Origin of the sequence: Nonomuraea glycinis (assembly GCF_014646515.1) — a bacterium.
GTDB lineage: Bacteria > Actinomycetota > Actinomycetes > Streptosporangiales > Streptosporangiaceae > Nonomuraea > Nonomuraea glycinis.
Genome location: NZ_BMNK01000009.1, coordinates 279,536 through 334,269 on the forward strand (window position 1 = coordinate 279,536; position 54,734 = coordinate 334,269).

The 54,734-nt window shown below is 70.6% G+C and carries 57 protein-coding genes (2 of these 57 running past the window's edge); 26 read left to right on the forward strand and 31 right to left on the reverse strand.

Annotated features, from left to right (window positions below):
* Positions 1 to 1,659 carry the 5' portion of a hypothetical protein gene (locus tag IEY87_RS25905; RefSeq protein ID WP_189141363.1) on the reverse strand. It extends 306 nt beyond the left edge of the window, so 1,659 of the gene's 1,965 nt are visible here — the first part of the coding sequence; its start codon is at positions 1,657 to 1,659; its stop codon lies off the left edge, out of view.
* Positions 1,660 to 1,826: 167 nt separating this feature from the next.
* On the opposite strand from IEY87_RS25905, the gene IEY87_RS25910 reads away from it, so the two are divergent.
* The 3 genes from IEY87_RS25910 to IEY87_RS25920 are packed head-to-tail and all read left to right on the forward strand — an operon-like array spanning position 1,827 to position 4,120.
* Complete coding sequence (locus IEY87_RS25910; RefSeq protein WP_189141364.1) at positions 1,827 to 2,486, forward strand: hypothetical protein; 660 nt, start codon at positions 1,827 to 1,829, stop codon at positions 2,484 to 2,486.
* Positions 2,483 to 3,130 (forward strand): hypothetical protein, encoded by a 648-nt coding sequence (locus IEY87_RS25915; protein ID WP_189141365.1) that lies wholly within the window; start codon positions 2,483 to 2,485, stop codon positions 3,128 to 3,130. Before IEY87_RS25910 ends, IEY87_RS25915 begins: the two co-directional genes overlap by 4 nt.
* 3 nt (positions 3,131 to 3,133) lie before the next feature.
* Complete coding sequence (locus tag IEY87_RS25920; protein ID WP_189141366.1) at positions 3,134 to 4,120, forward strand: hypothetical protein; 987 nt, start codon at positions 3,134 to 3,136, stop codon at positions 4,118 to 4,120.
* Between the two features lie 21 nt (positions 4,121 to 4,141).
* Here the strand turns inward: IEY87_RS25920 and IEY87_RS25925 are convergent, their stop codons facing one another.
* From IEY87_RS25925 to IEY87_RS25980, 13 genes are all read right to left on the reverse strand, one after another.
* Positions 4,142 to 5,401 (reverse strand): hypothetical protein, encoded by a 1,260-nt coding sequence (locus IEY87_RS25925; RefSeq protein ID WP_189141367.1) that lies wholly within the window; start codon positions 5,399 to 5,401, stop codon positions 4,142 to 4,144.
* 149 nt (positions 5,402 to 5,550) lie between these two features.
* On the reverse strand, positions 5,551 to 6,489 hold the full coding sequence (locus IEY87_RS25930) for an ADP-ribosylglycohydrolase family protein (RefSeq protein ID WP_189141368.1): 939 nt from the start codon (positions 6,487 to 6,489) through the stop codon (positions 5,551 to 5,553).
* A gap of 42 nt (positions 6,490 to 6,531) precedes the next feature.
* Positions 6,532 to 7,455, reverse strand: coding sequence for a methylated-DNA--[protein]-cysteine S-methyltransferase (locus IEY87_RS25935; RefSeq protein WP_189141369.1), 924 nt, complete (start codon positions 7,453 to 7,455; stop codon positions 6,532 to 6,534).
* 44 nt (positions 7,456 to 7,499) lie between these two features.
* The gene (locus tag IEY87_RS25940) at positions 7,500 to 8,051 is read right to left on the reverse strand and encodes an RNA polymerase sigma factor (protein ID WP_189141370.1); all 552 of its coding nucleotides are present in this window, start codon (positions 8,049 to 8,051) and stop codon (positions 7,500 to 7,502) included.
* 99 nt (positions 8,052 to 8,150) lie between these two features.
* Positions 8,151 to 8,450 (reverse strand): DUF1416 domain-containing protein, encoded by a 300-nt coding sequence (locus IEY87_RS25945; protein WP_189141371.1) that lies wholly within the window; start codon positions 8,448 to 8,450, stop codon positions 8,151 to 8,153.
* Entirely contained in the window at positions 8,450 to 9,289 is an 840-nt protein-coding gene (locus tag IEY87_RS25950; protein WP_189141372.1) for a sulfurtransferase, read from the reverse strand. Before IEY87_RS25950 ends, IEY87_RS25945 begins: the two co-directional genes overlap by 1 nt.
* Positions 9,286 to 9,699: a DUF4395 domain-containing protein gene (locus IEY87_RS25955; RefSeq protein WP_189141373.1), complete on the reverse strand. Its 414-nt coding sequence runs from the start codon at positions 9,697 to 9,699 to the stop codon at positions 9,286 to 9,288. Before IEY87_RS25955 ends, IEY87_RS25950 begins: the two co-directional genes overlap by 4 nt.
* A gap of 60 nt (positions 9,700 to 9,759) precedes the next feature.
* Positions 9,760 to 9,843 (reverse strand): putative leader peptide, encoded by an 84-nt coding sequence (locus IEY87_RS47220; RefSeq protein WP_350668905.1) that lies wholly within the window; start codon positions 9,841 to 9,843, stop codon positions 9,760 to 9,762.
* A gap of 32 nt (positions 9,844 to 9,875) precedes the next feature.
* Positions 9,876 to 10,268, reverse strand: coding sequence for a TlpA family protein disulfide reductase (locus IEY87_RS25960; RefSeq protein WP_225277684.1), 393 nt, complete (start codon positions 10,266 to 10,268; stop codon positions 9,876 to 9,878).
* Between the two features lie 195 nt (positions 10,269 to 10,463).
* Positions 10,464 to 11,321, reverse strand: a complete 858-nt coding sequence (locus IEY87_RS25965) for an anti-sigma factor family protein (protein WP_225277685.1) — start codon at positions 11,319 to 11,321, stop codon at positions 10,464 to 10,466.
* Positions 11,321 to 11,833, reverse strand: coding sequence for a sigma-70 family RNA polymerase sigma factor (locus tag IEY87_RS25970; protein ID WP_189141375.1), 513 nt, complete (start codon positions 11,831 to 11,833; stop codon positions 11,321 to 11,323). Before IEY87_RS25970 ends, IEY87_RS25965 begins: the two co-directional genes overlap by 1 nt.
* Positions 11,834 to 11,879: 46 nt before the next feature.
* Complete coding sequence (locus tag IEY87_RS25975; protein WP_189141376.1) at positions 11,880 to 12,545, reverse strand: LmeA family phospholipid-binding protein; 666 nt, start codon at positions 12,543 to 12,545, stop codon at positions 11,880 to 11,882.
* Positions 12,546 to 12,621: 76 nt separating this feature from the next.
* Complete coding sequence (locus tag IEY87_RS25980; protein ID WP_189141377.1) at positions 12,622 to 12,873, reverse strand: MoaD/ThiS family protein; 252 nt, start codon at positions 12,871 to 12,873, stop codon at positions 12,622 to 12,624.
* Between the two features lie 174 nt (positions 12,874 to 13,047).
* Between IEY87_RS25980 and IEY87_RS25985 the strand changes: the two genes are divergently transcribed.
* Both IEY87_RS25985 and IEY87_RS25990 read left to right on the forward strand, forming a co-directional pair.
* The gene (locus IEY87_RS25985) at positions 13,048 to 13,740 is read left to right on the forward strand and encodes a response regulator transcription factor (RefSeq protein ID WP_189141378.1); all 693 of its coding nucleotides are present in this window, start codon (positions 13,048 to 13,050) and stop codon (positions 13,738 to 13,740) included.
* A gap of 58 nt (positions 13,741 to 13,798) precedes the next feature.
* On the forward strand, positions 13,799 to 14,398 hold the full coding sequence (locus IEY87_RS25990) for a dienelactone hydrolase family protein (protein WP_189141379.1): 600 nt from the start codon (positions 13,799 to 13,801) through the stop codon (positions 14,396 to 14,398).
* On the opposite strand, the gene IEY87_RS25995 is transcribed toward IEY87_RS25990, so the two are convergent.
* Positions 14,382 to 14,927: a GNAT family N-acetyltransferase gene (locus tag IEY87_RS25995; RefSeq protein WP_225277667.1), complete on the reverse strand. Its 546-nt coding sequence runs from the start codon at positions 14,925 to 14,927 to the stop codon at positions 14,382 to 14,384. The genes IEY87_RS25990 and IEY87_RS25995 overlap by 17 nt on opposite strands.
* A 287-nt stretch (positions 14,928 to 15,214) precedes the next feature.
* On the opposite strand from IEY87_RS25995, the gene IEY87_RS26000 reads away from it, so the two are divergent.
* Positions 15,215 to 16,510: an RNA-guided endonuclease InsQ/TnpB family protein gene (locus IEY87_RS26000; protein ID WP_189141380.1), complete on the forward strand. Its 1,296-nt coding sequence runs from the start codon at positions 15,215 to 15,217 to the stop codon at positions 16,508 to 16,510.
* Positions 16,511 to 16,572: 62 nt separating this feature from the next.
* On the opposite strand, the gene IEY87_RS26005 is transcribed toward IEY87_RS26000, so the two are convergent.
* Positions 16,573 to 17,205, reverse strand: a complete 633-nt coding sequence (locus IEY87_RS26005) for a DedA family protein (RefSeq protein ID WP_189141381.1) — start codon at positions 17,203 to 17,205, stop codon at positions 16,573 to 16,575.
* A 194-nt stretch (positions 17,206 to 17,399) separates the two neighbouring features.
* Here IEY87_RS26005 and IEY87_RS26010 point away from each other — a divergent pair, with 194 nt between their 5' ends.
* From IEY87_RS26010 to IEY87_RS26030, 5 genes are all read left to right on the forward strand, one after another.
* Positions 17,400 to 17,999: a biotin transporter BioY gene (locus IEY87_RS26010; protein WP_189141382.1), complete on the forward strand. Its 600-nt coding sequence runs from the start codon at positions 17,400 to 17,402 to the stop codon at positions 17,997 to 17,999.
* A 7-nt stretch (positions 18,000 to 18,006) separates the two neighbouring features.
* Positions 18,007 to 19,488 carry an AMP-binding protein gene (locus IEY87_RS26015; RefSeq protein ID WP_189141383.1) on the forward strand — a complete coding sequence of 494 codons (1,482 nt, stop codon included), beginning with the start codon at positions 18,007 to 18,009 and terminating at the stop codon, positions 19,486 to 19,488.
* 52 nt (positions 19,489 to 19,540) lie between these two features.
* On the forward strand, positions 19,541 to 20,665 hold the full coding sequence (locus IEY87_RS26020) for a thiolase family protein (RefSeq protein WP_225277668.1): 1,125 nt from the start codon (positions 19,541 to 19,543) through the stop codon (positions 20,663 to 20,665).
* An 82-nt stretch (positions 20,666 to 20,747) separates the two neighbouring features.
* Positions 20,748 to 21,422 carry an energy-coupling factor ABC transporter ATP-binding protein gene (locus IEY87_RS26025; protein ID WP_189141385.1) on the forward strand — a complete coding sequence of 225 codons (675 nt, stop codon included), beginning with the start codon at positions 20,748 to 20,750 and terminating at the stop codon, positions 21,420 to 21,422.
* A 102-nt stretch (positions 21,423 to 21,524) separates the two neighbouring features.
* Positions 21,525 to 22,091, forward strand: a complete 567-nt coding sequence (locus IEY87_RS26030) for an energy-coupling factor transporter transmembrane component T family protein (protein WP_225277669.1) — start codon at positions 21,525 to 21,527, stop codon at positions 22,089 to 22,091.
* Positions 22,092 to 22,115: 24 nt separating this feature from the next.
* On the opposite strand, the gene IEY87_RS26035 is transcribed toward IEY87_RS26030, so the two are convergent.
* Entirely contained in the window at positions 22,116 to 22,616 is a 501-nt protein-coding gene (locus IEY87_RS26035) for a MarR family winged helix-turn-helix transcriptional regulator (protein WP_189141387.1), read from the reverse strand.
* A 106-nt stretch (positions 22,617 to 22,722) separates the two neighbouring features.
* On the opposite strand from IEY87_RS26035, the gene IEY87_RS26040 reads away from it, so the two are divergent.
* Positions 22,723 to 23,610 (forward strand): EamA family transporter, encoded by an 888-nt coding sequence (locus IEY87_RS26040; RefSeq protein ID WP_189141388.1) that lies wholly within the window; start codon positions 22,723 to 22,725, stop codon positions 23,608 to 23,610.
* Between the two features lie 24 nt (positions 23,611 to 23,634).
* Here IEY87_RS26040 and IEY87_RS26045 read toward each other — a convergent pair whose 3' ends face one another.
* Positions 23,635 to 24,579 carry a DNA polymerase domain-containing protein gene (locus tag IEY87_RS26045; RefSeq protein ID WP_225277670.1) on the reverse strand — a complete coding sequence of 315 codons (945 nt, stop codon included), beginning with the start codon at positions 24,577 to 24,579 and terminating at the stop codon, positions 23,635 to 23,637.
* A 102-nt stretch (positions 24,580 to 24,681) separates the two neighbouring features.
* On the opposite strand from IEY87_RS26045, the gene IEY87_RS26050 reads away from it, so the two are divergent.
* The gene (locus IEY87_RS26050; RefSeq protein ID WP_189141390.1) at positions 24,682 to 25,485 is read left to right on the forward strand and encodes a class I SAM-dependent methyltransferase; all 804 of its coding nucleotides are present in this window, start codon (positions 24,682 to 24,684) and stop codon (positions 25,483 to 25,485) included.
* 48 nt (positions 25,486 to 25,533) lie between these two features.
* Here IEY87_RS26050 and IEY87_RS26055 read toward each other — a convergent pair whose 3' ends face one another.
* Entirely contained in the window at positions 25,534 to 26,061 is a 528-nt protein-coding gene (locus IEY87_RS26055) for a DUF6609 family protein (RefSeq protein ID WP_189141391.1), read from the reverse strand.
* Between the two features lie 246 nt (positions 26,062 to 26,307).
* Positions 26,308 to 27,024, reverse strand: a complete 717-nt coding sequence (locus IEY87_RS26060) for a polyamine aminopropyltransferase (RefSeq protein ID WP_189141392.1) — start codon at positions 27,022 to 27,024, stop codon at positions 26,308 to 26,310.
* Positions 27,025 to 27,136: 112 nt separating this feature from the next.
* Here IEY87_RS26060 and IEY87_RS26065 point away from each other — a divergent pair, with 112 nt between their 5' ends.
* Both IEY87_RS26065 and IEY87_RS26070 read left to right on the forward strand, forming a co-directional pair.
* The gene (locus IEY87_RS26065; RefSeq protein ID WP_189141393.1) at positions 27,137 to 28,720 is read left to right on the forward strand and encodes a peptide chain release factor 3; all 1,584 of its coding nucleotides are present in this window, start codon (positions 27,137 to 27,139) and stop codon (positions 28,718 to 28,720) included.
* A 58-nt stretch (positions 28,721 to 28,778) separates the two neighbouring features.
* Entirely contained in the window at positions 28,779 to 29,369 is a 591-nt protein-coding gene (locus IEY87_RS26070; protein ID WP_189141394.1) for a DUF305 domain-containing protein, read from the forward strand.
* A 62-nt stretch (positions 29,370 to 29,431) separates the two neighbouring features.
* Here IEY87_RS26070 and IEY87_RS46765 read toward each other — a convergent pair whose 3' ends face one another.
* The gene (locus IEY87_RS46765) at positions 29,432 to 32,455 is read right to left on the reverse strand and encodes an MGH1-like glycoside hydrolase domain-containing protein (protein ID WP_189141395.1); all 3,024 of its coding nucleotides are present in this window, start codon (positions 32,453 to 32,455) and stop codon (positions 29,432 to 29,434) included.
* Between the two features lie 241 nt (positions 32,456 to 32,696).
* Between IEY87_RS46765 and IEY87_RS26080 the strand changes: the two genes are divergently transcribed.
* Complete coding sequence (locus IEY87_RS26080) at positions 32,697 to 33,707, forward strand: AraC family transcriptional regulator (protein ID WP_189141396.1); 1,011 nt, start codon at positions 32,697 to 32,699, stop codon at positions 33,705 to 33,707.
* A 38-nt stretch (positions 33,708 to 33,745) separates the two neighbouring features.
* On the opposite strand, the gene IEY87_RS26085 is transcribed toward IEY87_RS26080, so the two are convergent.
* From IEY87_RS26085 to IEY87_RS26120, 8 genes are all read right to left on the reverse strand, one after another.
* Positions 33,746 to 35,278, reverse strand: coding sequence for a nitrilase-related carbon-nitrogen hydrolase (locus tag IEY87_RS26085; RefSeq protein ID WP_189141397.1), 1,533 nt, complete (start codon positions 35,276 to 35,278; stop codon positions 33,746 to 33,748).
* 191 nt (positions 35,279 to 35,469) lie between these two features.
* Positions 35,470 to 37,065: an ABC transporter substrate-binding protein gene (locus tag IEY87_RS26090; protein ID WP_189141398.1), complete on the reverse strand. Its 1,596-nt coding sequence runs from the start codon at positions 37,063 to 37,065 to the stop codon at positions 35,470 to 35,472.
* A 149-nt stretch (positions 37,066 to 37,214) separates the two neighbouring features.
* Positions 37,215 to 38,231: an ABC transporter permease gene (locus tag IEY87_RS26095; RefSeq protein WP_189141399.1), complete on the reverse strand. Its 1,017-nt coding sequence runs from the start codon at positions 38,229 to 38,231 to the stop codon at positions 37,215 to 37,217.
* A complete protein-coding gene (locus IEY87_RS26100) occupies positions 38,228 to 39,187 on the reverse strand; it encodes an ABC transporter permease (RefSeq protein ID WP_189141400.1) in 960 nt (319 codons plus the stop codon). Before IEY87_RS26100 ends, IEY87_RS26095 begins: the two co-directional genes overlap by 4 nt.
* Complete coding sequence (locus IEY87_RS26105) at positions 39,184 to 40,215, reverse strand: ABC transporter ATP-binding protein (protein WP_225277671.1); 1,032 nt, start codon at positions 40,213 to 40,215, stop codon at positions 39,184 to 39,186. The genes IEY87_RS26100 and IEY87_RS26105 overlap by 4 nt, the downstream gene beginning before the upstream one ends.
* Positions 40,216 to 40,225: 10 nt before the next feature.
* Entirely contained in the window at positions 40,226 to 41,254 is a 1,029-nt protein-coding gene (locus IEY87_RS26110; RefSeq protein WP_189141402.1) for an ABC transporter ATP-binding protein, read from the reverse strand.
* A 41-nt stretch (positions 41,255 to 41,295) separates the two neighbouring features.
* Complete coding sequence (locus IEY87_RS26115; RefSeq protein ID WP_189141403.1) at positions 41,296 to 42,300, reverse strand: amidohydrolase family protein; 1,005 nt, start codon at positions 42,298 to 42,300, stop codon at positions 41,296 to 41,298.
* Between the two features lie 35 nt (positions 42,301 to 42,335).
* On the reverse strand, positions 42,336 to 43,451 hold the full coding sequence (locus IEY87_RS26120; RefSeq protein WP_189141404.1) for a zinc-dependent alcohol dehydrogenase: 1,116 nt from the start codon (positions 43,449 to 43,451) through the stop codon (positions 42,336 to 42,338).
* Positions 43,452 to 43,782: 331 nt separating this feature from the next.
* Between IEY87_RS26120 and IEY87_RS26125 the strand changes: the two genes are divergently transcribed.
* Together IEY87_RS26125 and IEY87_RS26130 are read left to right on the forward strand one after the other, a co-directional pair.
* Positions 43,783 to 45,072, forward strand: coding sequence for a phenylacetate--CoA ligase family protein (locus IEY87_RS26125; protein ID WP_189141405.1), 1,290 nt, complete (start codon positions 43,783 to 43,785; stop codon positions 45,070 to 45,072).
* A 78-nt stretch (positions 45,073 to 45,150) separates the two neighbouring features.
* Positions 45,151 to 45,990, forward strand: a complete 840-nt coding sequence (locus IEY87_RS26130; RefSeq protein WP_225277672.1) for an SDR family NAD(P)-dependent oxidoreductase — start codon at positions 45,151 to 45,153, stop codon at positions 45,988 to 45,990.
* Here the strand turns inward: IEY87_RS26130 and IEY87_RS26135 are convergent.
* Entirely contained in the window at positions 45,965 to 46,831 is an 867-nt protein-coding gene (locus IEY87_RS26135) for an IclR family transcriptional regulator (protein ID WP_189141406.1), read from the reverse strand. The genes IEY87_RS26130 and IEY87_RS26135 overlap by 26 nt on opposite strands.
* A gap of 246 nt (positions 46,832 to 47,077) precedes the next feature.
* Between IEY87_RS26135 and IEY87_RS26140 the strand changes: the two genes are divergently transcribed.
* The 8 genes from IEY87_RS26140 to IEY87_RS26175 all read left to right on the forward strand — a co-directional run bounded on the left by IEY87_RS26140 (position 47,078) and on the right by IEY87_RS26175 (position 54,455).
* A complete protein-coding gene (locus IEY87_RS26140) occupies positions 47,078 to 47,317 on the forward strand; it encodes a hypothetical protein (protein ID WP_225277673.1) in 240 nt (79 codons plus the stop codon).
* Positions 47,318 to 47,364: 47 nt separating this feature from the next.
* Positions 47,365 to 47,904, forward strand: coding sequence for a UGSC family (seleno)protein (locus IEY87_RS26145; protein WP_189141461.1), 540 nt, complete (start codon positions 47,365 to 47,367; stop codon positions 47,902 to 47,904).
* Entirely contained in the window at positions 47,901 to 48,995 is a 1,095-nt protein-coding gene (locus tag IEY87_RS26150) for a hypothetical protein (RefSeq protein ID WP_225277675.1), read from the forward strand. Before IEY87_RS26145 ends, IEY87_RS26150 begins: the two co-directional genes overlap by 4 nt.
* Positions 48,996 to 48,999: 4 nt before the next feature.
* Positions 49,000 to 49,836 (forward strand): SDR family NAD(P)-dependent oxidoreductase, encoded by an 837-nt coding sequence (locus IEY87_RS26155; protein WP_229699386.1) that lies wholly within the window; start codon positions 49,000 to 49,002, stop codon positions 49,834 to 49,836.
* 154 nt (positions 49,837 to 49,990) lie between these two features.
* Positions 49,991 to 51,307 carry an MFS transporter gene (locus IEY87_RS26160; protein WP_189141407.1) on the forward strand — a complete coding sequence of 439 codons (1,317 nt, stop codon included), beginning with the start codon at positions 49,991 to 49,993 and terminating at the stop codon, positions 51,305 to 51,307.
* A 108-nt stretch (positions 51,308 to 51,415) separates the two neighbouring features.
* The gene (locus IEY87_RS26165) at positions 51,416 to 52,291 is read left to right on the forward strand and encodes an amidohydrolase family protein (protein ID WP_443688151.1); all 876 of its coding nucleotides are present in this window, start codon (positions 51,416 to 51,418) and stop codon (positions 52,289 to 52,291) included.
* A gap of 77 nt (positions 52,292 to 52,368) precedes the next feature.
* A complete protein-coding gene (locus IEY87_RS26170; RefSeq protein ID WP_189141408.1) occupies positions 52,369 to 53,367 on the forward strand; it encodes an AraC family transcriptional regulator in 999 nt (332 codons plus the stop codon).
* Positions 53,368 to 53,432: 65 nt separating this feature from the next.
* Positions 53,433 to 54,455: an aldo/keto reductase gene (locus IEY87_RS26175; RefSeq protein WP_189141409.1), complete on the forward strand. Its 1,023-nt coding sequence runs from the start codon at positions 53,433 to 53,435 to the stop codon at positions 54,453 to 54,455.
* 54 nt (positions 54,456 to 54,509) lie between these two features.
* On the opposite strand, the gene IEY87_RS26180 is transcribed toward IEY87_RS26175, so the two are convergent.
* Positions 54,510 to 54,734, reverse strand: the 3' portion of a protein-coding gene (locus IEY87_RS26180; RefSeq protein WP_189141410.1) for a glycoside hydrolase family 16 protein. The gene runs 1,002 nt beyond the window's last position; the window shows 225 of its 1,227 coding nt (coding positions 1,003-1,227); its start codon lies beyond the right edge, outside the window; its stop codon occupies positions 54,510 to 54,512.

The following is a 54,734-nucleotide window of genomic DNA, read 5'->3' on the forward strand; positions in this document are numbered from 1 at the left end:
CTCGGACATCTTGTCGGCGGTCCTGCCCCACTCGGTCGACTCGGTGATGTCCTCGGCCAGGTCGGCGTGGCTCTCGGCACGCTCCTCGGCGGAGTCCTCGAGCTGGTCGATGGTCGAGGTGTAGCCGCCGTCGAGGCCGGGCAGCGACTCGCTGATCGTCTCGGTGAGCTGGGCCAGCTCCAGCCGGTGCTCGGTGCCGACGTGCTCGCTGGCGACCCTGGCGTCCTCGGCGTTGCCCAGGCGCATGAAGGCGACCGCCGCGTGGCCCCTGCCGAGCCGCTCGCGGACGGTCGGGGTGAGCGACCGGTAGGTCAGCACGAGCCCGGTCTTGGAGGTCTCACAGGCGTCCATCAGCCGGTCGAGCACGTCCCCGCGGAGCTTGTCCGCGCCCGCCACGATGATCGTGTGGTACCAGGGCCGGTCGGAGGCGGGCGACTGGCGCAGGATGTGCGTCAGGGCGGTCGCGACGTACGTGCCGAGCACCCGGTTGCCGAACACGCCGGCCTGCCGGTCCATGCTGACGACCCGGAGCCTGGCGGGCGGCAGGCGCACGGCCTGCGTGCCGAGGGTCTCCAGCTTGCGCAGCTGCGACTCCAGCGCCCAGGCCCGCTCGATCACCACGCGGTCGCTCACCCCGCGCCCGAACAGGGTGCCGATCCGCTCCAACTGGGTGGCGGTGATCAGGCCGAACCGCAGGTCCTCACGCGGGTCGCCGACCTGGGCCAGCGCCCGGAGCGCGGCGGTGACCTGACTGATCGTGGCGTTCTCGCCGAGCACCTCCAGCACCCGCTCCAGGATGGCGTTGTCGAAGCTGAGGTCGCGGGTGCTGCGGTGCTCCTCGCTGACGCTGACCACGTGCGCGAGCACGTCGGCGAACGCCTCGGGCTTGAGCGTGGCGCCTAAGTCGAGCCTGGGCAGGTCGACCGGCAGCACCCAGACCAGCGGATCGTCACCGCCCTTACGGGCCAGCTCGATCAGGTCCTTGGCGATCGCGCCCTCCGACAGGTCGAGCACCGTCAGGTGGCCGCCGCTGTAGAGGCGGGTGGCGCCGAGCAGGGTGATCAGCGCCGACCAGCCGGGCAGCGTGCCGCCGGCCACGTCGATGCGGTCGATGTCGTCGGGCACCGCGACGGCGTACCAGCTGAGCTGGCGGTCGTGGCGCTCCTTGACCTCCTGCCATTCGCGGTAGCGCTGCGCGTGCTCCTCCTGCGCGCGGAACAGCTCCTTGTCACGTTCCTGGCGCTGGCGGTCATCCCTCGCCTGCTGCTCGTGGACCCGGTGCTTCACCGCCCGGTCGCCCTGCAGCAGGGCGTAACTGCAGATGATCGCCACGCCGCCGGTGGCCAGCACGCCGATGAGCGCGAAGGACCAGCCGAGATAGCCGGTGAAGGCCAGCGTGAGCAGCAGCGTGGTGAGCATGATCATGAACAGCCGGACCAGTCGTACCGGCCGGTTGAGCATGTCCTCCTGCAGGCGCTCGCGGCGCAGCAGCTCGCTCTGTTTCTCCGCGTCCGTGCCTCCCTTGCCGGGTTCGTTCTCCTCGGCAGGCGACGGCCGCTTCGGGGGAGGCCCCGGGTCGGGGTGCAGCAGGAGGTACTGCCAGCCCAGGTAGATGCGGTCCGCCTGCAGCTGTGCGTGGTCGGGATGCACGTCCGCCACGTGACCCCCTCCGGCTGCGCTGTGTCGTCAGTAGGGTCGGTGTCCCTCCGCTCCGTGACAGCGTATGAGTTACAACCCCTGCTGCGGCAGGGTTCTCGGCAATTCGACCAGCACAATGGGTGCATTGGGGTGAGTGGGACAAGCGTGACCTATTACCATCGATACCCATGACGGAACCCTCCGGTGACAGCGGCAAGCGAAGTCGCCCCGTAGCGGTACCCGTACTCGCCTTGGTGACCCTCACCGCCGTCGGCATCGCCGCTCTGCTGGGCGGCTTCGACGAGCGGCCCGCAACCCCGCCGCCACGGCTCAAGGCCGGTCAGAGCCTGGACATGGGCAAGTTCGAGGCCCGGTTCATCGAGTCCAAGGTGACGACCGAGCCGGCCACGAGCCAGTTCACCGAGGACAAGCGCTTCCTCGACGTGGTGTTCAAGGTGACGAACAAGACCGACGAGACCCTTGTCGTGGGCAGCCCGCCGAACGACAAGAGCCCCGGCTACAGTTTCGGCGGGGCGCTGCTGAAGATGACCCCGCAGCTCAAGAGCGAGTTCGGCGGCCAGCTGTTCGTGTTGTCCAAGGACGTGAAGTCCAGCCAGTTGCATCCTGACGTCCCCGCCACCGTGATCGCCCGCTACGAGCTGGAGGGTACGGCCACGCCGCCCGAGCAGGTGACGTACGACGTGGGCGCGTACGAGGAGATGGAGAACCCGCTGACCGGCGTCGTGACCTGGCTGCTGCCGTCCGAGGGGGGCTTCGTCGGCAAGGCGGAGGTGAAGAAGGTGGCCGCGACCGTCACCCTGCCGGTGAAGCAGGAAGGGACGTCATGACGGCCACCGACGAGGAGCGTCCCGCGCCCCCGCGCCGCGCCCGCCGGGAGCCGCCCCGCCGCCGGGCGGCCGTCACGGTGCTCAACACCCTGGTCGGCCTGCTCCTGGTCGCCGGGGCCGTGGCCGTACAGTCGCTGGAGCTGTCCCAGGCGGAGATGGACGCGCCGATCACCTATGTGGGCGCGAAGGACGCGGCGGTGGACGCCGGCCGGTTCTCGGTACGGGTCAAGAAGGTGTCCACGGCCAGGGCGGTCAAGTCCGGGGGCGAGGTCGTGCCGACCGAGCAGGTGTTCCTGGTGATCGAGGCGGAGGCCACCGTGCCGCAGAAGCCGGTGCACCTGGCGCCGCCCACCCTGCTCGCCGCCGACGGCAAGAAGTTCGTCGCGACCGACAAGGTGGACAAGACCCTGACGCTGGCCAACCCGTGGATCCAGCCGGGGTGGTGGGCGTCGGGCAGGTTCGTCTTCGAGGTGCCGCCCGGCGCGCTGCTCGGCGCGCGGGCCGTGTTCCATCTGCCCATCGGCGGCCTCTACGCCGAGCCGCTGCCGCCGGAGGCACAGGTCGACCTCGGTATCGACACGGCCATCGCCAAGCAGCTCAGCTCCGCGCCCGCGGACGTCGTCGACCTGGACGAGAAGAAGTAGGCCATGAGCACGAACGACCCGGACCGCGACTGGTTCGCCCCGCCGCCGAGCCAGCCCACCCAGCCGCCGCAACCCACGCCGCCACCCCAGGGTGCGCCTTCAGGGCAGGGCACGCCGTCTCAGGGGCCACAGCGGCCTCAGCCGCCTCTGGCTCCGGCTCGGCCGCGCCGGGGGCAGCGGCAGCCCTTCTCGCCCGGTGCGCCGCCGCCTCGGCCGCGCCGGGGCACGGCGCCGTTCCCGGACCAGCAGGTGTGGCCGCCGCCGCAGAGCCGGTCGGTCAGCACCGCGACGCAGCCGATCCCGGCCATCCCGAGCGCCGGGCCGCTGCCTCCCTCGACGCCACCGCCCCCTCCCGCCGAAGACGTACCCTCGGCCGTACCGACGCCTCCACCCGCGCCCGCCGCCGCGGCTGTGCGGCCGCGGCGCCGGCGTGGGCGGACGCTGCTGCTGGGCGTCGGCGCGGTGGTCGTGTTCACCCTGGGCATGGGCCTGCCGACGGCCGACCGCTACCTGTTCTACAAGAGCGGGCAGCCGAGCGAGACCGTCCACGTGGTGCCGGTCGGGCAGCAGGTGACGTACGAGCACGTGACCTGGCTGGCGGTGATCAAGCCGACGCCGCCGCCGGCGGGCACCACGCACACCACCCCCGACAAGCAGTGGCTCCAGATCACTGTGACCCGCAAGGCCGCCGACGAGACCGGCACCCTGCTCACCGGCAGGCCCGAGCTGACCGTACGGGACAAGTCCCAGCGCACCTGGCAGGTGGAGATCGTCGAGGACAACCTGCCCACCGACAAGCACGAGGTGCACCGGGCCTACGACTACTCCGCGCTGGCCGTGGTGCCCAAGGCGGTGGCCGGCGAGGTGGAGCTGCACCTGGAGCCGAACATCACCTACCGCTCGGACACGCCCACCGAGAAGCTCCTGCAAGTCACCCCGGAGGACGAGGAGAAGGCCGCCAGGAACGACGTCCTGATCTTCAGGCGCTGACGCCCCGAGGCGGCGCTGTCCTCAGGCGGTGATGTCCTCGCCTCGCAGGCGTGCCCTGGTGGCGGCGATGTCGAACGCGGCGGCCAGCACGCTGAAGGACAGGGCGGTCACCAGGAGGTCCAGGACGAACGCCACGGGATGGCTGACGAACAGCCACATGAACGGCACGTCCGAGCCGATCAGGGTGTAGATGGCCCGGCTCGCGTAGTCGGCGCCCACGTGGAGGCCGGTGTACAGCAGGCACACGAGGCCGAACAGCGTCGCACCGCCCTTCACCGTGATCCTGAAGGCGTTGACCACGGGCACCCACCGCTCCATGAAACCGCCCACGACCCGGTCCACGGCCCGCTGGGTGATCGAGTGGCTGCCCTCCAGCTTGTCGACGCCCTTCTCCAGCCCGGTGCCGCGCACGGCCCTGCGCACGTCGTCCACGGAGGCGCCGAAGACCAGCACGGCGACCGCCAGCCAGGTGAGCGGCACGGCGAGCGCGTCCACCGCGTACGGCCACACCTCGGCCACCCAGGCCCAGAACGCCTCCCAGCCGGGGATGCCCGCCTTGGCCTGCTCCCAGGTGCTCTGGACGCCGCCCACGATGGCGCGCTGACCGGTCCAGTCGCCCCGGAGCGCCGAGAGGTTGTAGAGGGCGTTCAGCGCGCAGAACACGAAGGAGAACTCCGCGAAGGCGGCGGCGACGCCGGAGAACCCGCCCTTGCCGTTCTCCACCATGCGCGCGAACAGCACGCGCAACCCGAAGGTGACGGCCATGGCCGCGAGCGAGACCCGCCAGTCCAGACTGACCAGGCCCACGCCGTACGTGACCGCCTCGTCGGTGCCGTTGGCGATGTTGTTCAGGATGGGTGTGTAGAAGTTGTCGTCGAGGTTGTGCAGCAGGTCCATCTGCTGGAAGTCGGCCGCGTCCTCGATGTGCAGCGACCAGGCCATGTAGATGACCGCGAAGGCCGGCGCGATCCGGTTGAGCGAACGCCACAGCCTCTCCGGCGCCTGCCCGTCCGCCTCGCGCGCCCGAGTCTCCCAGAGCACCCGGCGCAGCGACAGGAACATGCCCGTGACCATCGTCATCGAGATCAGGATCACCACGGTCAGCAGCACGTAGGCGGCGACCAGGCGGGCCTGGTAGAAATCGCCGTGCTGGATCTCCGAGGCCAGGTAGAGGGTGGCCCAGCGGGCCAGCTCACCCGCCGAGAACCAGAGGATCAGCGGCAGCGCGCAGCGCCCCGCGAGCCTGAGGGCATGCAGGGGCAACGAGAAGGGGGACGGCATCTGCTGAGCCGGTGCGGGCCCAGGTCGGGGCGGTGCCATCACACCTGACGATCCGGACATCTGCTGAATCGTATCGGTCTGTCCCACCTCGCGCAGCCGCACCACTCGGCTGGACGCGGCTCTCCCGCTCGCGCAGCCACACCTCTCCGCTAAGCGCGACTCTCCAGCCGCCGGGCCAGCTCCACCAGCTCCGGCAGGCGCAGCACCCGACCCCCCGCGCCCGGCAGCGGCACGTGCAGCGGCTCGGTCCAGCGCGCCGGGATCGCCGCGAAACCGTAGAACGCCCCGGCCAGGCCACCGGTCACCGCGCCCACGGTGTCGGTGTCGCCGCCCAGGTCGATCGCGACCCGCAGCGCCTCCGCCGGCCCCGAGGTGGTACGCAGCGCCCACACGGCCGAGCCGAGACAGGGCCAGATCGCGCCGTTGAACTCGGTGGCCTGGTCAGGGTGCCAGCTCGGCGCCAGCACCACGGCATAGCGCTCCCGGTGCTGTGCGGGGATCTCGGCGAGGACGGCGGGCACGGCTTCGACGGGATCGCCGCCGTCGAGCGCCACCCGCAGCAGCTCGTGGTAGACGGCCGTGCCCTCCCAGGCGGCCGGGTCGCCGTGGGTCAGCGCCGCGATGCGCCGGGCGGCGTCCATGGTCGCCGCACGCCCGTCGGCGGCGAAGTAGACGGCCGAGGTGGTGGCCCGCATGAGCGAGCCGTTGCCGGCGGCGCGCCGGGTGCTCTGGAAGTGGAAGCCCGCCGCCAGATCCCACGGCATGCCGTTGGTGAGCACCTCCTCGGTCTGCAGGCCGATGTCCTTGGGCTCGTCGGCGGCCCACCGCTGGAACCGGGCGAAGACGTCGGGCAGGTCCAGCCCGCCCCGCTCCAGCAGCGACTCGGCCAGGTGCACGGCCATCTGGGTGTCGTCGGTGGCCTCTCCGGGGTCCCAGCCGCCGCCACCGCACATCTCCCCGCCACCTCCGGAGGAGACGGGGAACCGGCCGCTGAACGCGCCGGCCGCCCCGAACTCGAACGGGGCTCCCAGCGCATCGCCCACGGCCGACCCCACGACCGCGCCGACGGCACGTTGAGTACGGTCCATCTCTGCAGCGTATCGGCGCCCCATACCGTGATGAACGCCGCGCTATGCCACCTGACCAGGTTCGCAGGTGCGGCAGGGGCGGTAGCCGGCCGTGCGGGCCTGGGCGAGGGTCCGGAAGCCGTGGCGGTGGGCCGGGGTGATGCGGCGGGCGTTTCTGCAGGTCGGGAAGCAGACTACGCCGGTGGTGTCGCTGCCCAGGTAGAAGACCCGCTCGCGGGCCAGGGCGCGGAGGCGGTCGAGGTCCACACCCTCCGCCGCGAGGAGCCGTTCCTTGACGGCCGGGCCGAAGACGTACTCGCCCACGCCTCCGTCGGAGCGGGTCACCCGGTGGCAGGGGATGAGGAGCGGCACCGGGTTGCCGCCCAGGGCCGTCCCCACCGCGCGCACCGCCCTGGGCCGGCCGATCCGCTCGGCGATCCAGGCGTAGGGGCGTACCTCGCCTCTGGGGATGGCGCGGGCGGCGAGGAGCACGTCGCGCTGGAAGTCGCTCAGGCCACGCAGGTCCAGGCGCAACCCCGAGGAGCGGCCGGTGCGCAGGGCCGGCACCAGCCCGGCCGGCGGCTTGGCGGCGGGCAGCAGCGGGCGGCCGAACCGCTTCCTGAACGACTCGGCGAACCCCTCCACGGGCTCGTGCACGTACACGATCCCCTGGTCGGTGAAGGCCACGTCTAGCTCCCCGATCGGCCCCGGCACCCGTACCCAGCGCGCCGCGATCCGGTCGAGCAGGCCGTCGGGCGCATCGGTGACCAACGCCGCCAGCCCGGCGAGCAGCGGGTCCCGCCCCTGACCCACCTCACGCGGGACCGTGGGGCCCTGCCCGGCCACAGGCGGGTTCGTGGGGCCCTGCCCGGTCGCATGCGGGTTCGTGGGGCCCTGCCCGGTCGCACGTGGGTTCGTGGGGCCCTGCCCGGTCGCATGCAGGTTCGTGGGGCCCTGCCCGGTCGCACGTGGGTTCGTGGGGTTCATGCCCGCCGAATGGGAGGTGGGGTCCGGGGTTGCCGGTCGCGGGGTCATTGGGCGCCTCCCAGTGCGCGCAGCCGCTTCAGGCCGCGCGAGATGTGCGACTTCACGGTCCCCTGCGGGATCTTGAGCACCGTGGCGATCTCACTCACCGGCAGGTCGACGACGTGCCGGAGGACGACCGCCGCCCGCTGCTCGGCCGGCAACCGGCCGAGCAGCGCCTGGAGTTCGTCGCCCGTCTCGTGGCGCGCGGCCGTGCCCTCGACGCTCTCGCGGGGGTCGGCCGTCTCGACGGGCACCCCGCGAAGGTCGGGGGGCGGTTTGCGGGATCTGGTCCTGGCGCAGTTGCGCCAGAGGTTCATCAGAATCGTCATGAGCCAGGCCCTCGGCTGCAGCCCGGCGATGCGGTCGCGATCGTATCCGGCCAGCGCCCGGTAGGCCCGCAGGAACGCCTCCGCGGTCAGGTCCTCCGCGTCGGCCCACCGGCCGCTGAGGCGCAGCGCGGTGGTGAACACGAGCCCGCGGTGCGCGGCGAACAGCTCGGCGAACCCCTCGTCGAGGTCGTCCAGCAGCGCCTTGCGCACGGGATCGAGACAGTCCATGTGACTCACACCCGATACAACACCGCGAGCCCCGACCTCGTTGCACGCGAAAGGCCCGCGTCCGGAGGACGCGGGCCTTTCGAGCAGACGTTGGACCGCTCAGACCGCCACGGCCAGCTCGGACACTTCGCCGATCCTGGCCGCCACCTGGATGTCCCTGGTGACGCCGCCGCCCGCGATGATGCGGACGGTCCAGTCGCCGGGGCCGGCGAAGAAGCGGAAGACGCCCTCGTCGGACACGACCACCTCGCCGGTGAACTCACCGGTGTGGTCCAGCAGCCGCGCGTAGGCGGTGCCGGCACCGGTCACCCGGCCCTGGATCACGGCCTGGTTGGAAAGATCGATTCCGGTCGGCAGCGCGATCGTCTGCTCCGGTGCTCCGCAACCCTGTGCAGTCATCAGCGGGCCTCTCCCAGCTCGATCGGCACGCCCACGAGCGAGCCGTATTCGGTCCATGAACCGTCGTAGTTGGTCACGTTCGCCTGGTCGAGCAGCTCGTGCAGCACGAACCAGGTGTGCGCGGAACGCTCGCCGATGCGGCAGTAGGCGATCGTGTCCTTGGCGAAGTCGACGCCCGCCTCCTCGTAAAGGTTGCGCAGCTCGTCGTCGGACTTGAAGGTGCCGTCGTCGTTGGCCGACTTGGACCACGGGATGTTGCGGGCGGTGGGCACGTGGCCGCCGCGCTGCGCGGACTCCTGCGGCAGGTGGGCCGGGGCGAGCAGCTTGCCGGTGAACTCGTCGGGCGAGCGCACGTCGACCAGGTTGAGCTTGCCGATCGCGGCCACCACGTCGTCGCGGAAGGAGCGGATGCCGGTGTTCTCGGCGGACACGACGTACTGGGTCTTGTCGAGCTGCGGCACGTCCTTGACCAGCTGGCGGGAGTCGAGCTCCCACTTCTTGCGGCCACCGTCGAGCAGCTTCACCTGGTCGTGGCCGTACAGCTTGAAGTACCAGTAGGCGTAGGCGGCGAACCAGTTGTTGTTGCCGCCGTAGAGGACGACGGTGTCGTCGTTGGAGATGCCACGCTCGGAGAGCAGGGCCTCGAAGCCGGTCTTGTCGACGAAGTCGCGGCGGACCGGGTCCTGCAGGTCCTGCTTCCAGTCGATCTTCACGGCACCACGGATGTGGCCCTTGTCATAGGCGCTGGTGTCCTCGTCGACCTCGACGAGCACGATTCCGGGGGTGTCGAGGTTGGCCTCGACCCAGTCGGCATCTACCAGGACGGCAGAGCGGCTCATTGGGAAACCTCCATTTTGGCGGCGGGCAGTAGACGGCGAATCAGCAGGTACATCTCGCAGCCAAGGCAGAATCCGAAGGCTGCGTTGAGGAATGCGGCGAGGAGAGCCGCAGCCGTGGCCACCATGGCCAGTGGCGTGATCCCCGCGGCGTATCCGGCCAGCCCCGCGACCGCGAAGACGAGCCCGACCGCCTGTGCGAAGCGCGGCGGACGAGCGTCCTCGGTCTCCTTCGGGGCGCTCTTGACGAGCGCCTTGAAGAGCAGTGAGTACGGTGAGCGGCCGATCGTGCCGAGTGCGAACACCACCGCCTGGGCGGCGAGCAGCCAAGCGCTGCCCGTCACCAGGACGAGGGCGAGGATCACGGTGGTCAGGGCCGCGCCGAAGCGCAACGCTCTAGGGTCAGTACGCATCGTGGGATGCTCCCTGAAGGGGTCGGATGGGGGCGGATCAGAGTCCGCGCGAGACCGTCCTCAGGCAGCGCGACAGAGCGCGGTGGCTACGCGGCAGAAATCAACCGCGCGCCGCTTCGTCAGCAGCTCTGTCGATGGGTTCATGATGATGACAGTACTCGTCGTCTCGCCATCTGTCACATCTCGTCCGAGTCCTGAGACGCCCCATGAGACGGGTCGTACGGACGGTCCTGCGCGGGGGCGGCGGGCACCGCCCGGCCGAGCACGTTCAGGACGTCGGCCTTGCGCGGCTGACCTGAGGCTTTCTTCAGGATATTTCCGGAACTGTCGAGGACGAAGACCGTCGGCGTGCGCATCACGTCGAGCCGTCGCACCAGGTCCAGCCGGGACTCGGCGTCGACCTCCACGTGCGCGACCCCCGGCACCAGCTCGCTCACCTCGGCCAGCACCCGGCGTGTCGCCCGGCACGGCTGGCAGAAAGCGGTGGAGAACTGCACCAACGTGGCCCGCTCCCCCAGCGGCGACCCCAGGTCATCCCCGGTGAGCCGACCCACCGAGCCGCTCGCCATCCCCTCACCATCCTCCTCGGCCGGCACCTCCACAGAAGATCCCGCCGACCTGCCCGCCGACCTGGCCCGACCGGCGAAATCACGCATCCGCCCGTCGCGGAGCAGTCGTACCAGCCCGATCACCGACCCCAGCGCCAGTGTCGCGAGCACCACCCACAGACCCGTCACCCCCGGTGCAACCACCCAGAGCGCCGATTACTTCCGCACCGGCACCGTGACGAGCGTCTTCCCGGTCGCGTCGACGACCTCGAACCGGACGATGGACGCCATCGGGATCCGGGTCTCGCGCGGGAAGACCGCCTTGTCCTCGTAGGTCTTGCGGTCGATGGTCCACGACTGGGTGTGCTCCCGCTCGCCGTCCGCGCCGACGACCAGGAGCCGGCAGGTCGTGCCCACGGGTATCCCGGCGATCCGGACCAGGAGGTTCGTCCCGCCGTTCACCGGGCTCGCCGACACCGTGGCGCGGTAGCCGGCGGCCTCGTCGGCTCCGGCGAACTCCTCGCCCTCCACCGTCTTCAGCAAACTGGGCGCTCGGGACGGAGTCGGAGTCGGACGGGCCAATCTCTCCTCGGCCGCCGACTCGCTCGCGTCGCCGGCCTCGTTCCCGTCGCTCACGTCGCTCCTGGCGCTCCCGTCGCTCCTGGCGCTGTCCGAGGCGACGTAGGGCGCGTTCTCCCGCAGAGGGCTGTCGGCCACCGGCGCCGAAACGGCGGTCTGCCCGGCCCCCTGCTGCTGGGCGACGGTCCACACTGTGCCGCCGACCACCAGCACCGCGGCGGAGGCCGCCACGGCCACCAGCAGCCGACCGCGCCGATGCCGCCTGGCGCGGTCCCGCAGCAGCCGATCGAGCACCTGCTGCGGCGGGCTCGCCACCAGCGCGACGTCCGCCTCCGAGACCTTGCCCAGGAACCCCGCGACCCCTTCGAGGTCCAGCAGCTCCGCGCCGCACTCCTCGCAGGTGGCCAGGTGGGTGTCGATCTCCTCGGCCTCTTCGGGCTCCAGCGCGCCGAGCGCGTGCGCGCCCAGCGCCAGCCGGATCTCCTCGCATGTCATCACGGCGCCAGCCCCCGCTCCTGCAGCGCGAGCTTGAGCGCCCGCAGCGCGTAGTAGGTGCGCGACTTGACGGTGCCCGGCGGGATGCCGAGCTTCGCCGACGCCTCCCTCACCGATCTCCCCCGGTAGTAGACCTCCATGAGCACGTCGCGATGCTCGGGCCGTAAAGCCGCGAGCGCCTCCGCCACGGCCCACGACTCGACCGCGCGCTCCAGTTCGTCGTCGGCGGGCAGCACGGCCAGCGCCTCGTCACCGATCTCCGGTGGCCGCGCCTTCCGTGCCCGGTGCTGGTCGACGACGATGTTGCGCGCCACTGTGAACAGCCACGCGCGGATGGGGCGGTCGGCGAGCGCCTCGGGATGCCGCCAGGCCCGCAGCAGCGTCTCCTGCACGACGTCCTCCGCCCGTCCCGAGTCACCCGTCAGCCGCAGCACGTATCCGTACAGTGGCCCCGCGTGCTCGTCGAACAGGGTCCTCACGAGTTCCTCGTCGGCGGTCTCGGCTGGGCTCACACCTCCATGACGTACGGCGGGACGTCCCGGTTCGATGTCGGCCACGTCATCCACGCAACGGCACGTCAGACGCCTCGGCGGAGAACTGCAGACCGTCGGCCACGTTCTTCACCCCGGTCACCTTCACGTCGAAGGGCAGCTTGCCCTTGAACGGGATGGTGTAGTTGACGAAGCCCGCGACCTGGTCGGGCACGCCCTTGATCTTCTGCGCCTGGAGCCTGATGCCGCCGTCGACCAGCTGAACCCGCATCTCCGCCTCGAACTTCACCTTGTTCGCGCCCACCGTCAGCTCGCCGGAGGCCACGAGCCGCTCGCCGTTCCCGGTGATCTTCACGCCCTTCGGGGCGTGCGCGTCGATCGTCGCCCTGCTCAGCGTGCCCTGTACGGTCAGCCGCTCGGCCACGATGTCGGCCCGGTTCTGCAGGACGTCGGCCAGCGGAGCGGTGACGCCGTAGGCGACGCCGCGCAGGCCGCTGACGGGCACGGCGCCGTAGCGGACCGTGCCGAGATCGAAGCGCACCTCCGGATAGTGGCCGGAGATGGCCTGGGTGAGGAAGGGGATGCTCTCGATGGTGACGGTGGGGGTGCTGTCGAGGTCGGCCGAGGCCGCGATCCTGTTGGCGAGGTCACGTTGCACGCCGGCGACGGCGACACGGTCGACGACGACGAGCAGGACGATCAACACCATCAGGAATACGGCCAGCTTGCGCATCAGGCTCCCTGTCTCATGCGGGGGTCATGAGCTTATCGATCAGACTCAGGCCTCATTCCCCACCAAAGCGGCCGTTTCACCCGCCCGCGAACGGCGGCAGCACCTCGACCGTCACCCCGTGGCCGAGAATCACCTCGTCATGCGGCCGTTTACCCACCGGAGAACCGTCGATCAGAAAAGAAGATCTGGCCACGACACGCGCAAGCTCTGGACGGTTTTGTGTGATTTGCGTCATGAGTTCGCCCAGTGTGGCGGCCTCGAACGACTCTTCGGCGACTCCGGCCGCTTCCTTCGCCGCCGCCCAATATCGCACTTTTCCCATGGCCATGGGCTCCTCACCTCGTTCAGGAACCATTGTGCGCCGCGATTAACCTCGCCGTATCACGGTATGTGCCGTTCACTTGGTGGACGCGCAATGGACTTCGGTTACGCGTGGGATATCCTCGCCTACGGGACCTGGGCGATGTAGCCCCCGGGTCCTTGCGTGTTTGAGGAGGCCGATATGAGCAACCTGCTCCTGCTGACCAACGCCCTCGAGCCGTCCGCTGAGGTGCTACCGGCGCTGGGGTTGCTGCTCCACTCGGTCCGCGTCTCACCGGCTGAGGCGTCCGCGCTCATCGACGCGCCACCCGCCGACGCCGTCCTGGTCGACGCCCGTAAGGAGTTGGCCCACGCCAAGAGCCTGTGCCGGCTGATCCGTACCACCGGCATCGACTGTCCTTTGCTGGTGATCGTCACCGAGGGCGGGCTGGCGGCGATGACCGCCGAGTGGGGGGCCGACGACGTGCTGCTCGACAGCGCGGGCCCGGCCGAGGTGGAGGCGCGCCTGCGGATGGCCATCGGCCGCATCTCCCAGGCGGCCGCGGAGGACGTGCCCGACGAGATCCGCAGCGGTGACCTGTCGATCGACGAGGCGACCTACACCGCCCGGCTGCGCGGCAGGGTGCTCGACCTGACGTTCAAGGAGTTCGAGCTGCTCAAATACCTCGCCCAGCACCCCGGCCGGGTGTTCACCCGCGCCCAGTTGCTGCAGGAGGTGTGGGGCTACGACTACTTCGGCGGCACCAGGACCGTGGACGTGCACGTGCGGCGGCTGCGCGCCAAGCTGGGGACGGAGTACGAAGCCCTCATCGGCACCGTACGCAACGTCGGCTACCGGTTCGTGCCCGACCGCGCCGAGCAGGCGCACGTCTAGATCTGACACGTCGCCGTCCCAGGTGGGTAGGGGCCCCTGGTGACGGGAGGTGCGGCAGATGGCCGTCGAGATCTCGGGGCAGTTGACGGTGCCCGATCAGGCGCGCGGCGTGGTGCTGTTCGCGCACGGCAGCGGGAGCGGCAGCCGTAGCCCGCGCAACCGTTACGTGGCCGGCGTGCTCAACGAGGCGGGGCTGGGCACGCTGCTGTTCGACCTGCTGACGCCGGCGGAGGAAGCGGACCGGGCCAACGTGTTCGACATCGAACTGCTGGCCGGGCGGCTGCTCCAGGCGACGGAGCAGGTACGGGAAGAGCCCACGGTCGCAGGGCTGCCGATCGGCTACTTCGGCGCCAGCACCGGCGCCGCCGCCGCGTTGTGGGCGGCGGCCGAGCCGGGCGGGGACGTCGCCGCGATCGTCTCCAGGGGCGGGCGGCCCGACCTGGCCGGGGCGCGGCTGGCGGACGTACGAGCGCCCACGCTGCTCATCGTCGGCGGCCACGACGAGCAGGTGGTGGAGCTCAACCAGGAGGCGCGGCGGCGGCTACGCTGCGCGAGTGCGCTGGAGATCGTGCCGGGGGCCACCCACCTGTTCGAGGAGCCGGGTGCGTTGGACAGCGTCGCCGAGTTCGCCCGCGACTGGTTCACCGCGCACCTGTGAACTCCTGTACGGCGGCCGGGCTCCACGTGTACTCCAGCATGTCCAGCTCGAACCCCGCGTGGAAGCGCTCGACGTACGCCCTGCTCGTGCTGCCTCCCATGCGCTCGTAGAAGGCCCTTGCCGGGGTGTTGTCCCGCAGCACGTCCAGGTAGACAGGCTGGTCCGGATGGTGCTCGGCCGCCCAGCCGAGGCCGCGAACCATCAAGCGGCGGCCTATGCCCGAGCGCTTGCTGCCGGGCCGTACGTGCAGGTTGTCGAGCAGGATCCGGTCGTCCCGCTGCGGGGTGAGGTAGGCGAAGGCGGTGACGGCCTGGTCGCCGCCCTCGGCGACCAGGAGGCAGGAGGGCGGCCCGCCGTTCAGATATCGCTCGCTGTCGATCCTGGCCTGCCACAGCTCCAGGTTGATCGCGAGCAGCGGGCCGTCGAGATAGTCGGCGGGCATGATGCCGGCATAGGCCGTCCGCCAGCTCTCGGTGTGCAGCTCCGCGATCGATTCCACATCGTCCGCGGCGCCTGGTCGGATGGTCACGAACGCCGAGCTTACCGACGGTCCGCAGAAAGCCCTGGCCTTCAGGCCGGGGATGGAGCGGGTTCCTGTCAAGGAATGGCCCGCCGGTAGGCGGGGAGCCAGGAGCGCGTGGCGCGGACCACGGACGGTCGCGTTGGTCGGCGTTGTCGGTCGATGTATGCCGCGTCGGTATGCGTCTGGCGTAGCCATGGAGTAACCGTTAGCATGTTCGATTTCACTTAAGGTGTGCGATCTATTGCACACTGTTAGTCTTTGCGTTGTGTAGTCATGAAGAGGGGCGGTGTTCGGTGAAGCTGCGCTACAACTACCGGCTGTATCCGGACGCGCCCCAGCAGGCAGCTTTGGCCCGGTTGTTCGGGTGCGTCCGGGCGGTGTGGAACGACGCACTGGCCCGGCGTAAGGCCGCGTGGAAAGCCGACCGGGCGCGGATCAGCGGCCCACGGCTGCAGCAACTGTGCATCACCGCCGCCAAGCGCACTCCTGAACGGGACTGGCTCGGACAGGTGTCGGCGGTGCCGTTGCAGCAGGCGCTGCGCGACCTGGACGTGGCCTATACGAGCTTCTTCGCCTCGGTGTCAGGCAAGCGCAAAGGCCCGAAGATGGGATTGCCGGTGTTCAAGTCGCGCCGTGATCACCGGCAGTCGGCCCGATTCACCACCACCGCGTTCAAGCTCCGCCCCGGCGGTGCCGGGGACGCGTTGTATCTGGCGAAGATCGGTGAGATCGAGGTGCGGTGGTCACGCGAGCTGCCCGCTCCGCCGTCCAGCGTGACGGTCATCAAGGACCCGGCGGGCCGCTACTTCGCCTCCTTCGTCGTCGACGTGCCGGACGACAGCCAGACCCTCCCCCGCAGCGATGCGGAGACGGGGATCGATCTCGGTCTGACCCACTACGCGGTCACCTCCAACGGCGAAAAGATCGTCAACCCCAAATGGCTGCGCCGCAGAGAGCGCAAGCTGAAGAAACTCCAGCGCGCCCTGGCACGTAAGCAGAAAGGCAGCGCCAACCGCACCAAGGCCCGCATCAAAGTCGCCCGTCAGCACGCGAAGGTCGGCGACGCGCGCCGGGACTTCCTGCACCAGGTCAGCACTGCGATCGTCCGCGAGAACCAAGCGGTAGCGGTCGAGGGCCTGGCCGTGCGGGGCCTGGCCCGGGGCAGGCTGGCCAAGAGCGTCAACGACGTCTCCTGGGGCACCTTCCTGCGCCTGCTGGAAGGCAAAGCCGCCCGCTACGGGCGCGCGTTCATCACCGTCGACCGCTGGTATCCCTCCTCCCAGCTGTGCCCCTGCTGCGGCCACAAGATCGGGAAACTCGGCTTGGGCGTCCGCGCCTGGGACTGCCCCTCCTGCGGCGAGCACCACGACCGTGACGTCGCCGCGGCACTCAATATCCTGGCCGAAGGCATCCGCCTGAAGACCCTGAACGACTTGAACGATGTGAACGGCCTGAACGACACGAGGTCGGTGCACGACGTGGCCGCCGGACTGGCGGACACCCGAAACGACTGTGAAGGGCAGGTAAGACCAGGTAAGGCGATCCCGACCCTGGCACCGCCCGAAACCTCCACCGCGCACGCGGCGTAGAAGCAGCAGTAAACACCCCGCCGCGAGACGGGAGAATCCCCGTCATTCATGGCGGAGAGAAGTCAACCCTGGGGCGCCTTGCGCCTTTCCGCCAGCCGCTTCCACACGAAGACCGCGACGGCCAGGAGCACCAGCCCGATCACGACGTACGTGATGACGCCGACATAGGTCTCCACCAGCGACCACTGCTCACCGAGCAGGTAGCCGCCCATGACCAGCAACGTGTTCCACAGGAAGCTGCCCATCGCGGTGAACACCACGAACGGCAACAGCGGCATGCGCTCCACCCCAGCCGGGATGGAGATGAGACTCCGGAAGATCGGGATCATGCGCCCGAAGAAGACCGTCTTGCGGCCGTGGTCGGCGAACCAGGCCTCGGTCTTCCGTACATCCTCGGTCTTGACCAGCGGAACCTTGGCGACCAGGGCGTGCATGCGCTCGCGGCCCAGCAGCGCGCCGAGACCGTACAGCGCCAGCGCCCCGACCACCGAGCCCACCGTCGTCCAGAGCAGCACCTGCCACAGGACCAGCTCGCCCTTGCTCACCGTGAACCCCGCCAGGGGCAGGATGACCTCGCTGGGCAGCGGAGGGAACAGGTTCTCCAACGCGACCGCGAGGCCCGCGCCAGGAGCGCCCAGCGTCTCCATCAGCCCTGTCGCCCACTCGGCGATCCCGCCAAGACCGCTGGATGCCATCGCCGTCCTCTCGTCGCTCGTATCTCTAGCCCGTACCGGCCCATCTATGCCTGCGCGCCCCTCATTGGTCGTCAGGTGCCCCATCCGCCTGCGACATCTCTGGCGGAGGAACCTTGTGGCAACCCGCTATGCAGGTACTCGGGCGTAGTGGTGTGAGATCGGATCCGCACCCTAATGCGGATCGAGGAGATGGAATGCACCAGTTCCGAGTGCTTCGCACCTATGACGTGGCTCGCGTGGCCGTTTTCGCCGCCCTCATCGCCGCGCTCGGTCTGCCCGGCGCGCTGAACGTCTTCGGCAGCGCGGTGCCGATCACCCTCCAGACGCTGGGCGTCATGCTGGCCGGCGCCATCCTCGGCTCCTGGCGGGGCGCCCTCGCCGTGGCCGTGCTGCTCGCGCTGGTGGCGGTGGGGCTGCCGCTGCTGGCCGGTGGGCGGGGTGGGCTGGGGGCGTTCGCGCTGCCGTCGGTGGGCTTCCTGCTGGGCTGGCTGCCCGGCGCGGCCCTCACCGGCTGGATCGTCGAGCGGGGCGGCCACAGCCCGAGCTTCGTCCGGCTGCTGGTAGCCTGCCTGGCCGGTGGCATCGGGGCGGTCTACCTCGTCGGAGTGCCGATGTGGGCGGTCGTCGGCGGGATCACGCTGGGCCAGGCCGCCCTGCAGACGGCGTTCTTCCTCCCCGGCGACCTCGCGAAGGCGGTGCTCGCCACCATCGTGGCCAGAGGAACCCAGCGGGCCTACCCCGACGCGGTCCCGGCCGTGCACTACGACCGCCTCAGAGCCGGCAAGGAGGACTGAACCGGGCATGCCAGTCGCAGCACAGGTCATGCGGCACGCCGCCACCCATCCCGACCGCCCCGCGGTGCGCGGCCCCCGGGAGGAGCTGAGCTACGCCACCTTCGCCCGCCGAATCCAGCACACAGCCGCCCACCTCGCCGCCCGTCTCCCCGTCCGAGGCGCACTGGCGGCGATCACCCTGACCGACCCGGTGGACCAACTCACCGCCGCCCTCGCCCTCGACCTCCTCGGCACCACCCCCCTCCTGCACGCCCCCGCCAGCACCCACCACCCCATGCCGAGCCGCACAACACCGCTGAACTCCCCCACTCACACCCACCGGCCCGTACCCGACGACACACCGCCGCTGAGCGATCCCAGCCGGGCCACCCCTCTCGGGGGGTCGCCGGACGATCACGCGCTGGTCGAGCTGATCATCGACGCGCTGCCTTCCGGGCCGGCGGGCCGGGGCGTGCCGATGCACCGGCCCGAACCTGGCGATCTGGCCTGGGCCTGCTTCAGCTCCGGCAGCACCGGCCGCCCGCGCGCCGTCGTCCGCACCCGCGCCTCGTGGACCGGCTCGTTCGCGCCGCTCAGCGAGCTCACCGGGATCGGCGCCGGCGACGTCGTGCTGGTGCCCGGTCCCCTGCACTCTTCTCTGTACGGGTTCGCCGCCGTACACGCGCTGGCCGTCGGCGCGACGGTCCTGGCGCCCGGTCGCTGGTCCCCCGGCTCCCTGCCGTACCTGCTGCGCCAGGCGACCGCCGTACACCTGGTGCCGCACAACCTGCCCGCCCTCCTGGAGGCGCTGCCCGAGGGCGCCCCTCTGCGTACGGCGGTGGTCGGCGGCGCCGCCCTGGCTCCCGGGCTGCGTGAGCGCGCGGTGGCGGCAGGCGTACACGTGGTGGCTTACTACGGCGCCACCGAGTTGTCCTTCGTAGCCGTGGACACCGACGGTCGCGGTCTCCTGCCGTTCCCCGGCGTGGAGATCGAGGTCAGGACACCGCCCGGCCGGCGGCTCGGTGAGGTGTGGGCGCGCTCGCCGTGGCTGGCCGAGGGCTACCTGGCCGGGGCGGCGGGTCCGCTGCTGGTCGACGGCGACGGCTGGATGAGTGTCGGCGACGTGGCCGCCCCCTACCTGCCCGGCGAGGTGCTGCGGCTGCGGGGGCGGGGTGGTGGCGCGATCCAGACGGGGGGAGCCACGGTCGTGCCGGAGGACGTGGAGGACGTGTTCAGGAGCGTGGCGGGCGTCGGCGACATCGTGGTGGTCGGCTCACCGCACCCGGACCTGGGCGCGGTCGTCACCGCGATCGTGGAGGTGGGCGCCGGAGGCCCGCCCGCGAGGTCCGCTCTGGAGGCGATCGCGCGCGGCGGCCTGGACGTGGCGCAGCGACCCCGCCGCTGGTACGCGATGGAGGACCTGCCGCGCACCTCGTCGGGCAAGCCCGCACGCGGCCTCGTCGCCGCCCGCCTCGCCAACGGCGACCCCGACCTACGCAGGCTGACATGACCCGCGACACCCGCCCTCTCACCGACCCGCGCAGGCCGGCATGACCGGCGACATGCCCGTTGTCGTGGCTGCCAGGCGGACCGCGATCGGCACTGCGGGGCATGCGTTCAAGCTGGAGACGGTCGACCGGCTGGCTTCGCCTGTCATCGCGGCGCTGGTGCGTGACGTGGCGTGCCTTGGGGTGCCTGTCGACGATGTGGTGCTGGGCAACTGCATGGGGCCGGGCGGGAACGTTGCGCGGGTCGCGGCGCTCGGGGCGGGGCTGGACCCGTCCGTGCCGGGCCTCACGATCGACCGGCAGTGCGGGAGCGGGCTGGCGGCCGTCCTTCTCGCCGGGCAGGCCGTACGGAGTGGCGAGATGGAGCTGGTCATCGCCGGCGGGGCCGAGAGCGCATCCACCGCGCCGGTGCGCGCGCATCGCGGCGGTGAGCCGTACGAGCGGGCGGCCTTCACCCCGGCGGGGCATCCGGATCCGGACATGGGGGCGGCGGCCGAGGCGCTCGGCGTCGCACGCGGCGTGTCGCGGGAGCGGCAGGACAACTACGCGTGCGCCGGCCACGCCAAGGCGGTGGCGGCTCGTGCGGCGGGCCGGTTCGATGAGGAGATCGTCCCGGTGGCGGGCCGCGACCACGATCAGCGGCCGCGGCCGCTGCGGCCGGCGTCGCTGGCGCGGCTGCCGGGGGCGTTCGTCGCCGGGGGCGCGGTGACCGCGGGCAACTCGGCCCCGAACAGCGACGGCGCGGCGGCGGTCGCCGTGCTGCCCGAGCGGTTGCGGGGCGGGCTGCCCGGTCTGCGGCTGGTGGCGGGCGCGGTCGTGGGCTGTGATCCGGAGCTGCCCGGCTGGGGGCCGGTGCCCGCGGTGAGACGTCTGCTGGAACGTACCGGAGTGAGCATGGAGCGGATCGAGGCGGTGGAGATCGTGGAGGCGTTCGCGGCGCAGACGCTGGCGGTGACCGACGCGCTCGGGCTCGACCCGCTGGGCGCGGACGGCGCGCGGGTGTGCGGCGACGGCGGGGCGCTCGCGCTCGGACACCCGTGGGGGGCGAGCGGCGCGGTGGTGGTGACGCGGCTGTTCAGCCGGCTCGTTCGCGGGGGCGCGCCGAAGGGCACGCTGGGGTTGGCGACGGCGGCGGTCGGCGGCGGCCTCGGCGTCGCCGCCCTGTTCGAGGTGGCCTAGGTGATCGAACTGGCGAGCGTACGGGTTTCGGGGTGGCCTAGGTGATCGAACTGGCGAGCGTACGGGTTTCGGGGTGGCCCAGGTGATCGAGCTGGTGGATGTGCGGGTGCGGTTGGGGCAGCGGGAGGTGTTGCGTGGGGTCAGCGCGTCGCTGGCCGAGCGGCGGGTGGGCGTGATCGGGGCCAACGGGTCCGGCAAGAGCACGCTGGCGCGGCTGTTCAACGGGCTGGCGGTGCCGACCTCGGGCAGGGTCACCGTGCTCGGGGAGGACACGCGGCGGCAGGCGGCGCGGATCCGGCGGCGGGTCGGGTTCCTGTTCACCGACCCGGACGCGCAGATCGTGATGCCGACCGTGGCCGAGGACGTCGCCTTCTCGCTGCGTCGCAAGAAGCTGCCCGGTGAGGAGGTACGGCACCGAGTCGAGACGATGCTGGCGCGCTACGGCCTGGCGGGGCATGCCGACCACCCCGCGCACCAGCTCTCCGGCGGCCAGAAGCAGCTGCTCGCGCTCTGCTCGGTGCTGGTGCTGGAGCCGGAGATCCTGGTCATGGACGAGCCCACGACCCTGCTGGACCTGCGCCACTCGCGGCAGGTCGCCGAGGCGCTGCGCGCCCTGCCGATGCAGGTGATCGTGGTCACCCACGACCTGCCGCTGCTGGAGGGGTTCGACCGGGTGCTCGTGCTGGACGAGGGCCAGGTCGTGGCCGACGGCACCCCGGAGTCGGCCATCGGCCACTACAGAAAGCTCATGGCGTGAACGGGCGCGAACGGGTCGAACGGGTCGAACGGGCGTGACGGGCATGGACGGGTGCGGGTTGGCGTGAGTGGTCTTACCGGGGCTTACGTGCCGGGTTGTTCGGTGCTGCATCGGCTGCCGGTCGGGGTCAAGCTGGCGGGGCTGGCGGCGGCCTGTACGGTGCTGCTCCTGCTGCGTTCGCCGTGGGCGATGGCGGTCGCCGTAGGCGTGGTCGTGCTGCTGTTCGCGGTCGCGCGGGTGGGGGTCGCGGCGGCCTGGGCCCAGGTCCGTCCGGTCCGCTGGTTCGCCGTGGCGCTGTTCGGCATGCAACTGGTCTTCGCCGACCTGCCGAGCGCGGTGCTGGTCACCTCCAGGGTGGTGCTCGCGGTCGCGCTGGCCGGCCTGGTCACGCTCACCACCAGGACCTCCGCGATGATGACGGCCCTGGAGCGCGGCCTGTCGCCGCTGCGCCGGGTGGGGGTGGATCCGTTCCGGCTGTCGCTGTTGCTCTCCCTCACCATCCGCAGCGTGCCGGTGATCGCCGACCTGGCGGCGCGCGTACGGGAGGCGCAGCGTGCCCGAGGGGTCGAGTGGAGCATGCGCGCCTTCGCGGTGCCGCTGGTGGTCGGCGCGCTGCGGCACGCGGACGCGCTGGGCGAGGCCCTGAGCGCGCGCGGGCTGGACGACTGACAGCCGGCTACGGACATGAGGCGATCACTGCGGCGCGGTGTCGCCCAAAGACTCCAGCAGGCCGCGCAGCAGCGCGATGAGGTGGTCGCGATCTGCGGGGCCGAGGCCGGACAGCAGCCGGGCCTCGTTGGCCACGTGCACCGCGAGCAGTTCGTCGATGAGCTCCAGGCCGCGCTCGGTGAGCCGGATGCGTACCGTTCTGCGGTCGCCGCTGTCGCGGACGCGCTGGACCAGGCCCTTCGTCTCCAGCTTGTCGATCCGGTTGGTGATCGCGCCCGAGGTGACCATGGCGGCCTTGAGCAGCGCCCCGGCCGTCAGCTCGTACGGCGCGCCGGAGCGGCGGAGGGTGGCGAGCACGTCGAACTCGAAGCTCTCCAGCCCGTGCGCGGCGAACAGGTCCCGGAGCTCGCGCTCCAGCAGGCGTGACAGCCGCGAGATGCGGCCGACGACCTCCATCGGCCACACGTCGACGTCGGGTCGCTCCTGCCGCCACTGCGCGGTCACCGCGTCCACCGCATCACTCATGGGGCCATCCTCTCAGTATTAACTATCTCAACGTTCAGATATTTGACATGCATAGACTAAGCATGGTGTTATCTCAACGTTAAGATTATCAATGAAAAGGCATCCCATGACCACCCTCCTCGCACCCCCGCCGCCCACCCGCACCCACTCCACGACCGACCTCCTCTTAGCGGCCCTGGCGCCCATGAGCTGGGGCACCACCTATGTGGTCACCACCACCCTGCTCCCCCCTGACCGGCCGCTGCTCGCCGCCACCCTGCGCGCCCTGCCCGCCGGCCTGGTGCTGCTCGCGGCGACCCGCAGCCTGCCTTCCGGTTCGTGGTGGTGGAAGTCCGCGGTGCTCGGCATGCTCAACTTCGGCGCCTTCTTCCCGTTGCTCTTCTTCGCCGCCTACCGGCTGCCGGGCGGCGTCGCCGCCACCATCGGCTCGGTCCAGCCGCTGATCGTGGCGTTGCTGTCGGTGCTGGTCCTGGGGCTCGTGCCGGGGCGGGCCATGCTGTACGCGGCCCTGGCGGGCACCGGCGGCGTCGCGTTGCTGACCCTGACCTCCGAGGCCCGGCTGGACCCGCTCGGCATCGCCGCCATGCTCGCCGCCACCTCGCTCATGGGCACGGCCATCGTGCTGGCCAAGAAGTGGGGCCGCCCCGCGTCGCCGCTCAAGATGACCGGCTGGCAGCTCACCATCGGCGGCCTGGTGCTCGCCCCGATCACCCTCGCCGTCGAAGGCGTGCCCGCCTCCCTCACCACCGCGAACGCCCTCGGCTTCGCCTACCTGGGCGTCTTCGGCACCGCCATCGCCTACGCCCTGTGGTTTCGCGGGATCGACCGGCTGCCGCCCACCTCGATCTCGCTGCTCGGCCTCACCAACCCGCTCGTCGCCACCGTCGCCGGGCTCGTCATCCTCGGGCAGACCCTCACCGGCTGGCAGCTCGCCGGCTTCACCATCGCGCTCGGCGCCCTCGTCGCCGGCCAGGTGTACTCCAGGAAGACCTGAGCGCCCCCGGCACCACCGCGGTGATCAGTCGCCGCGCTTGGCGCGGGCGCGGCGCTTGCCCTCGTGCATCGCCTGTACGCGGGCGATCGGGATCGTGTGGCCCTCCTCGATCAGGTCGGCGGGCAGCGCCTGCGGCTCGGGCATCTGCTCCGCCCAGGGGTCGCCGTCGCCGAGCAGCCCCGGCGCGGTGCGCAGGGTGAAGTCGCCGGGCGTCACCCGGTCGAGGTCGTCCCAGGACACCGGGAAGGACACCGGCGTGCCCGGCCGGATGCGCGGGCTGTACGCGGCCACCACGGTCGCCCCGCCGGCCCGCGTCGAGTCGAGGAAGACCTTGCCCTGGCGGTCCTCGCGGATGAACGCCGTGGTGCCGAGCGCCGGATCGACCCGCTCGGCCCGCGCCGCCAGCGCGCGGGTGGCCGCCGCCAGATCGTCCATCGCGATCCTCGCCACCACCGGCACGAACACGTGCACGCCCTTGGCCCCGCTGGTCTTCACCGCCCCCGCCAATCCGGCGTCGTCCAGCGCCTGCCGTACCAGCCCGGCGGCCTGTACCACCAGGCCGAACGCCTCGCCCTCCGGCGGGTCGAGGTCGAGCACCAGGTGGGTGAAGTGATCCCTGGCCAGCAGCGCCGGGTGATACTCCACCGCCCGCTGGTTGGCGAACCAGAGCAGCGTCCGGCGGTCGTCGCACAGCGCGTAGGTCACCCGCCGCTGGGACGCCTCCGCCCAGATGCTGACGGATTTGATCCAGTCGGGGGCGTACTTGGGCAGGTTCTTCTGCATGAAGGGCGCCTGACCCGGTCGCACGCGCTGCACCGACAGCGGCCGCCCGCGCAGGACGGGGAGGATGCGGTCACTGACCGCGTCCAGATAGTCGACCAGATCCCGTTTCGTGGCGTCGGCGCCGTCGAAGAGCGGCTGATCGAGGTTGGTCAGCGGCACACCGTCCCGCGTCTCATCGCTGGTCACCCGGCCCACGATATCCGGCATGTCGCAGGTGCCCCAGGAGCATGTACGGGGCTCGGGTGGGCATGGCTTCCTTGTCGGCCCGGTTCAAGAGGAGCGCTGAGCATGAGCGAGCTCGAGGCCCTGAAGGAACGGCAGCGCAAGACGTGGGCCAGCGGCGACTACGCCAGGATCGCCTGGCTGACCGTGCCGCTGGGCGACACCCTGTGCGACGCGGCGGACCTGCGGCCGGGCTCGACAGTGCTCGACGTGGCGACCGGCACCGGCCACGTGGCGCTCGCCGCCGCCCGCCGGTTCTGCGACGTGACCGCCATCGACTACGTGCCGGCCCTGCTCGAACGCGCCCGCCGGCGGGCCGAGGCCGAGGACCTGGAGATCGACTTCCGCGAGGCGGACGCGGAGAGCCTGCCGTTCCCCGACGCGTCGTTCGACTACGTGCTGTCGGCGATCGGGGTGATGTTCACCGCCGACCACCAGCGGGCGGCGGACGAGTTGCTGCGGGTGTGCAGGCCGGGCGGCCGGGTGGCGACGGCCAGTTGGACGCCGACCGGGTTCGTCGGCGGGATGCTCTCGATCGTCAGCCGCTACGCGCCCCCGCCTCCCGGCGCGCTGCCGCCGACACGCTGGGGCACCGAGGAGGTGATGCTCGACCTGCTCGACGACGGCTGCCAGGAGCTGACGTTCACGAACACCACGGTGACGCAGCGGTTCCTGTCGCCGGAGCACTACGCGGACTTCTTCCTGGAGCACTACGGCCCGACGTTCAAAGCCGCCGAACGACTCGGCGAGGACGAGCGGCGCGCCTTCCGCGACGACCTGATCATCCTGGCCGAGCAGTCGAACCGGGCCACCGACGGGACCCTGGTGAACGACTGGGAATTCATGATCACCGTCGCCGTCCGCGACTGATCCGGGCGTCGTCGTGCGGCCTGCCCAGCTACGCGAACGTCAGCCCGGCTACGCGAACGTCAGCGCGGGGTAGGCGAACAGCATCACCGCGCCGAAACCGAACTTGAGCAGCGCGTCGATCACCCCGAACACCGGCAGCGGCGCCTTGAGGCGCATCCCGGCGTAGGCGTTGGCCATGGTGAGCACGCCGAGCATGCTGATCAGCGGGCCGTGCGCCAGCCCCATCGGCACGAAGTGCACGCCCACCACGAACAGGATCCACAGGATGGTGGTCTGGTAGTCGTCGGCGTCCTTGGTCTTGGTGAGCACGAGATAGATCAGCCCGCCCTCCAGCACGAACGCCCCCACCAGTCCGCCGATCTGCGCGATCGACGGCGTCCCCAAGCTGGGCAGCAGCGCGCTCAGGCCGCTGCCCACGAAGCCGGTGACGAAGCCGCCGATGACGAACGGCAGCCAGTGCTTGTTGAAGATCCAGCTCAGCAGGAAGCCCGTACCGACGCCGAGCAGGAACAGCCCGCCGCCACGGATCAGTGGGTAGGGGTGACCCAGGTCGGCGAGCAGGGCAACGGGGGACATTTCAACATTCCTTCGCGTTTGACCGGTTCTATGCCGATCATCCTCGCAGGAATGGCAGCCCCCGTCCGATCAGCCGCCCTCGGCCTTGGCCATCAGCTCACACTTCTCGCGGGTGGCGATGAGCCCGGCCGACGCGATGAGCCTGGACTATCCGGGTGATGTCCCGGCGATCGGTGCGGGCTCCTGAATGAGCTGGTGACCCAGAGCCAGCGTTCCCGTGACCGTACATCCTGATCAGAACGGTTCTCAGCCGAGCTTGGCCACGTACACCGTGTTGGTCGACGGACGGCCTTGCAGGTGGTTCGGGAAGGTGACGACGTGCGCCTGCCAGGTGTCGAAGACCTGCTCCAGGCAGGCGTTGAACTCATCGCTGGGCGGGTCGTTCGACCAGAGGGCGAAGACGCCGCCGGGGTGCAGGTGGCGGGCCAGCCCGCGCAGCCCGTCCGGCCGGTAGAAGGCGGCGTGGCCGGGGTGCAGGACGTGGTCAGGGGCGTGGTCGATGTCGACCAGGATGGCGTGGAAGCGCCGCCCCGGGCTCTCGGGGTCGAGCCCGGCGGGCGTGGCGGCCATGGCGAAGAAGTCACCGTGCGCGAACCGGCAGCGGGCGTCGCCCGTCAGGCCGGGGCCGAGCGGCAGCAGGCCGCGCTCGTGCCACTCGATGACCTCCGGCAGCGCGTCGATCACCACCAGGGAGCGCACCCGGGCGTCCTCCAGGACCGAGCGCGCGGTGTAGCCCAGCCCGAGGCCGCCCACGGCGACATCGAGCGCGTCGTGGTCCAGGGCGGCGAGGCCGAGCCGGGCGAGCTGGATCTCGGCCTCGGTGAACAGGCTGGACATCAGGAAGTCGTCGCCCAGCTTGATCTCGTGGACGTCCGTGCCGAGGACCGGTTCGCGCCGGCGGCGCAGGCTCAGGTCACCGAGCGGGGTGGGCCGCCAGTCGAGCTCTTCGAATCTGACGCTCATCGCGCTCTCCCCCGGGTCGTGTCGGCTCGCGGTCAGGGTAGCGCGGGGAAACGTGCGTACCTGAACGTTGGGTACAGTGGCGTGCGCAGACCTACAGCGACGGAGTGACACGATGACGGACGTTGCCGGGGAGGCGAAACGGCGCAGGACGTTCGCTGTGATCAGTCACCCGGACGCGGGCAAGTCGACCATGACCGAGGCCCTGGCGCTGCACGCTTCCGCGATCACCCAGGCGGGCGCGGTGCACGGCAAGGCCGGGCGGCGTGGCGTCACCTCCGACTGGATGGAGCTGGAGCGCACCCGAGGGATCTCCATCACCTCGGCGGCCCTGCGCTTCGAGCATCGCGGCCATGTGTTCAACCTGGTCGACACGCCCGGCCACGCCGACTTCTCCGAGGACACCTACCGGGTGCTGGCCGCCGTCGACTGCGCGGTGATGCTGATCGACGCGGCCAAGGGCATGGAGCCCCAGACCATGAAGCTGTTCGAGGTCTGCCGGCACCGCCGCATCCCGGTCATCACGTTCGTCAACAAGTGGGACCGGCCCGGCCGCGAGGCCCTGCAACTGCTCGACGAGATCGAGGAGCGCACCGGCCTGCGCCCGACCCCGATCACCTGGCCGGTCGGCATCTCCGGCGACTTCCACGGTGTGGTCGACCGGGCCGAGCAGCGCCTGATCCGCTACCTGCGCACCCCGGGCGGTGCGACCAAGGCGCAGGAGGCCGACCTCACCACCGAGCAGGCGCAGGCCGAGTGGGGCGGCGACTGGCTGCGGGCCGGCGAGGAGGTGGCGCTGCTCGACGAGATCGGCGCCGACCACGACCAGAAGGCCTTCGAGTCGCACGAGTCGACCCCCGTGCTGTTCGGCGCCGCGCTGACCAACTTCGGCGTCGGCCGGCTGCTCGACGCCCTGGCGGACCTCGCCCCCGCCCCCGGCCCGCGCGCCGACATCGCCGACCGGCCGCGCCCGGTGGAGTCGCCCTTCTCCGGACTGGTGTTCAAGGTCCAGGCCAACATGGACCCGGCGCACCGGGACAGGATCGCGTTCGTCCGCGTCTGCTCCGGCCGCTTCCAGCGTGGCATGGTGCTCACCCACGCGGCCACCGGCCGTCCCTTCGCCACCAAGTACGCCCAGGCGATGTTCGGCCAGGAGCGCGCCACCGTGGACGAGGCCTTCCCCGGCGACGTCGTCGGCCTGGTCAACGCCACCGCGCTGCGGCCCGGCGACACCCTCTACGACGGTCCGGCGGTGACGTACCCGCCGATCCCCAGCTTCGCGCCCGAGCACTTCGCGGTCGCCCGCGCCCGCAACAGCGGCAAGTCCAAGCAGTTCCGCCGCGGCATCGACCAGCTCGACGCCGAGGGCGTCATCCAGGTGCTCCGCTCCGACCTGCGCGGCGACCAGGCCCCGGTGCTGGCCGCGGTCGGGCCCATGCAGTTCGAGGTCGTCCAGCACCGGCTGGCCGCCGAGTTCGGCGCCGAGATCAGCCTGGACCACCTCGACTACACCCTCGCCCGGCGCACCGACAGCGCCTCGGCGGAGCTGATGGCCGGCCAGCGCGGCGCCGAGGTCCTCATGCGCAGCAGCGACGAGACGCTGCTGGCGGTCTTCACCGACCGCTGGCGGATGGGCTCCATCAAGTCCGACCACCCCGGTCTGGTGCTGGAGCCTCTCATCGCCGACACCACTGTCTGAACTTTCTCCGGCCGGGCGGCGTATCTCTCTTTAGCCGTCCAGCAGAGAGGGGCGATCCATGTCGAGCGCCTGGTGTCCGCCACGTTTCCGGTTCGCGGCGGTTGCCGTGGTGCTGTCCGTCCCACTGTTCGCCGCCTGCGCGCCCGCCAGCGGGGACCCCATTCCGGTCTCCGCCGCCGCCGCTGACGTGGCGGAGTCGTACAACGACGCCGACGTGCGCTTCTCCCAGGAGATGATCCCCCACCACCAGCAGACCATCCAGATGGCCGAGCTGGTGGCCACGCGGACCAGCAACGAGTACGTGCTGACGGTCAGCGAGCATCTGATCGACGACGAGCGGACCGAGATCAGGCAGATGTCGGCCTGGCTGACCGCCTGGAAGAAGCCGATCCCGGAAGAGAACGCGAAGAGCACGCACAGCATGCCCGGCATGCTCAGCCAGCAGCAGATGGCCACGATGGCGCGGCAGTCCGGCGACGAGTTCGACCGCACCTGGCTGACCCTGCTGTCCACGCACCTCGGCCACGGCATCACGATGGTGGAGGCCGTCCAGGGCAAGGGTCAGCACAAGCCGACCCTCGACCTCGCCGGCAAGCTCATCAACGGCCAGCGCCAGCAGATCGCCGAGATCGCCACCCACCTGGACTGACCTCCGCCCGCTTGACCGGTGCTTCCCGGCCGGGGTCGGGAAGCACCGGAGTGCACTGGTGGCTACGGGCGGCGGGCCTCCACGGCGGTGATGGTGATCGTGCCGGTGGAGCCGCGTAGTCCGAAGCCGTACCGGTGGCCCTGTCTGGCCTCGGGGGTCGCGAGGGTGTCGCCTAGATCGGCGGTGCGCAACTCCCGCCACACGCCCGCGCTCTCGGCGTAGGAGGTGATGGTGGTGCCCGACAGGAGCAGCGCGAAGCGGTCGCCGGGTTTCAGGGTCAGCGGTGCGTCGCCCGCCAGGGGCAGGAGGTGGCCGTTCACGCTGACGTTGAGGCCGGACATCTGGCGGGTGTGGTTGTACCAGGCGGTCACGTAGGTGGAGGCGTCCTTCACCCAGCCCACGAACACGCTGTCCTCCGGCCGGCCGTGGCCCGCGAACGAGCCGGCGGTCAGCACGCTGACGGCGTCGCCGGGCGGCAGCGGGGCCGGTCCGGCCATCAGGGCGAAGTACGGCGTGGCGCCGGTCGCGGCTAACCGTCCGTCGCCGACGGCGATCGCGGGCTTGGCCTCCCCGCCGGACGGCTGGTAGGCGGTGTAGCTCGCGGAGGTGTCCGCGCCGAACGCGTCGGCGGCGTCCACCTGCGGGAACGCGGCCAGATCTAGGGGTACGAGGAACCGCCCGTAGGTGCTGGACACCTGCTTCGGACGGCCGGGCGACCCGTACCGGGCGAAGGCCCGCACCGGGTGGCCGCCCGGTCGCGCGGTGCCTGACGGGGGTCGCAGCGTCCAGCGCACGGTCAGCTCGCCTCTTGGCCGTACCCGGGTCGCGCCCGGCGAGCCGTGCGGCCGGGCCGTCCAGCCGGGCGGCACCGCGAGGGTCACCCGCACGTTCGTGGCGGGGCTGGCCGCGGTGTTGGTGAAGACGGTGGTCACCTGGTCGGCGGGGGTGGCCGGAGTGTTGACGGTGGTCGGCTGTTCGGCGGGGGTGTTGACGGTGGTCGGCTGGTCGGCGGGGGTCACGGTCAGGTGGGCGTCGTCGGTGGTGGGTGACCAGGCCTGCAGTTCGACGACTCCGACGTAGGCGCCCGGCGGGTTGTCGAACCCCAGCCGGAGCCTGGTGGTGGTCAGCGCGGGGAAGGTGATCCGGTTGAGCGCGTTGGCGGCCGGCCGCTCGGGGGTGCGGCGCTGGCCGGGCACCTCCTGCCAGGTCGCGCCGTCCCAGTGTTCCAGCCGGTATCCGGCCGGCGCCCGTACGCCGCCGCCGTCGTCGTAGGGGTGGAAGCGCACGTCGCTGACCTCGGTGGGCACGCCGAAGTCCAGGCCGAGATGGTCCTGGGCGTTCGGGGAGCGGTAGTTGGTCCACCGGCTGTGCGGGATGTCGTCGTAGTAGATCCGCCCGTCCACGGTGTCCCACACGCTGTCGATGTCGTTGGTGTACGACGCGAACGGCCGGGGGTAGCCGACCCCGTGCGGGTTGGCCGCGTCGTTCACCATCGCCGGCGTCCCGGCCTCCGGCACGGAGGCGGGCAGCGGGGCGGTGAGCTCGCCGAGGGTCGGCCGGGAGGCGATCCGCCGCCCGTCCACGTACAGCCGCAGGCCGGCGCCCTGCCCGTACCGGGTGCCGTCGCGGTCCCACAGCACGGTGACGTTGTGCCCCCGGTAGGGGACGTTCTCCAGGACGAAGTGGTCCCAGGACGCCGGGGCCAGCGGGTTCACCGTCAGCCGGTCGCCCGGCTGCGGGCGCAGGCCGATCAGGCCGCTGATCACCAGGTCGGTGTAGGTGGAGTGGTTGTAGTGCTCACTGTGACCGCGCCCGTCGTAGATCCAGCGCGGCTCGTCCGGGTGGTGCGCCTCGGCGACGTACGGCCGGCCGTCCTTGTACTGGCTGCGCGCGTACCCGCGCAGCACCTGGTAGTAGTCGTCGTTGTCCACCACCGACTGGTCGTAGTCGTTGAGCAGGTTGGCCATCCCGGTCAGCGTCTGCGAGGTGGCGAACGGCCAGCTCGGCCCGTCCCACCGGCAGCACCCCGTCAGCGCGTCGTGCATGAACCACTGGCTGCGCCGCTCGGTCGTCGTCGGCCCGTACGGCGCGGCGAAGCCCTGCGGATCGAGGAGCTGGGCCCACGCCTGCTCGGTGCCCGCGTCGGCCATGTCGAACATCCAGGGGACGAAGCCGATCTGCTCGCGGCTGGCCACCAGCCGCTGCTGCGGGTCCAGGTCGGCGCGGGCCTTGTGGTAGAAGAACTGCCGCTGCGGGTCCCACAGCCTGCGGTGCAGTGCGGTGCGCAGGTCCTTGGCCCGCTGCTCGAACCGGCGGGCGGTGGCGGTGTCGCCCTGGGTGTGGGCGATGGCGGCGATGGCCTTGGCGTCGCCGTACTGGTAGGCGTTCAGCGTCGGCCGGTATCCGTGCCCGCCGTGGTAGGGGTCGGCCGGGTCGCTCTCGTAGGAGGAGGCGGTGTACTCCATCGCGTCCCACACGGGCACCGACCAGTACAGGCCGAGCTTCTTGTCGTACTGGTTGCCCCATTTGTCGTACTGGCGGATCAGGTCGGGGAGCAGGCTCTTGACGAGCTTGGTGTCGCCCGTCACGAGGGAGCGCTGGTAGGCCGCGTCCGCCGCCCAGAAGCCGTACTGGTGCGCCCAGTCGTCGGTGTCCTCGTTGAGGTGGTCGGTCTTGGGCTTGGGCCCGGCGCCGGGTCCGCGCAGCCAGTAGCGGAGGTAGTCGTCGACCGGCCGGCGGTCGCGCAGCCACCGGCCCTCGTAGATGTGGTGACCGGCGGCGGCGACGATGCCGCCGAGCGGGGCGGCGTAGCCGGGGGCGTTGTGGAACTCGGTGAGGATGTGGCCGGTGGCGGTGTCGGTGTAGCGGATGTGCCGTTTGTACGTGCTCCACCGGTAGTAGTACACATCCTGGATCTCCCGGTCCGGGACGTCCAGGAAGGGGATGTTGGCCTTGTACCACTCCGGCTCGGCGTAGCCGGTGAGCAGGGCGTCGTGATCCAGGATGCGGGTGCCCCGGCCCACCTCGGGGTACGGCAACGGCTCGCCGGCGGCCTGGGCGGGGGGCGTGATGGCGAAAGAGGTCATGGCTAACACCGCGACGGCAGCGAGCGCTATGGCTCTGCGTCTCATGGTCACCTTCAGACGTTCGGAGGTCCATCCCGGTCGTATCCAGTCGCAAAACGACCGGATATGACTGTTTATATACAGATATTGACCACTCCGTTTCGCTTTAGCAAGACTTCGCCGCCGTCGACGCGGGGGGATATGTCAAGGCGTGACCGAAGTGAGCGGCTGCCGGAGTCACCCGCGCGGCAGTATGTGTTTCATGTCGGAAGACAGCGTTGCGATCCAGTTCGTCCGATCAGCCATCGCCTCAACCGAGACAGCCGGGATCGACGTCCGGCGGGAGCTGCGGGGCCTGCCGCTGTGGCCCGCGCTGACCCGCCCCGACACGACCCGCCTCAGCTGCGAGCAGACGGTCACCGCGATGCGGGTCCTGTGGCGGCTCACCGGGGACGAGCTGCTCCGGCTCGGGCCGCGGCCGGTGCCCCGGGGCACCTTCCAGATGATCTCGCTGGGGCTGATCCACACCCCGGATCTGCGGGCCGCGCTCGAGCGGCTGGTCGCGTTCGTGTCGATCACCACCGGATACTCACGCAGCCGCCTCGTGGTGGACGGCGACACCTGCAGGATCGAGTTCGCCGCCGAACCGCTCCATCACGTACGGCCACTCGCCGCCGAGCTCATGCTCACCTGCGTCCACCGCTTCATGTCCTGGCTGGTGGCGCGGCGGATCCCGCTGTCCGGCCTGGAGCTGCCCTTCGCCGAACCCGACTACAGCGCCGAGTACACCTCGATCTTCGGTCGGCAGGCGTCCTTCGACGCGCCGACGGCGTCGATCAGCTTCGCCGCCCGCCTGCTGGCCGCTCCGGTCGTCCGGGAGGAGCCGGAGCTGCTGAGCTATATCCGCAGGTCACCGGTCGACCTGATCTACCTTCGTGACTACGGCACGACGACCACCGACCGGGTGCGCAACATGCTCGAACGCGGGGACATGACGCACTGGGAGCGGGCCGACCAGGTGGCGGCCCGGCTGTCGGTCAGCGTCCAGCACATGCGCCGCCTCCTGCGGCAGGAGGGCACGTCGTTCCAGCAGGTGCGCGAGGAGCTGCTCCGCGACATCGCCGTGAACAGCCTGCGGCAGGGCCGGGAGTCCATCGACGAGCTCTCCTACCGGCTCGGGTTCTCCGAGCCCAGCGCGTTCCGGCGGGCCTTCACACGCTGGGTCGGCAGCCCGCCGGGCGAGTACCGGCACTCGCTGACGAGCAAGGCTTAGCTGCTCCGGCAGGACCGGCACTCGCTGACGAGCGGGGCCTAACTGCTCCGGCGGGACCGGCGGTCGCGCACCGCCAGGCCGATCGCGACGACGGTCCCGGCCATGCACAGCCAGGCGAAGGTGTCGCCGATCACGCGGTAGGCGGTCCAGGCGCCGCCCGTGGGCACGTCGGAGTACACGATGTGCCGGTCCGCGCCCGCGTAGTCGTGGGCGGCGAGCGTCCGGCCCTGCTGGTCGAACGCGCCCGACACGCCGAACTCAGCCTGCCGGATCATCGCGTACCCGTTCTCGACGGCGCGCAGCTGCGCGTTCTGGCTGTGCATCGCGCCGACCTCGGGCCAGTCGCGGGCGGGCACCATCATGATGTCGGCGTCCACCCGCAACAGCTCGGGGAAGTCGGCGTCGAAGCAGATCACCGTGGCCAGCCGTCCGTACGGCGTCTCCGCGACCGGCACCACGCCGTCACCGCCCGGATAGAACTCCAGGCCGGGCACCGGATGCGCCTTGTTGTAGACCCACACCTGCTTGCCCTCCGGGTCGAACAGGTAGGCGCGGTTGGCCGCGTACGGCGCCTCCGGCAGGTAGAGGTTCACGGCGGCCTGAAGGTAGATCCGGCTCTCGCGCGCGGTGGCGGCGACCTGGCCCAGGAACGCCGGCAGGTCGGCGGCCAGCACGTTGGCCGCCTGCTCCGACCACATCACGATCTTGGCGCCCGCCTGCCCCGCCTCCCGCGACCGGGTCAGCATGTTGGCGTTCACCTTGTCGAAGGCGGCCCGTACCGCCGCCTGATCTTGTCCCGCCACCTCCTGCTGGGTGACGTTCTCGCCGATCACGCCCTTCAGCTCACGGGTGATGGAGGTGTCCGGGCTGATGCCCGCGACCCGCACCCGGTCTCCGTCCGGCGCGAAGAACGCCAGCCGGGCCCCGCCGGCCAGCAGCAGCACCAGCAGCACGGCGGCGAAGGAGCCGAGCACGGCGCCCGCCCTGCGCGGGTTCGCCCAGAAGTGGTTGGCCACTGTGGCGAACAGGCCGAGGAGGAAGCCCACGCCGTAGGGGCCGGTCAACCCGACCACCTGCAGCAGCTCCAGGGTGCCGTGCTGGGTCCCGGCCGGCACGCCGAACGCGGTGCCGAAGGGGCTGATGAGCGTCATCGCGAACTCGCAGGCCGCGAGCGCCGCCGGGAACAGCAGCAGGCCCACCACGGTGCCGGCTCCCGGCGTGACGAGCCGGTCCACCACGTACGGCACCACGGTGAGGGTGCCGAGCGCGATGATCCCCACCACGACGAACGGCGTCATCGGCACGGCGGTCTCGACCAGCCAGAACACGCTCGCCAGCACGGACGCCAGCCACACCAGCAACAGGCCGGTGGCCGCCGGGCTGGTCCTGGTGAACCTCAGCAGGAAAAGGGGTGACAGCCAGGCCGCAAGCGCGATGTCGAAGCGGCCACGCGCGGCGAACAGCCAGAGCACCGCCCCGGCGGCCAGCCAGGCCCAGCGCCACCGATCACCGCCCGGAACCGCCGGCCCGGTGGCGGTGACGCTCTGTGGAGCGACCGTATCTGTGTTCATCTCGACCTTCCCTGCCGTCGTAGCTTCCTTGGCAAGCTAACGACGGCGTCACCTGGGAAGCTGTGACCCGGACTCTCCTGTTCCATGACCGAGCCGCGCACCGGACCGGGCACGACTCCACGGCAGAGCCGGGCACGACGAACGGCGGCCACCAGGAGAGATCCGGTGGCCGCCGCGCCGTGCGGGATGGTCTAGGACTCGTTCAGCCACATGTCCGCGAGCCGCCTGCCGTGGTAGATCGGGCTCTCGTACAGGCCCTGCACCCGGGCGCCGGTGATGCCGTAGTCGAACTTCTGGATCGGGTAGAGCACCTGGACGATCTCGGTCTCCATCCGCGTCTGCATCTTCCGGTAGATCTCGTTGCGCTTGTCCTCGTCCTGCTCCGCGCGGGACTGTGCGAGCAGCTCGTACAGCTCGGCGTCGTCCACCGAGGTGTAGTTCTCCAGCGACTCCTTCTCGAAGTCACGCCACACCTGGTCGGGCAGGTGCACGCCACGCAGCGCCTTGGCCATGGGGAAGTCGTGCTTACGGCGCCGGTCGATGCCCGTGGCCGGGTCGACCATCTCCAGCTCCATCTTGATGCCGACCTTGGCCAGGTCCTCCTGCATCCACTGCGCCTCACGGACGTCCTCGTCATCGACGCGCTGCACCATGAGCTTGGTGGAGAACCCGTTCGGCAGTCCCGCCTCCGCCAGCAGCTTCTTGGCGTTCTCAGGATCGTACGGCCGGAGCTTGAGCACCTCGTCGCGGGTCAGCGCGGCGGCGCTGGTGTCGGGCCGTACCAGTGAGGTCAGGTTGAACTTGCCGCGGATGTTCTCCCCCATCCCGACCCAGTCGATGGCCTGCGCGACCGCCTGCCGCACCTTCAGGTCGTCGAACGGCTCGACCTTGGGGTTGATGAAGAAGCTGACCGGGGCGCCGGGCGTCTCGGCGACCTTGAGGCCCTGCTCGCCGAGCTGCTTGGCCACGTTCTGGTCGCTGGTGGTGCCGGAGTCCAGGCGTCCGCTGCGCAGCGCCGCGGTGACGGCCGCGATGTCCGTCATGATCGGGCGCTTGATCACGTCGACGTACGGCTTGCCCTTGATGTAGTAGTCGGGGTTCTTCTTGAACACCCACTCCACGTCGGGGGTGTGCTTGTCGAGCATGAACGGGCCGGTCCCGATCGCCTGGGTGGCCAGGTCGAACTTGCCCTCGACACCCTCCCTGGGCAGGATCATGTTGAAGTGGTAGGCGAGGTAGTCCAGCATCGGCGCGTACGGCTTGCTCAGCTTGAACACGACGGTGTGCTCGTCCGGCGCCTCGATACTGGTGACCGGCTCGATCATCCACTGGTGCACCCGGGTGGCCTTCTTCAGGGCCTCGAAGGTGGCCACCACGTCGTCGGCGACGAACGCCCGCCCGTTCACCGGCGCGATGTTGTGCCAGCGCACGTCCTTGCGCAGCTTGAAGGTGTAGGACTTGCCGTCCTTGGCGACCTCCCAGGACTCGGCGAGATCCGGCTCCAGCTCCCACGCCTTCACGTTCGGCCCGACCTTGATGTCGATGAGCTTGCCGTAGACGGAGCCGGAGAGCAGCGTGTTCAGGGTCGGGTCACTGCTGATCAGCGGGTTGAGCCCGTTGGTGATCTCCGAGGGAAGCTGGAGCACGGCCGTGCCGCCCGGCTTGGGCGCGCCGACCGGGGCCGCGGCGCCGCTGTCGGTGCTGCCGCCGGTGCCGCCACCGCCGCCGCAGCCGGTCAGGGTCAGCGCCGTGACGAGCGCTGCCGCGAGCAGCGGCCGGCGCTTCACGCCGAGTCCCCGACGGGGGTGGACCGCCGCGTTCGAGGCGGCCCGTCCCTTCCATGAACTTTCCATGGTCCTGCCTTCCAATGAATCATCGCGCCTCGGCGCGGGGGGTCCGGGGGCACGGCCGGAATCGGCCGACCGGGTATGTCGGATCAGTTCTTGTCGGCGGCGCGGGACAGGCTCGGGGCCAGGCGGGACAGCATGCGCCGGCCCCACCACAGTCCGGTGACCCGGTCGAGGGCCCGCCGCTGCAGGCGTGGGTCGAGATGGTCACGCAGCGCGTCGCCGAGGAGGTTGAAGCTGAAGACGGCGATGGACAGCGCGATGGAGGGGACGATGATCAGCCAGGGGGCGCGTTCGACGTAGCGCACCCCTTCGGAGAGCATCAGGCCCCAGGACGGGGTGGGCGGCGGCGCGCCGATACCGAGGAAGCTCAGCGCCGACTCCGCGATGATCACTCCGGCGAAGATCAGGCTGCCCAGGGTCAGCACCGAGGCCAGCAGGTTGGGCAGCACGTGCAGGGCCAGGATGCGGGGCGCGTGCGCGCCGGTCGCCCGGGCCGCCTCGACGTAGGGCTCCTGGCGGACCCGCAGCGTCTCGGCGCGGGCGATCCGGTTGAACGACGGGGTGATCACCACGGTCAGCGCGATGATCGTGTTACGCACCGACGGGCCCAGGATCACCGCGATGAACAGCAGCAGCACGATGCCGGGAATGGCCTGCACGGAGTCCATCACCCGCTGCACCACCACGTCGAGGGCCCGGCCGAAGTAGCCCGAGACGACGCCGATCGCGGTGCCCAGCACCAGGCTGACGCCGGTGGTCACGACGCCGATGAGCAACGACGTCTGAGCGCCGTAGATGGTCCGGCTCAGCACGTCGCGGCCGAGGTCGTCGGTGCCGAACAGGTACGTGCCCGACGGCGGCTCCAGGATGTCCCGGCGGAACTGCTGCACCGGATCGTACGGGGCCACCAGGGGCGCGAACACGGCCACGAACACGAAGAAGCAGATCAGCAGCAACGCGGCGGCGCCCAGCGGCTGGGAGCGTACGAACGTGCGCAGCGCCGTCAGCACCTGGCGCACCCCGAGCCGGCGCGGCGGCCGGGGCGGCTTCGGTGCGGATCGTACGGCCGGCGCCTCGTCCGTCAATGTCGGCTTCTGGGTCACGACAGCGCCTTCCCGGAGCGGATCCGCGGATCGACCAGCGCGTACAGCAGGTCGATCAGAATGATCGTGATGACGAACAGACCGGCGTAGAAAATCGTGCAGGCCACCACCACCGGATAGTCCCGGTCGAGCACCGCCTGGTAGATGAGCTGTCCGGTGCCGGGGAGCGAGAACATCCGCTCGATGATCACCGTGCCGCCGAGCACCGTGGCCAGCTCCAGCCCGAGCAGCGTGAGCACCGCGATCGTCGAGTTGCGCAGCGCGTGCTTGGCGATCACCACCCGCTCCCGGACGCCCTTGGCGCGCACCGTGCGGATGTAGTCCGAGCCCAGCGACTCCAGCATCGACGACCGGGTCAGCCGGGCCACCGAGGCCATGCCGCCGGTGCCCAGCGCGATGACCGGGATCGCGATCTGCTGCGCCCAACTGGTGAAGTCCTCGGCCGGGCCGGTGTAGACGATCGGCGGCGACCAGGCGAACCAGATCGCCAGCCCGGTCAGCACCAGCAGCGCGACGACGAAGTTCGGCACCGACAGGAACGCCACCGCGAACAGCCGCATGGCGCCGTCCACCATGGAGCCGCGGGTCGCCGCGGCGACGACGCCGACCACGAGCCCGAGCACCGCGCCGAGCATCATGGCCATCAGGCCGAGCTGCACGGTGACCGGAATCCGGGCCAGGAACAGGTCCACGACGGACTCGCCGCTGTAGAACGACGTGCCCAGATCGCCCTGGACGGCATCGCCGAGCCAGGTCCACAACTGCACCCACACGGGGTCGTCCAGCCCGAACTCCGCCCGCATGGCGTCGGCTTCGGCCTTGCTCACCCCGGTGTCCTGCAGCTGCAGGCTCACCGCGTCGCCGGGCACCAACCGCATGATCATGAAGACGAACACCGTGACCAGGAACATGACCACCGCGCCGAACCCCAGCCTGCGCAGGGCGTAGCCGATCATCGCTCGCTCGCCTCCCGTTCGGCGTCGGCGGGGGCGGCGGGGGCGTCGAACAGGTGACAGGCCACGGCGCGGCCGGTCGGAACTCGGTGCATGGCAGGCGCTTCCTCTCGGCACCGCCGCATCGCCTGCGGGCAGCGGGGATGGAACCGGCACCCCGGCGGCGGATCGCTCGGGCTGGCGGGCTCGCCGCGCGGGATCGAGCGGCGACCGCGGCCGTCGGCCAGCTCGGGCGCGAACTCGGGCACGGCGGAGACGAGCATCTTGGTGTACGGGTGCCGCGGATCGGCGAACAGCTCGTCACCGTCGCCCCGCTCCACGATCTCGCCGAGGTACATGACGCAGACCTCGTCGGCCATGTACCGCACGACGTTGAGATCGTGCGCGATGAACAGGTAGGACAGGCCGAGCTCGGCCTGCAGCTCCTTGAGCAGGTTCAGCACCTGGGCCTGCACCGACACGTCGAGCGCGGAGACGGCCTCGTCGCAGACGATCAGGTCCGGGTCGGTGGCGAGCGCGCGGGCGATGCCGATGCGCTGCGCCTGCCCGCCGGAGAACTGGTGGGAGAATTTGTACAGGTCGCCGGAGCTGAGGCCGACCCGCTCCAGCAGCTCCACCACCCGGTCCGCCTTGTCCTTGCCCTTGGCGATCCCGTGCACGCTGAGCGGCTCGCCGACCGCGTTGAGCACCCGCATCCGGGGGTTCAGCGAACCGAGCGGGTCCTGGAACACGATCTGCATCCGCCGCCGCAGCGCCCGCATCTCGGCCCGCGAGGCACGCAGCAGGTCGACGCCGTCGAAGCTCACCTCGCCGGAGGTGGGGTCGAGCAGGCGCAGGGCCAGCCGGGCGACGGTGGACTTCCCGGAGCCGGACTCCCCCACCAGGCCCACGGTCCGGCCGCGCGGGATCTTCAGCGAGACCCCGTTGACCGCCTGCACCACCGTGCGCCGCGACCGGAACTGCTTGACCAGGTCCCGCGCCTCGAACAACGGGGCCGCCCGCTCGTCCGCGAGCTGCGGTCCGGACGCCACGGAAACGTCGCTACCCGACACGGTGCACCTCTTCGACAGTCTCGGCGACCGAGCCCGACGGCTCGGTCTCATGCAGCCAGCACCGGCTCGCCCGGGTCTCGCCCAGCTGGTAAAGCCGCGGCGCGTCCACCGAGCACCGCTCGAACACCGACGGGCAGCGCGGATGGAACCGGCACCCCGGAGGCGCCTGCGCCGGCGTCGGCACGTTGCCCGCGATGGCCGGCATAGGCCGGTCCCGAGGCGTGGCCGGAGTGGGAATCGAGTCGATCAAAGCCTTGGTGTACGGGTTCCGCGGGTCGCGCAGCACGTCCTCGACCAGGCCGTGCTCCACCACCTGTCCCGCGTACATGACCACGACCCGGTCGGCCATCTCGGCCACCACCGCCATGTCGTGGGTGATGAGCAGCAACGCCGTGCCGCGGTCGCGCTGCATCGTCCGCAGCAGCTCCAGGATCTGCGCCTCGACCGTCACGTCCAGCGCCGTCGTGGGCTCGTCGGCGATGAGCAGCGCCGGCTCACAGGTCAGCGCGATCGCCACCATCACCCGCTGCTGCTGGCCGCCGGACAGCTCGTGCGGATAGGCCCGCACCCGCCGTTCCGGGTCCGGCAGCCCCACCTCCCGCAGCAACTCGACGGCGCGAGCCCGGGCGGCGCGGCGCGACATCGGCCGATGCACGCGCAGCGCCTCGATCAGCTGGTCCCCGATGGTGAACAGCGGGTCCAGCGAGCTCATCGGATTCTGGAAGATCATCGCGATCTCGGCGCCGCGCAGTCTCCGCAGCTTCTCCCGGCCGGCCCCGACGAGCTCGTCGCCGCGCAGCAGCACCGACCCCGACGAGATCTTGCCCGAGCCGAGCAGGCCGAGCAGCGCGAGCGACGACACGCTCTTCCCGGAGCCGGACTCGCCGACCACCGCGACCGTCTCACCGGCCGAGACGGTGAACGACACACCGGCGACGGCGTTCACCGGCCCGGTAGGAGTGGGAAATTGGACGTACAGGTCATTCACTTCGAGCAGCGGTGGGGACGGCACCGTCATCGCTCCTTCGTCTTCGGGGAGTTGCCAGGGGGGTCGCGGGGCTAACCGGGCGGGTCGATGCCCAGATAGCGGTAGGCGTTGTGCCAGGTGATGTCGGTCAGCACGTCCTCGGGCAGGTCGAGGGAGCGCAGCGTACGACCGGCCGGCTCCTCGCGGTCCATGGCCGGGAAGTCGGAGCCGACCAGCAGGCGGTCGTGCCCGAGCAGGTCGATCAGGTACGTCAGGGCACGCCGGTCGAAGACCATCGAGTCGTAGTAGAAGCGGCGGGCGTAGTCCAGCGGGGACGGGCCTTCGGTGTAGGCGATGGCCTTGCCGGGGATCGCCGGCTCCTCGTTCCAGGTGCCGCCCCAGAAGTACTGGGCGCGCGGCACCATGAGCGGGAAGCCGCCCGCCGCGTGGCTGAAGGAGACGCGCAGGTTCGGGCACTTCTCCGCGGTGCCGCCGGTGATCAGCGAGGCCGCGGCGAGCGCGCCTTCCAGGCCCACCACGTAGGTGCCCATGGCCGAGCGGGGCAGCCGGTCGGTCGGGGACGGCAGGGCGTGCACGAAGATCGGCATGTCCAGCCGCTCCGCCTCGGCGAAGAACGACAGGAAGCGCTCGTCGCCGATGGAGACGCCCGCGATGTTCGAGGCGATCTCCACGCCGACCAGGCCCGCCGCCCGCATCGCCGCCAGCTCGGCGGTGGCCGCCTCGGGGTCCTGCATCGGCACGATGCCGAAGCCGATGAGCCGCTCGGGGTCGGTGGCGCACAGCGTCGTGGTGAACTCGTTGACGTGCCGCGCCAGCGACAGGCCGTCGGCGGGCGGCAGGTCGTAGCGCAGCAGCGGCGGCATGGGCGTGATCACCTCGGTGGTCACGCCGGAGGCGTCCAGCGCCTCGATGCGGCGCTCGGCGTCGAAGAACACGTCCTTGGCGCGGAACCTTGAAGCGCCGAACAGGTGCAGGCGAGCGGTGTCGCCGTCGATCGGCTCCATGCGCGGGAAACACTCGGGGGCGTCGTCCGGATAGTCACGGGGAAGCAGGTGGGCGTGTGCGTCGACGAGCATGTCGAACCTCCGGGTCGATGCTCAGGAGCCGGGGCTCAGAGGTTGGGGTGGACGGAGACGTGCACACCGGCCTCGCCCGGCACGTCGCCGCCGAGGACCTCGATCGCGCGGGCGGTGTCGTCCAGCCCGAAGGTGTGCGTGTGCAGCTTCTCCAGGGGGTACCGGCGCGACTCGATGATGCCGATCGCCGCCTTGTAGGCACGGCTGTCCACACCGAACGCGCCGACCACCGTCAGGCCCCGGTTGATGATCAGGTCGGTGCGCAGCGGGATCTCCCGCTGGCCCTTGAGCCCGGCCAGCACCACCCGGCCGCTGTGCCGGGTGGCCAGCAGTGCGTCGGTGATCGGCCCGCCCGCCATCGGGGTGAGCTCCAGCGCGACGTCCGCCAATTCGCCGCCGGTGATCTCGCGGACCCGCTCGACGGTGTCCTCGGCCTGCTCGCCGTCCACCACGAGGGTGTGGTCGGCGCCGAACTCGCGGGCCAGGGCGAGCTTGTGCGCGTCCGCCTCCAGACCGGTGACGATGATCGTGCCGGCGCCGGCGGCCCGCGCCGCGATGACCGCGCCCAGGCCGCGCTGCCCGGCACCCAGGACCAGCACGGTGTCGCCCAGCCCGATCCCGCCCAGGTGGACGCCCCAGCGGACGCCCGCACCCAGCGGGTTGAACATCGAGGCGACCTCGGCCGGCAGTGTCCGGTCGATGAGGTGCAGGATCGTGTTGGGAGACAGGTACATCAGCTCGGCGAACCCGCCCCACAGCGACGGCGCCACCTCGGTGTCGGCCACCCCGTGCCCCGGCTGCCGGTTGGGGCAGGCCTGGTAGCGGCCGGCCAGGCACGTCTTGCAGGCGTGGCAGGGGATGATGACCTCCACGGCCACCCGGTCGCCCGGCTGGACGCCCCACCGGGCCGCGGCCCGCTCGCCGACCTCCTCGATGATCCCCATCGGCTCATGGCCGGGCACGAACGGCTTGCCGTCCTCCCGGGACATCGACCCGATGTGGCCCCGGTAGATCTCGACGTCACTGCCGCAGATGCCGTTGGCCTCGACCCGCATCAGGCCGTCATCGGGGCCGATCTTCGGGCGGGGGAACTCGCGTACCTCGATCTTGTGAGGGGCGACCTGGACAGCCGCACGTACGGTGTCTGCCATGAAAGGCGGGCCTTTCTCCTGGTGGTGGTCGTGCGCCTCGCGCTACGGCTCGCGTTCGCCTGGCGTCACGCCGTTCCATGTCTCGCTTGGCTGTCAGGATGTCCGCGAGGTCAGATGAATGCGATGCGGATTTCACTCAGCGGAAACCAAACACCTCGCCGTGTCCTGTACGTGATCAGCCAGGAGCCCCGCAGCCGGGCGGCGGCGGCCCGCATTTGCTTTCCGCGACGCGAAAGTCATCTGGTCTGTCAGCCGGAGCGCTGGGCATAGTGAAGCACCGCAGCTAGCCGCCATGAGGCATGGCAATCCTGCTTTTCCGGAAGGACAATACGTGATCATTCCCGGCTTCGTCGCGGCTGAGGACCGTAACGCCGTCACCGCGATGCTCCGCACGCAGCTCGCCGGGCTGCCCGCGCGTTCGCCGTTCTACGCCGACTTGTTCGCCGCGCACGGGACCGATCCGACGGCACTGGTGTCCTTGGACGATCTGCGCAAGCTGCCTTTCACGGACAAGCAGATGCTGCGTGACTCCCAGGCGGCCGCGCCGCCGCTCGGTGGCCACGCGGGCGTTGACATGGTCGAGGTGATCCGCGTCCATGCCTCCACCGGGACCACCGGCAAGCCGAGCTGGGTGGGAGTGACCCGGCGTGACTCCGACGCGTGGACCGAGATGGTGTCCCGGGCGTTCATGACCATGGGCGCGACCCGCGAGGACATCGTGCTGCACGGCGCGGGCCTGACGCTGTTCGTGGGCGGGCTGCCGATCCGCGACGCGCTGGAGCGCATCGGCTGCACGATGGTCCCGGTCGGCACCGGGGCGTCGGAGAAGGCGGTGCAGGCGCTGGACAGCCTCGGCGTCACCGCGCTGCACGCCACCCCCTCCTACATCCGCTACCTGGCCGAGTACGTACGCAAGCTGGGGCGTGACCCCAGGGAGTTCGGCATCCGGAAGATCTTCGTCGGCGGTGAGCCCGGCGGCGGCGAGCCCGCCTTCCAGCGGCACATGCAGGAGGCCTGGGGCGCGCAGGTCACCGAGGGCCTGGGCAACGCGGACATGGCGCCGGTGCTGTTCGCCGAGCCTCCGGGCGCCGGCGGCATGCGCTTCACCGGTGGCCGGCACGTGGTCGTGGAGATGATCGACCCGGAGAGCGGCGAGCCCATCGTGCCCGAGCCGGGCGCCTCCGGTGAGCTCGTCTACACCTCGGTGGACCGCGAGTGCTGCCCGCTGGTCCGCTTCCGCACCCGCGACCGGGTGCTCGTCACCGGCCTCGCCGACGACGGGGCGCCGCTCATCCGCTGCGTGGGCCGTACCGACGACATGCTGATCCTGCGGGGCGTGAACGTGTTCCCCACGGCGATCCGTGATCTGGTGCAGACGCTGCACCCCCGGACCAGCGGCGTGGTGCAGATCGTGCTGCCGGGCCCAGGACCGAGCGTGGAGCCGCCGCTGCGGGTGGAGGTCGAGGTCGGCGACGAGCCCGGCGACCAGGACGGGCTGCGGCACGAGATCGAGGACCTGATCCGGGCCCGGCTGACGGTGCGCGCCTCGGTCGCCATCGTCCCGCCCGGCTCGCTGGAGCGCAGCGAGATGAAGTCCCGCCTGACGCGCATCTCCGGCTGACCCCGCGCTTCCAGGTACGTCTTCCCCGAACGCTTTTCACCTCGGCCCCGACCGGGCTGACCAGGATTGGAGCAGGTAATGTCCGACGACCCGATGATCGATCCCTTCGCCGAAGCAGGCCCGCAGTGGATGGCCGGGCGCACCGCGCTCGTCACCGGAGGCGGCCAGAGCACCGCGTTCCCCGGGGTCGGATACGCCTTCTGCCGGGTGCTGGCCCGGCACGGCGCCCGGATCGCCGTCCTGGACCGGGACCTGGAGGCCGCCGAGCGCACCGTCAAGATGATCGTCGACGAGGGCGGCGAGGCGATCCCGGTGATCGCCGACGTGACCTCGGACCGGTCCTGCGCGGACGCCGTCGCCGAGGTGGTCGACCGCTTCGGCACCCTCGACACGCTGGTCAACAGCGTCGCGGCCGGCGGCAGGAACGGGATCTTCGACGTCACCCCGGACGAGTACGACCAGCTGATGACCATCAACCTCAAGTCGGCGTGGCAGGTCACCCGGCACTCCGTCCCGGTGATGCCGCGCGGCAGCTCGATCCTGAACATCTCGTCGGTCGGGGTGTCCAGGCGCGGCCCCGCCCTGGTCTACTGCATAGCCAAGGCCGGGATGGAGAACATGACCGAGGGCGCCGCGACCACCCTCGGGCCGCAGGGCATCCGCGTCAACTGCATCCAGGTCGGCGCGATCTGGGGGGCGTTCGCCGCGCGGGGCTCCATGCCCGACTCGATGCGCGAGACCCGCCGCCTGGGCACGTCGCTGAAGACCGAGGGCACGTCGTGGGACATCGCGCACGCCGGGCTGTTCCTGCTCAGCGACCGCGCCCGGTGGGTCTCCGGGCAGATCGTGGCCGTGGACGGCGGCCCGCCGCACCGCTACGACCTGGAGCCGGTCACCTCGGTCCCGATGGGCGAGTGAACGACGCGCGCTTGACCTCGCGCGCCTGCCAGTGCGCCGGTGGGCGCTGCGCCGGCGGTTCGGCCACGGCCGACGGCGCGCCGAGGGCCCGGGAGATGCTGCGGGCGGTCGCGGCCATCGCCGGCACCAGGGAGTGCGGCGCGATCGACCCGCTCGGCACGGTGATGCCCACGGCGGCCACGACGCGGTCCCGTGGGCCGCGGATCGGCACGGCGACGGCCATCACGTCGTAGGTGAGCTGGCTCTCCATGACGGCCACACTCGACTTGCGCACCTCGGCCAGCGAGTGCCGCAGCGCGTCGGGGTCGGTCAGCGTGTTCACGGTGTACTGGCGCAGTTTGGAAGAGAGCACCTCCTCCTGGAACTCCTGGGAGGAGTTCGCCAGCAGCACCAGCCCGGTGCAGGTCGCGTGCATGGGCCAGCGCCCGCCGAGCCTGCTCGGCACCGGGACGGTGTCCCGGGCCCGGAGCGACTCGACGTAGATCACGTCATGCCCTTCGGGGACCGCCAGATGGATGTTGCCATGGGTGGCGTGCTGCAGGTCATGCAGGAAGGGCAGCGCGATCTCGCGGAGCTGGCCGCCCTGGGGTGCCAGGGTGCCGAGCTCCAGGATGCGCAGGCCGATGCTGTACTTGCCGTCGCTGTGCCGGGACAGCGCGCCCCAGCAGCGGAGTTCGTTGAGCAGTCGGTGGGTCGTGCTGAGGGTGAGGCCGGTCCTGCGGCTGATCTCACTGAGGGACAGCGCCAGGTTCTCGGTGTCGAAGACGCCGAGGATCGAGAGCACGCGCTGGGCCGATGTCAGGCGATGGGGTTCCAGAGACGTGTCTGCCAGGACAGTCATCTATTCACCTGCCCGTCGTTTTGTGTGACCTGAGTTACATGGGCGTTAACAAGGCTACACAAACGGACAGTTTCGCAATAGTGGCCCAAACAGGATGAAAAAGCCTTCCGCTATGCGGAAGTCGGGCTTCCCTTTCCGGAAGTCACCAGGGCATGCACGCGAATTGCCAGTCGCCCTTCCGCCTCATGAAAGCCCTGGTTCATTCGCCTGGAGCGCGTCTTACATTGCTCTGAGCAGGCCACGATCGTGAGTGAGGCGAAGATGCGCGACGAAGCACGCCTGGAGCGGATGCGGTCCACGCTGGCCGTCGACGGCTACCACCTGAGCGTCGAAGAGCTGGACACCGGATTCGACGTGCGGATAGCCGCCGACCCCGAGAGCTGCGCCGACTGCCTGGTGCCCAAGACCGTGATGGTGAGCATGCTGGAGCCGATCCTCGGCGTCGCCGCCGGCGGCATCCGGCTCACCTATCCCAGCGACGTCTGACCGCGTCGCCGTACGGGCTGAAGTGTGTTGACGAGAAGAGGTGTGTGATGTTCGACCGAATCCTTGACCCGACCGGCCTGTCAGCGGGAACCGCGACCGTGGCGACGTCGGCGGGACGGGTGCCGACCCTGGTCGGCACCCGGGTGGGACTGCTGAGCAACACCAAGAAGAACGCCGCCCAGATGCTGACCGAGATCGGCAGGCTGCTGGAGTCCCGCTACGGCGCGGTGGTGACGATCCAGCGCACCAAGCCGAACGTCGCCTGGCCGGTGGACGAGCCGATGCTGAACGAGATCAAGGCGGTCAGCGACGTGGTGGTCGCCGGGGTCGGCGACTGCGGATCGTGCAGCGCCTCGGCGGCGGCCGACGGCATCGCGTTCGAGCGCGCGGGCCTGCCGACCGCGGTGATCTGCAGTGACGCCTTCGAGGTGACGGCGCGGGCGATGGCCGAGGTGCACGGCGACAAGGACTTCGAGTTCCTGCTGACGCCGCACCCGGTCGCGGTGCTGACCGAGGCGCAGGTCGCCCAGCGCGCCGAGGATTTGGCCGCCGTCGTCGCCGGGCGGCTGTGCGAGGCCGCTCGATGACCGCGATCGACGACGCGGGCCAGGCGCCCATGGACGTCACCGACGCCCTGGACGCCGCGCACAAGTCCATCGAGTACATGTACGAGCGGGGCTGGACCGACGGCCTGCCCGTCGTGCCGGCGACGCGCGAGCTCGTGGACGAGTTCCTCGCCACCACCTCCAGGCCCGCCGACGAGGTCATCGGCCAGTTGGAGCACCTCAAGAGGCAGGTGTCGGTCGAGCTGGCCGCCGTCAACGCGGTCATGGCCGGCTGCCGGCCGGAGTACTTCCCGGTGGTGCTGGCCGCCTGGGACGCGCTGATGGCCGAGCGCTCCACGGTCGGCGGCGGCTGGCAGAGCACCAGCGGCCCGGCGCCGCTGATCGTGGTCAACGGTCCGGTACGCGAGCGCCTCGGCTTCAACAGCACCGGCGGGGTGTTCGGTCCCGGTTTCCGGGCCAACGCCACCGTGGCCAGGGCGATCGGGCTGATCGTCCGCAACGCTCTCGGCGTGGTGCCGCACGTGCTGGAGCAGGCGACCCAGGGCATCCCCGGACGCTGGGCGATGTGCATCGCCGAGAACGAGGAAGAGAGCCCGTGGGAGCCGTTCTCGGTGGACGGCGGCGTGGCCGCCGGCTCCGACGCGGTGTCCACCACGCTGCTCAGGACCAGCGAGTTCGTCGACAACCGGAACACCGACGATCCCGAGCTGCTGCTGAGCGACTTCGCCGACACCCTGTCGCGCACCGGCAGCTGGCTGTTCAAGCACGCGAGCGCGGGCGTGGTGTTCTGCCCCGAGCACGCGCAACTGCTGGCCAAGGCCGGGATGAGCAAGGACGACGTGCGCACCTGGCTGCTGGAGCGCTGCGGGCGGCCGAAGGCCGACCTGGCGCGGGCCGGCAAGGCCGTCCGGGCCGGGAACATCGGGGCCGTGCGCACGGAGGACGACACCGGGGACTTCGAGCGGCTCTTCGCCGACAACTCGCCCAAGAACCTGCCGATCATCGTGGCCGGCGCCCGCAACGCGGGCATCTCCATGGTGGTCCGGGTCTTCTCCAGCTGGGCGGGCATCGCTGCTCGGATCGAACCGCCACTTGACGGCGGTAGAGGATAGAAATATGCCGGTGAATCCGTTGATCGATCCCTTCGACGCGGGCCCGCAGTGGATGGTCGGCCGTACCGCGCTGGTCACCGGCGGCGGCCAGAACGGCGAGCTGCCGGGGGTCGGCTACGCCATCAGCCGCGTTCTCGCCGCGCACGGCGCGCGGGTCGCGGTGCTCGACCGGGACGCCCAGGCCGCCGAGCGCTCCGTGAAGGCGATCGCCGGGGACGGCGGCGAAGCCGTCGCCGTGGTCGCCGACGTGACCTCCGACCGAGCCTGCGCCGCCGCCGTCACCGAGGTGGTGGAGCGACTGGGCGGGCTCGACGCGCTGGTCAACAACGTGGCCTCCGGAGACCCCGCAGGACTGTTCGAGGTGACCCCCGAACGGTTCGCCGAGCTGATGACCATCAATCTCACCTCGGCCTGGCAGGTCACCCGGCACGCGGTCCCCGTGCTGCCGCGCGGCGGATCGATCGTGAACATCTCCTCGGTGGCGGTCCAGGCCCGCGGGCCGGGGATGGTCTACTCGGTCGCCAAGGCCGGGCTGGAGAACATGACCGACGGCACGGCCACCACGCTGGGCCCGCAGGGCATCCGGGTCAACTGCGTGCGCGTCGGCATGATCTGGGGCGCGTTCGCCGCGGCGAACATGCCCGAGGAACGCCGCGAGCCGCGGCGGGAGAGCACCGCGCTGAAGACGGAAGGCACCGCCTGGGACATCGCCCACGCGACGTTGTTCCTGCTCAGCGACCGTGCCCGGTGGATCTCCGGGCATACCTTGACCGTCGAAGGAGGACCGCCGCGCCAGGTCGCCCCCATCGCGGGCCCGACCCGTCGCGACCGCGACATATGACGTAGGCCAGGCACCGCAGAAGACCCAAGACCCGAAGCCGCCGGGCCGACTACTTTCCGAAGACAAACCAGGTTTCCAATCCCTGACTTACAGCATCCGGTACGGACAGATCCTCTCAAGGTCACTCACCCCCCCGCTCCGAGGAGCACCATCCATGGCCAACACGGGCACCACCAAAGCTCCATCGACCAAGGGCATCTTCGCTGCCAGCTTCATCGGCACGTCGATCGAGTGGTACGACTACTTCATCTTCGGCACCGCCGCGGCGATCGTCTTCCCCCGGTTGTTCTTCCCGGATGCCTCCCCCGAGGCCGCCACCCTCGCGTCCCTGTCCGCGTTCGCCGCCGGATTCCTGGTCCGTCCCATCGGCGCCGCGGTCATCGGTCACTTCGGTGACCGGATCGGCCGCAAGTCGATGCTGGTCATGACCCTGCTCCTGACCGGTGGGTCCACGTTCGCCATCGGGCTGCTGCCCACGTACGCCGCCATCGGCGTCGGCGCCCCGATGCTGCTGGTCGCCCTCCGCCTCGTCCAAGGATTCGGGGTGGCCGGCGAGTGGGGTGGCGCGCTGCTCATCTCCACCGAGAGCGCCACCCCGGGCCGCCGCGCCTTCTTCGGCAGCTTCGCCCAGTTCGGCGTGCCGATCGGTGTGCTCACCTCGAACCTGGCCTTCCTCTTCGTCGCCGGCATGAACGACGAGGACTTCTTCTCCTACGGCTGGCGCATCCCCTTCCTGGTGAGCGCGCTGCTGGTCATCGTCGGCTTCATCATCCGCCTGCGGCTGTCGGAGTCGCGCGAGTTCCAGCAGATCAAGGAGAAGAAGGCGATCAACAAGGTCCCCTTCAGGGAGCTGCTCCGCAACCACCCGCGCAACCTCATCCTGGCCAGCCTCGCCGCGATCGCACCGCCCGCGATCGGCTACGCGGTGACCGTGTACATGCTCTCCTACGGCACCCAGGTCGGCTACACGCGTAACACGCTGCTCGCGATCATTCTGGCCTCTACCTCGGTGTGGATCCTCGCCATCGTCGTGTCCGCGCTGCTGTCCGACCGCTTCAACTCCAAGCTGCTGTACGCCATCGGCGCGGTCACCGCGGTGATCTGGCCGTTCCCGATGTTCGCCCTGGTCAACACCGGGACCACCGGGGGCGCGGTGGTCGCCTTCCTGGTCGCCGCGATCGTGCAGGGCATCATGGCCGGCGCGCAGGGCGGCCTGTTCACCGAGCTGTTCGACACCAAGGTCCGCTACAGCGGCATCTCCATCGCCTACGCGATCGGCGCCACCGTCTCCGGCGCGATCACCCCGGCCTTCCCCGCGCTGTACCTGTCGACCGGCTCGTCCAACGCGGTCGCCGCCCTCATCACCGGGCTGGGCGTGGTGAGCCTGGTGGCCGTGCTCGGCGTCAAGCGGATCATCCCGCCGACGCCCGTGCCCGAGCCGGACGCCGTCCCCGTGACGACCGAGCCCTAGTATCCCGATCATGCCGCGCGGGTCGGGAGATCCCCCCGATCCGCGCGGCACCGTACAGGCAGAAGGTCCGCGGCGTGCGCCGTGGCGAGAAACAGGAGGCCCGAGCACGTGGCGAATCCCGTCATGAACGTCGCCGACCTGGTCGCGATCGACGTGCACACCCACGCGGAGGTCTCCCGCGACGGGAAGGGGTCGCTGAGCCCCGAGCTGTTCGGCGCGTCCGCCAAATACTTCAAGGAGCACCCGAAGCCGACCATCCCGGAGATGGCCGCCTACTACCGGGAGCGGCGGATGGCCGCGGTGGTGTTCACCGTGGACGCCGAGCAGGCCACCGGTCACGTTCCCATCCCGAACGACGAGATCGCCGAGGACTGCGCCGAGCACGCCGACGTGCTGATCCCGTTCGCCAGCATCGACCCGTGGAAGGGCAAGGCGGGCGCGCGCGAGGCGCGCAGGCTCGTCGAGCGGTACGGCGTGCGCGGCTTCAAGTTCCACCCGAGCATCCAGGGCATGGCGCCCAACGACCGCACCGCCTACCCGCTGTACGAGGTCATCGAGGAGCTCGGGGTGCCGGCGCTGTTCCACACCGGCCAGACCGGCATCGGCGCGGGCGTCCCCGGCGGGGGCGGGATCCGGCTGAAGTACTCCAACCCCATGCTGGTCGACGACGTGGCGGTGGACTTCCCCGAGCTGCGGATCATCCTGGCCCACCCGTCGTTCCCGTGGCAGGACGAGGCTCTGTCGGTCGCCACCCACAAGCCGTCCGTCTACATCGACCTGTCCGGCTGGTCCCCGAAGTACTTCCCGCCGCAGCTCGTGCGGTACGCCAACACGCTGCTGAAGGACAAGGTGCTCTTCGGCTCCGACTTCCCGGTGATCACCCCGGACCGCTGGATGGCCGACTTCGACAAGCTGGAGATCAAGCCCGAGGTCCGCCCCAAGATCCTCAAGGACAACGCCGCCCGCCTGCTGGGACTCGTCTAGATCGCGACGCTGGGCCTCGGCGGGGCGCTCCTGCCGAACGGGCACCCTACGACAGACCGACAGTATTCTCGATGCACATGGAAAGGATGCTGGACCCGCTGCTTGATGTGCTGGCGGCGCTCAACGTCCACGTCACTCACCTGTCAGGGATCGAGGCCACAGGTCACTGGGGGCTGCGCTTCGACGCCCATGAACACATCAAGATCGGTGCGGTGCTCACCGGCTCCTGTGTTCTGGGGGCGGACGGCGAACCGGCCCTGCGGCTTTCGGCCGGCGACTGTTTTCTGATGTCGGGCTACCAGTGGTTCCAGGTGGCCGACGAGCATTCCACACCGCTGGACGACGGGCAGCGGATCTACCAGGCGTCCGACACCCGGATCGTCCAGCTCGGCGAACGCGGCACGGACGCGGATTCCACGCTCGTCCTCGGCGCCAGCGTCCACTTCCTCGATCCCACCGTCGCCTCACTGCTCGCCGGATTGCCGGTCCTGACAGCGATCCGAGCGGGTACGGGACCCGCCCGTGCGATCCAGCCGCTGCTTCAGCTGTGCCTGGACGAGGCGGACCGGGTCCGGATCGGCGCGCCGGTGATGATCGAACGGCTCGCCGAGATGCTGTTCCTGCAGGCCGTCCGGGCACTGGTCGAGGAGCCGGGCGGGGCGATGCCGTACGGCTGGCTGGGCGCGCTGGGTGATCCCCAGATCGGCGGTTCGCTGGTTCTCATGCACCGGCAGTCGGCGCGGCGATGGACGGTCGCGGAGCTCGGCAACGCGGTGGGCATGTCGAGAGCGGCGTTCGCGGCCAGGTTCAAGCAGTTGGTGGGGATGCCCCCGCTGGAGTATCTGCTGCGCTGGCGCATGCATACCGCGGCGCGGGAGCTGCTGGCCGGAGACCGTACGGTGGCGTCGGTGGCCGCCGAGTGGGGTTATGCCTCGGAGGCCGGGTTCAGCGCCGCCTTCAAGCGGACCATCGGAGTGCCGCCGGGACGCTACCGGGCCGACCCGATGGCGGCGCCTGCGCTGAAGAGTCTGAACGGGTCCTCCGCAGAGGATCTCGTAAGTTTCGCAGACGCCTGAGGATGGCCCCCTCCTCCCGCCGAACCCTAGCGTTGACGCAGGCAATGAGCAGGGGGAGGCAGTTCATGCAGTACGAGCGACTGGGCGCCACGGGAGTTTTCGTATCCCGCATAGCGCTGGGCACCATGACCTTCGGCGGCGGCACCAACCCGCCGTGGAACATCATCGGAGGGCTCGACGACAAGGCCGCCGACGAGATCGTCGGAGTGGCTCTCGACGCCGGCGTCAACCTCGTCGACACCGCCGACATCTACGCGGGCGGCGAGTGCGAGGAGATCCTCGGCCGGGTGCTGGGCTCCCGCCGCCGGGACGTCCTCCTCGCGACCAAGCTCTTCGGGCGGATGGGCAAGGGCCCCAACGAGGTCGGGCTGTCCAGGTCGTGGGTCACGCAGGCGTTGGAGGACAGCCTCCGCCGCCTGGGAACCGACCACATCGACCTCTACCAGATCCACAGCTTCGACCCTCTCACTCCGCCCGAGGAGACCCTGAGCGCGCTCGACGACGCGGTCCGGCAAGGCAAGATCCGCTACATCGGCGCGTCGAACCTGGCCGCCTGGCAGATGATGAAGTACCTCGGGGCCGCCGAGCTCCATCACCTGAGCAGGTTCGTCTCCCAGCAGGTGTACTACTCCCTCGCCGGTCGCGACATCGAGCGGGAGATCCTGCCGATGGCCGTGGACCGCAAGCTGGCCACGCTGGTCTACAGCCCGCTGGCCGGCGGCTTCCTGTCCGGGAAGTTCGACCGTACCGGCGCCGGTGACGCCGGCAGCCGGCGTGCGCAGGCCGATGTCCCGCCGGTCGACCCCGAGCGCGGATACGACATCGTCGACGCCCTGCGCGTGGTGGCCGAGCGGCACGGCGCCGGCGTCGCCCAGGTGGCCATCGCCTGGACGCTCGCCCAGCCCGGCGTCACCAGCGCGATCGTCGGCGCCCGCCGCCCCGGCCAGCTGTCCGACACCCTGGCAGCCGTGGACCTGCGGCTCACCGGCGACGACCTGAAAGAGCTCGACGCCGCCAGCGCCCTTCCCGTCCCCTACCCGGACTGGGGCCAGGGCCGGCCCGCCGACCGGTTCCCCGCGCACGTCTGATCGCCGGGGAAGCCCCTCCCCGCGGTTGGTCCGCGGGGAGGGGGCTAGGTGCTGTCAGGCGCGGGTCCACTTCTGGTTGGGGGCGCCGGTGCAGTCCCAGAGGTGGAGCTGGGCACCGTTGGCGGTGTTGTGGCCTGCTATGTCCACGCATCGGTTGGCGGCGATGTTGACGAGGTCGCCTGCGGGGCTGAGGGTGAAGCGCTGGGCCGCGGTGCCGTTGCAGGTGTAGAGCTGGATCGCGGTGCCGTTGGCGGTGCCGGCCGCCGCGGCGTCCATGCA

What these genes read in the sequence shown, in the direction of transcription:
- IEY87_RS25910 (WP_189141364.1), top strand. Translation starts at nt 1,827, where the DNA reads ATGACGGAACCCTCCGGTGACAGCGGCAAGCGAAGTCGCCCCGTAGCG.
- IEY87_RS25915 (WP_189141365.1), top strand. Translation starts at nt 2,483, where the DNA reads ATGACGGCCACCGACGAGGAGCGTCCCGCGCCCCCGCGCCGCGCCCGC.
- IEY87_RS25920 (WP_189141366.1), top strand. Translation starts at nt 3,134, where the DNA reads ATGAGCACGAACGACCCGGACCGCGACTGGTTCGCCCCGCCGCCGAGC.
- IEY87_RS25925 (WP_189141367.1), bottom strand. Translation starts at nt 5,401, where the DNA reads ATGCCGTCCCCCTTCTCGTTGCCCCTGCATGCCCTCAGGCTCGCGGGG.
- IEY87_RS25930 (WP_189141368.1), bottom strand. Translation starts at nt 6,489, where the DNA reads ATGGACCGTACTCAACGTGCCGTCGGCGCGGTCGTGGGGTCGGCCGTG.
- IEY87_RS25935 (WP_189141369.1), bottom strand. Translation starts at nt 7,455, where the DNA reads ATGAACCCCACGAACCCACGTGCGACCGGGCAGGGCCCCACGAACCTG.
- IEY87_RS25940 (WP_189141370.1), bottom strand. Translation starts at nt 8,051, where the DNA reads ATGGACTGTCTCGATCCCGTGCGCAAGGCGCTGCTGGACGACCTCGAC.
- IEY87_RS25945 (WP_189141371.1), bottom strand. Translation starts at nt 8,450, where the DNA reads ATGACTGCACAGGGTTGCGGAGCACCGGAGCAGACGATCGCGCTGCCG.
- IEY87_RS25950 (WP_189141372.1), bottom strand. Translation starts at nt 9,289, where the DNA reads ATGAGCCGCTCTGCCGTCCTGGTAGATGCCGACTGGGTCGAGGCCAAC.
- IEY87_RS25955 (WP_189141373.1), bottom strand. Translation starts at nt 9,699, where the DNA reads ATGCGTACTGACCCTAGAGCGTTGCGCTTCGGCGCGGCCCTGACCACC.
- IEY87_RS47220 (WP_350668905.1), bottom strand. Translation starts at nt 9,843, where the DNA reads ATGAACCCATCGACAGAGCTGCTGACGAAGCGGCGCGCGGTTGATTTC.
- IEY87_RS25960 (WP_225277684.1), bottom strand. Translation starts at nt 10,268, where the DNA reads ATGGCGAGCGGCTCGGTGGGTCGGCTCACCGGGGATGACCTGGGGTCG.
- IEY87_RS25965 (WP_225277685.1), bottom strand. Translation starts at nt 11,321, where the DNA reads ATGACATGCGAGGAGATCCGGCTGGCGCTGGGCGCGCACGCGCTCGGC.
- IEY87_RS25975 (WP_189141376.1), bottom strand. Translation starts at nt 12,545, where the DNA reads ATGCGCAAGCTGGCCGTATTCCTGATGGTGTTGATCGTCCTGCTCGTC.
- IEY87_RS25980 (WP_189141377.1), bottom strand. Translation starts at nt 12,873, where the DNA reads ATGGCCATGGGAAAAGTGCGATATTGGGCGGCGGCGAAGGAAGCGGCC.
- IEY87_RS25985 (WP_189141378.1), top strand. Translation starts at nt 13,048, where the DNA reads ATGAGCAACCTGCTCCTGCTGACCAACGCCCTCGAGCCGTCCGCTGAG.
- IEY87_RS25990 (WP_189141379.1), top strand. Translation starts at nt 13,799, where the DNA reads ATGGCCGTCGAGATCTCGGGGCAGTTGACGGTGCCCGATCAGGCGCGC.
- IEY87_RS26005 (WP_189141381.1), bottom strand. Translation starts at nt 17,205, where the DNA reads ATGGCATCCAGCGGTCTTGGCGGGATCGCCGAGTGGGCGACAGGGCTG.
- IEY87_RS26010 (WP_189141382.1), top strand. Translation starts at nt 17,400, where the DNA reads ATGCACCAGTTCCGAGTGCTTCGCACCTATGACGTGGCTCGCGTGGCC.
- IEY87_RS26015 (WP_189141383.1), top strand. Translation starts at nt 18,007, where the DNA reads ATGCCAGTCGCAGCACAGGTCATGCGGCACGCCGCCACCCATCCCGAC.
- IEY87_RS26020 (WP_225277668.1), top strand. Translation starts at nt 19,541, where the DNA reads ATGCCCGTTGTCGTGGCTGCCAGGCGGACCGCGATCGGCACTGCGGGG.
- IEY87_RS26035 (WP_189141387.1), bottom strand. Translation starts at nt 22,616, where the DNA reads ATGAGTGATGCGGTGGACGCGGTGACCGCGCAGTGGCGGCAGGAGCGA.
- IEY87_RS26040 (WP_189141388.1), top strand. Translation starts at nt 22,723, where the DNA reads ATGACCACCCTCCTCGCACCCCCGCCGCCCACCCGCACCCACTCCACG.
- IEY87_RS26050 (WP_189141390.1), top strand. Translation starts at nt 24,682, where the DNA reads ATGAGCGAGCTCGAGGCCCTGAAGGAACGGCAGCGCAAGACGTGGGCC.
- IEY87_RS26055 (WP_189141391.1), bottom strand. Translation starts at nt 26,061, where the DNA reads ATGTCCCCCGTTGCCCTGCTCGCCGACCTGGGTCACCCCTACCCACTG.
- IEY87_RS26060 (WP_189141392.1), bottom strand. Translation starts at nt 27,024, where the DNA reads ATGAGCGTCAGATTCGAAGAGCTCGACTGGCGGCCCACCCCGCTCGGT.
- IEY87_RS26065 (WP_189141393.1), top strand. Translation starts at nt 27,137, where the DNA reads ATGACGGACGTTGCCGGGGAGGCGAAACGGCGCAGGACGTTCGCTGTG.
- IEY87_RS26070 (WP_189141394.1), top strand. Translation starts at nt 28,779, where the DNA reads ATGTCGAGCGCCTGGTGTCCGCCACGTTTCCGGTTCGCGGCGGTTGCC.
- IEY87_RS46765 (WP_189141395.1), bottom strand. Translation starts at nt 32,455, where the DNA reads ATGACCTCTTTCGCCATCACGCCCCCCGCCCAGGCCGCCGGCGAGCCG.
- IEY87_RS26080 (WP_189141396.1), top strand. Translation starts at nt 32,697, where the DNA reads ATGTCGGAAGACAGCGTTGCGATCCAGTTCGTCCGATCAGCCATCGCC.
- IEY87_RS26085 (WP_189141397.1), bottom strand. Translation starts at nt 35,278, where the DNA reads ATGAACACAGATACGGTCGCTCCACAGAGCGTCACCGCCACCGGGCCG.
- IEY87_RS26100 (WP_189141400.1), bottom strand. Translation starts at nt 39,187, where the DNA reads ATGATCGGCTACGCCCTGCGCAGGCTGGGGTTCGGCGCGGTGGTCATG.
- IEY87_RS26110 (WP_189141402.1), bottom strand. Translation starts at nt 41,254, where the DNA reads ATGACGGTGCCGTCCCCACCGCTGCTCGAAGTGAATGACCTGTACGTC.
- IEY87_RS26115 (WP_189141403.1), bottom strand. Translation starts at nt 42,300, where the DNA reads ATGCTCGTCGACGCACACGCCCACCTGCTTCCCCGTGACTATCCGGAC.
- IEY87_RS26120 (WP_189141404.1), bottom strand. Translation starts at nt 43,451, where the DNA reads ATGGCAGACACCGTACGTGCGGCTGTCCAGGTCGCCCCTCACAAGATC.
- IEY87_RS26130 (WP_225277672.1), top strand. Translation starts at nt 45,151, where the DNA reads ATGTCCGACGACCCGATGATCGATCCCTTCGCCGAAGCAGGCCCGCAG.
- IEY87_RS26135 (WP_189141406.1), bottom strand. Translation starts at nt 46,831, where the DNA reads ATGACTGTCCTGGCAGACACGTCTCTGGAACCCCATCGCCTGACATCG.
- IEY87_RS26145 (WP_189141461.1), top strand. Translation starts at nt 47,365, where the DNA reads ATGTTCGACCGAATCCTTGACCCGACCGGCCTGTCAGCGGGAACCGCG.
- IEY87_RS26150 (WP_225277675.1), top strand. Translation starts at nt 47,901, where the DNA reads ATGACCGCGATCGACGACGCGGGCCAGGCGCCCATGGACGTCACCGAC.
- IEY87_RS26155 (WP_229699386.1), top strand. Translation starts at nt 49,000, where the DNA reads ATGCCGGTGAATCCGTTGATCGATCCCTTCGACGCGGGCCCGCAGTGG.
- IEY87_RS26160 (WP_189141407.1), top strand. Translation starts at nt 49,991, where the DNA reads ATGGCCAACACGGGCACCACCAAAGCTCCATCGACCAAGGGCATCTTC.
- IEY87_RS26170 (WP_189141408.1), top strand. Translation starts at nt 52,369, where the DNA reads ATGGAAAGGATGCTGGACCCGCTGCTTGATGTGCTGGCGGCGCTCAAC.
- IEY87_RS26175 (WP_189141409.1), top strand. Translation starts at nt 53,433, where the DNA reads ATGCAGTACGAGCGACTGGGCGCCACGGGAGTTTTCGTATCCCGCATA.